Origin of the sequence: Bradyrhizobium sp. HKCCYLRH3061, from assembly GCF_051168015.1 — a bacterium.
Classification (GTDB): domain Bacteria; phylum Pseudomonadota; class Alphaproteobacteria; order Rhizobiales; family Xanthobacteraceae; genus Bradyrhizobium.
In genome coordinates this window covers 1-57,158 of record NZ_JBNPUE010000022.1, presented here as the reverse complement: position 1 = coordinate 57,158, position 57,158 = coordinate 1, and the positions used below count along the sequence as shown (strand labels likewise).

General features: G+C 65.9%; 48 protein-coding genes (1 of these 48 running past the window's edge). 24 read left to right on the top strand and 24 right to left on the bottom strand.

The annotated features are described in order from the left end of the window. The 3 genes in view from ACQR2C_RS28480 to ACQR2C_RS28470 are tightly spaced (at most 10 nt apart) and all read left to right on the top strand, a layout consistent with a single transcriptional unit that may run on beyond the window. Positions 1 to 142: the 3' end of an AtuA-related protein gene (locus ACQR2C_RS28480; protein WP_434847499.1), read on the top strand. The gene continues 182 nt to the left of window position 1, outside the view; 142 of the gene's 324 nt are visible here — the last part of the coding sequence; its start codon lies off the left edge, out of view; the stop codon is at positions 140 to 142. A 6-nt stretch (positions 143 to 148) separates the two neighbouring features. Continuing rightward, on the top strand, positions 149 to 1,501 hold the full coding sequence (locus ACQR2C_RS28475; protein ID WP_434882592.1) for an amidase: 1,353 nt from the start codon (positions 149 to 151) through the stop codon (positions 1,499 to 1,501). Positions 1,502 to 1,511: 10 nt separating this feature from the next. Continuing rightward, a complete protein-coding gene (locus ACQR2C_RS28470; RefSeq protein WP_316218537.1) occupies positions 1,512 to 1,763 on the top strand; it encodes a hypothetical protein in 252 nt (83 codons plus the stop codon). On the opposite strand, the gene ACQR2C_RS28465 is transcribed toward ACQR2C_RS28470, so the two are convergent. After that, on the bottom strand, positions 1,764 to 2,531 hold the full coding sequence (locus ACQR2C_RS28465; protein ID WP_434882591.1) for a transglycosylase domain-containing protein: 768 nt from the start codon (positions 2,529 to 2,531) through the stop codon (positions 1,764 to 1,766). It lies immediately after the preceding gene. 230 nt (positions 2,532 to 2,761) lie between these two features. Here ACQR2C_RS28465 and ACQR2C_RS28460 point away from each other — a divergent pair, with 230 nt between their 5' ends. The 3 genes from ACQR2C_RS28460 to ACQR2C_RS28450 all read left to right on the top strand — a co-directional run bounded on the left by ACQR2C_RS28460 (position 2,762) and on the right by ACQR2C_RS28450 (position 5,459). Beyond that, complete coding sequence (locus ACQR2C_RS28460) at positions 2,762 to 3,505, top strand: 2OG-Fe(II) oxygenase (RefSeq protein ID WP_434882590.1); 744 nt, start codon at positions 2,762 to 2,764, stop codon at positions 3,503 to 3,505. Positions 3,506 to 3,510: 5 nt separating this feature from the next. Further along, positions 3,511 to 4,164 (top strand): DNA oxidative demethylase AlkB, encoded by a 654-nt coding sequence (gene alkB / locus ACQR2C_RS28455; protein ID WP_315801289.1) that lies wholly within the window; start codon positions 3,511 to 3,513, stop codon positions 4,162 to 4,164. A gap of 74 nt (positions 4,165 to 4,238) precedes the next feature. Next, on the top strand, positions 4,239 to 5,459 hold the full coding sequence (locus ACQR2C_RS28450; RefSeq protein ID WP_434882589.1) for an MFS transporter: 1,221 nt from the start codon (positions 4,239 to 4,241) through the stop codon (positions 5,457 to 5,459). Positions 5,460 to 5,493: 34 nt separating this feature from the next. Here the strand turns inward: ACQR2C_RS28450 and ACQR2C_RS28445 are convergent, their stop codons facing one another. From ACQR2C_RS28445 to hpaH, 5 genes are read right to left on the bottom strand one after another with little or no spacing between them, the layout of a single operon-like run. Continuing rightward, positions 5,494 to 7,119 carry a thiamine pyrophosphate-dependent enzyme gene (locus ACQR2C_RS28445; protein ID WP_434882588.1) on the bottom strand — a complete coding sequence of 542 codons (1,626 nt, stop codon included), beginning with the start codon at positions 7,117 to 7,119 and terminating at the stop codon, positions 5,494 to 5,496. Between the two features lie 21 nt (positions 7,120 to 7,140). Beyond that, positions 7,141 to 8,013: a fumarylacetoacetate hydrolase family protein gene (locus ACQR2C_RS28440; RefSeq protein ID WP_434882587.1), complete on the bottom strand. Its 873-nt coding sequence runs from the start codon at positions 8,011 to 8,013 to the stop codon at positions 7,141 to 7,143. A 12-nt stretch (positions 8,014 to 8,025) separates the two neighbouring features. Beyond that, the gene (gene hpaE, locus ACQR2C_RS28435; RefSeq protein ID WP_434882586.1) at positions 8,026 to 9,564 is read right to left on the bottom strand and encodes a 5-carboxymethyl-2-hydroxymuconate semialdehyde dehydrogenase; all 1,539 of its coding nucleotides are present in this window, start codon (positions 9,562 to 9,564) and stop codon (positions 8,026 to 8,028) included. After that, positions 9,557 to 9,955 carry a 5-carboxymethyl-2-hydroxymuconate Delta-isomerase gene (locus tag ACQR2C_RS28430; protein WP_315801284.1) on the bottom strand — a complete coding sequence of 133 codons (399 nt, stop codon included), beginning with the start codon at positions 9,953 to 9,955 and terminating at the stop codon, positions 9,557 to 9,559. Before ACQR2C_RS28430 ends, hpaE begins: the two co-directional genes overlap by 8 nt. Before the next feature lie 24 nt (positions 9,956 to 9,979). Continuing rightward, positions 9,980 to 10,786 (bottom strand): 2-oxo-hept-4-ene-1,7-dioate hydratase, encoded by an 807-nt coding sequence (gene hpaH / locus ACQR2C_RS28425; protein WP_315801283.1) that lies wholly within the window; start codon positions 10,784 to 10,786, stop codon positions 9,980 to 9,982. A 176-nt stretch (positions 10,787 to 10,962) separates the two neighbouring features. On the opposite strand from hpaH, the gene hpaR reads away from it, so the two are divergent. The 4 genes from hpaR (at position 10,963) to ACQR2C_RS28405 (ending at position 15,213) form a co-directional block, all read left to right on the top strand. Then, the gene (gene hpaR / locus ACQR2C_RS28420; RefSeq protein WP_409997893.1) at positions 10,963 to 11,418 is read left to right on the top strand and encodes a homoprotocatechuate degradation operon regulator HpaR; all 456 of its coding nucleotides are present in this window, start codon (positions 10,963 to 10,965) and stop codon (positions 11,416 to 11,418) included. 157 nt (positions 11,419 to 11,575) lie between these two features. Then, positions 11,576 to 12,661 (top strand): malate/lactate/ureidoglycolate dehydrogenase, encoded by a 1,086-nt coding sequence (locus ACQR2C_RS28415; protein WP_434882585.1) that lies wholly within the window; start codon positions 11,576 to 11,578, stop codon positions 12,659 to 12,661. A 131-nt stretch (positions 12,662 to 12,792) separates the two neighbouring features. Continuing rightward, on the top strand, positions 12,793 to 13,572 hold the full coding sequence (locus ACQR2C_RS28410; RefSeq protein ID WP_316183352.1) for an HpcH/HpaI aldolase family protein: 780 nt from the start codon (positions 12,793 to 12,795) through the stop codon (positions 13,570 to 13,572). A gap of 117 nt (positions 13,573 to 13,689) precedes the next feature. Next, complete coding sequence (locus ACQR2C_RS28405) at positions 13,690 to 15,213, top strand: UxaA family hydrolase (RefSeq protein WP_316218542.1); 1,524 nt, start codon at positions 13,690 to 13,692, stop codon at positions 15,211 to 15,213. Between the two features lie 250 nt (positions 15,214 to 15,463). On the opposite strand, the gene ACQR2C_RS28400 is transcribed toward ACQR2C_RS28405, so the two are convergent. Next, on the bottom strand, positions 15,464 to 15,661 hold the full coding sequence (locus ACQR2C_RS28400; RefSeq protein WP_008964013.1) for a hypothetical protein: 198 nt from the start codon (positions 15,659 to 15,661) through the stop codon (positions 15,464 to 15,466). A gap of 434 nt (positions 15,662 to 16,095) precedes the next feature. On the opposite strand from ACQR2C_RS28400, the gene ACQR2C_RS28395 reads away from it, so the two are divergent. From ACQR2C_RS28395 to ACQR2C_RS28380, 4 genes are all read left to right on the top strand, one after another. Then, positions 16,096 to 19,410: a DUF2126 domain-containing protein gene (locus ACQR2C_RS28395; protein ID WP_434882584.1), complete on the top strand. Its 3,315-nt coding sequence runs from the start codon at positions 16,096 to 16,098 to the stop codon at positions 19,408 to 19,410. 30 nt (positions 19,411 to 19,440) lie between these two features. After that, the gene (locus ACQR2C_RS28390) at positions 19,441 to 21,975 is read left to right on the top strand and encodes a circularly permuted type 2 ATP-grasp protein (RefSeq protein ID WP_434882583.1); all 2,535 of its coding nucleotides are present in this window, start codon (positions 19,441 to 19,443) and stop codon (positions 21,973 to 21,975) included. Beyond that, positions 21,972 to 22,850: a transglutaminase family protein gene (locus tag ACQR2C_RS28385; RefSeq protein ID WP_434882582.1), complete on the top strand. Its 879-nt coding sequence runs from the start codon at positions 21,972 to 21,974 to the stop codon at positions 22,848 to 22,850. Before ACQR2C_RS28390 ends, ACQR2C_RS28385 begins: the two co-directional genes overlap by 4 nt. A 102-nt stretch (positions 22,851 to 22,952) precedes the next feature. Next, the gene (locus ACQR2C_RS28380; RefSeq protein WP_315801275.1) at positions 22,953 to 23,333 is read left to right on the top strand and encodes a hypothetical protein; all 381 of its coding nucleotides are present in this window, start codon (positions 22,953 to 22,955) and stop codon (positions 23,331 to 23,333) included. A 350-nt stretch (positions 23,334 to 23,683) separates the two neighbouring features. Here ACQR2C_RS28380 and ACQR2C_RS28375 read toward each other — a convergent pair whose 3' ends face one another. From ACQR2C_RS28375 to ACQR2C_RS28335, 9 genes are all read right to left on the bottom strand, one after another. Then, the gene (locus ACQR2C_RS28375) at positions 23,684 to 24,586 is read right to left on the bottom strand and encodes an SMP-30/gluconolactonase/LRE family protein (protein ID WP_434882581.1); all 903 of its coding nucleotides are present in this window, start codon (positions 24,584 to 24,586) and stop codon (positions 23,684 to 23,686) included. Positions 24,587 to 24,785: 199 nt separating this feature from the next. Continuing rightward, positions 24,786 to 26,831: a PQQ-dependent sugar dehydrogenase gene (locus ACQR2C_RS28370; protein ID WP_434882580.1), complete on the bottom strand. Its 2,046-nt coding sequence runs from the start codon at positions 26,829 to 26,831 to the stop codon at positions 24,786 to 24,788. Between the two features lie 9 nt (positions 26,832 to 26,840). Continuing rightward, positions 26,841 to 28,124, bottom strand: a complete 1,284-nt coding sequence (nhaD, locus tag ACQR2C_RS28365; RefSeq protein ID WP_316183359.1) for a sodium:proton antiporter NhaD — start codon at positions 28,122 to 28,124, stop codon at positions 26,841 to 26,843. Positions 28,125 to 28,239: 115 nt separating this feature from the next. After that, positions 28,240 to 29,766 (bottom strand): cryptochrome/photolyase family protein, encoded by a 1,527-nt coding sequence (locus ACQR2C_RS28360; RefSeq protein ID WP_316183360.1) that lies wholly within the window; start codon positions 29,764 to 29,766, stop codon positions 28,240 to 28,242. A gap of 30 nt (positions 29,767 to 29,796) precedes the next feature. Further along, positions 29,797 to 30,387: an RNA polymerase sigma factor gene (locus ACQR2C_RS28355; protein WP_316183361.1), complete on the bottom strand. Its 591-nt coding sequence runs from the start codon at positions 30,385 to 30,387 to the stop codon at positions 29,797 to 29,799. A 163-nt stretch (positions 30,388 to 30,550) separates the two neighbouring features. Beyond that, the gene (locus ACQR2C_RS28350) at positions 30,551 to 31,201 is read right to left on the bottom strand and encodes a ChrR family anti-sigma-E factor (protein WP_316183362.1); all 651 of its coding nucleotides are present in this window, start codon (positions 31,199 to 31,201) and stop codon (positions 30,551 to 30,553) included. After that, the gene (locus ACQR2C_RS28345; RefSeq protein WP_315772520.1) at positions 31,198 to 31,743 is read right to left on the bottom strand and encodes a sigma-70 family RNA polymerase sigma factor; all 546 of its coding nucleotides are present in this window, start codon (positions 31,741 to 31,743) and stop codon (positions 31,198 to 31,200) included. The genes ACQR2C_RS28350 and ACQR2C_RS28345 overlap by 4 nt, the downstream gene beginning before the upstream one ends. A 205-nt stretch (positions 31,744 to 31,948) precedes the next feature. Then, on the bottom strand, positions 31,949 to 32,569 hold the full coding sequence (folE, locus tag ACQR2C_RS28340) for a GTP cyclohydrolase I FolE (protein ID WP_315714899.1): 621 nt from the start codon (positions 32,567 to 32,569) through the stop codon (positions 31,949 to 31,951). 91 nt (positions 32,570 to 32,660) lie between these two features. Next, positions 32,661 to 34,397 (bottom strand): methyl-accepting chemotaxis protein, encoded by a 1,737-nt coding sequence (locus ACQR2C_RS28335; RefSeq protein ID WP_316183363.1) that lies wholly within the window; start codon positions 34,395 to 34,397, stop codon positions 32,661 to 32,663. A gap of 583 nt (positions 34,398 to 34,980) precedes the next feature. Here ACQR2C_RS28335 and ACQR2C_RS28330 point away from each other — a divergent pair. Next, positions 34,981 to 36,567, top strand: coding sequence for a B12-binding domain-containing radical SAM protein (locus tag ACQR2C_RS28330; RefSeq protein WP_316183364.1), 1,587 nt, complete (start codon positions 34,981 to 34,983; stop codon positions 36,565 to 36,567). A 380-nt stretch (positions 36,568 to 36,947) separates the two neighbouring features. Continuing rightward, positions 36,948 to 39,305, top strand: coding sequence for an efflux RND transporter permease subunit (locus ACQR2C_RS28325; RefSeq protein WP_316183365.1), 2,358 nt, complete (start codon positions 36,948 to 36,950; stop codon positions 39,303 to 39,305). Between the two features lie 172 nt (positions 39,306 to 39,477). Here the strand turns inward: ACQR2C_RS28325 and ACQR2C_RS28320 are convergent, their stop codons facing one another. Continuing rightward, positions 39,478 to 39,972 carry a hypothetical protein gene (locus ACQR2C_RS28320; RefSeq protein WP_316218551.1) on the bottom strand — a complete coding sequence of 165 codons (495 nt, stop codon included), beginning with the start codon at positions 39,970 to 39,972 and terminating at the stop codon, positions 39,478 to 39,480. 478 nt (positions 39,973 to 40,450) lie between these two features. On the opposite strand from ACQR2C_RS28320, the gene ACQR2C_RS28315 reads away from it, so the two are divergent. The 5 genes from ACQR2C_RS28315 (at position 40,451) to ACQR2C_RS28295 (ending at position 44,986) form a co-directional block, all read left to right on the top strand. After that, positions 40,451 to 40,687, top strand: coding sequence for a hypothetical protein (locus tag ACQR2C_RS28315; RefSeq protein WP_315801265.1), 237 nt, complete (start codon positions 40,451 to 40,453; stop codon positions 40,685 to 40,687). A gap of 225 nt (positions 40,688 to 40,912) precedes the next feature. Continuing rightward, a complete protein-coding gene (gene hpnC / locus ACQR2C_RS28310; protein ID WP_434882579.1) occupies positions 40,913 to 41,791 on the top strand; it encodes a squalene synthase HpnC in 879 nt (292 codons plus the stop codon). Continuing rightward, positions 41,788 to 42,627, top strand: coding sequence for a presqualene diphosphate synthase HpnD (hpnD, locus tag ACQR2C_RS28305; protein WP_434882578.1), 840 nt, complete (start codon positions 41,788 to 41,790; stop codon positions 42,625 to 42,627). Before hpnC ends, hpnD begins: the two co-directional genes overlap by 4 nt. Next, entirely contained in the window at positions 42,627 to 43,877 is a 1,251-nt protein-coding gene (hpnE, locus tag ACQR2C_RS28300) for a hydroxysqualene dehydroxylase HpnE (RefSeq protein ID WP_434882577.1), read from the top strand. The genes hpnD and hpnE overlap by 1 nt, the downstream gene beginning before the upstream one ends. 344 nt (positions 43,878 to 44,221) lie before the next feature. Next, a complete protein-coding gene (locus ACQR2C_RS28295) occupies positions 44,222 to 44,986 on the top strand; it encodes a phosphorylase (protein ID WP_410051467.1) in 765 nt (254 codons plus the stop codon). Positions 44,987 to 45,204: 218 nt separating this feature from the next. On the opposite strand, the gene hpnH is transcribed toward ACQR2C_RS28295, so the two are convergent. Both hpnH and ispH read right to left on the bottom strand, forming a co-directional pair. After that, a complete protein-coding gene (gene hpnH / locus ACQR2C_RS28290) occupies positions 45,205 to 46,353 on the bottom strand; it encodes an adenosyl-hopene transferase HpnH (RefSeq protein WP_316183626.1) in 1,149 nt (382 codons plus the stop codon). Positions 46,354 to 46,387: 34 nt separating this feature from the next. Next, on the bottom strand, positions 46,388 to 47,314 hold the full coding sequence (gene ispH / locus ACQR2C_RS28285; protein WP_315801259.1) for a 4-hydroxy-3-methylbut-2-enyl diphosphate reductase: 927 nt from the start codon (positions 47,312 to 47,314) through the stop codon (positions 46,388 to 46,390). Between the two features lie 487 nt (positions 47,315 to 47,801). Between ispH and ACQR2C_RS28280 the strand changes: the two genes are divergently transcribed. Then, entirely contained in the window at positions 47,802 to 50,402 is a 2,601-nt protein-coding gene (locus tag ACQR2C_RS28280; protein WP_315801258.1) for an MMPL family transporter, read from the top strand. A gap of 68 nt (positions 50,403 to 50,470) precedes the next feature. On the opposite strand, the gene ACQR2C_RS28275 is transcribed toward ACQR2C_RS28280, so the two are convergent. Then, a complete protein-coding gene (locus ACQR2C_RS28275) occupies positions 50,471 to 51,097 on the bottom strand; it encodes a DUF2147 domain-containing protein (RefSeq protein ID WP_409997886.1) in 627 nt (208 codons plus the stop codon). 101 nt (positions 51,098 to 51,198) lie between these two features. Here ACQR2C_RS28275 and hpnO point away from each other — a divergent pair, with 101 nt between their 5' ends. Beyond that, on the top strand, positions 51,199 to 52,590 hold the full coding sequence (gene hpnO, locus ACQR2C_RS28270; RefSeq protein WP_315714885.1) for an aminobacteriohopanetriol synthase HpnO: 1,392 nt from the start codon (positions 51,199 to 51,201) through the stop codon (positions 52,588 to 52,590). 197 nt (positions 52,591 to 52,787) lie between these two features. On the opposite strand, the gene ACQR2C_RS28265 is transcribed toward hpnO, so the two are convergent. From ACQR2C_RS28265 to ACQR2C_RS28250, 4 genes are all read right to left on the bottom strand, one after another. Continuing rightward, on the bottom strand, positions 52,788 to 53,570 hold the full coding sequence (locus tag ACQR2C_RS28265) for an anti-sigma factor family protein (protein ID WP_434882576.1): 783 nt from the start codon (positions 53,568 to 53,570) through the stop codon (positions 52,788 to 52,790). A gap of 2 nt (positions 53,571 to 53,572) precedes the next feature. Next, positions 53,573 to 54,121, bottom strand: coding sequence for a sigma-70 family RNA polymerase sigma factor (locus tag ACQR2C_RS28260; protein ID WP_434882626.1), 549 nt, complete (start codon positions 54,119 to 54,121; stop codon positions 53,573 to 53,575). 97 nt (positions 54,122 to 54,218) lie between these two features. Continuing rightward, on the bottom strand, positions 54,219 to 54,536 hold the full coding sequence (locus ACQR2C_RS28255; RefSeq protein ID WP_315801255.1) for a cupredoxin domain-containing protein: 318 nt from the start codon (positions 54,534 to 54,536) through the stop codon (positions 54,219 to 54,221). A gap of 13 nt (positions 54,537 to 54,549) precedes the next feature. Further along, entirely contained in the window at positions 54,550 to 55,494 is a 945-nt protein-coding gene (locus ACQR2C_RS28250; RefSeq protein ID WP_315801254.1) for a metallophosphoesterase family protein, read from the bottom strand. 223 nt (positions 55,495 to 55,717) lie between these two features. Here ACQR2C_RS28250 and ACQR2C_RS28245 point away from each other — a divergent pair, with 223 nt between their 5' ends. Next, the gene (locus ACQR2C_RS28245) at positions 55,718 to 56,890 is read left to right on the top strand and encodes an acyltransferase family protein (RefSeq protein ID WP_434848254.1); all 1,173 of its coding nucleotides are present in this window, start codon (positions 55,718 to 55,720) and stop codon (positions 56,888 to 56,890) included. Positions 56,891 to 57,158: the final 268 nt, after the last annotated feature.

The window sequence follows — 57,158 nt, the reverse complement described above, 5'->3', positions numbered from 1 at the left end:
CATTGCGGCGCTGAACTTCGTGATGAGCCGGGCGCTCGGCGGCGGGGTCACCCGTTCGCTCGCGCTGGATGCGCACGGCAAGTCGCTGAGTTCCGCGCTGCTCGATCTGGATATTTCGGCCGACGCCGCAGACACCCGATAGGATGCCATGACCGTTTCAATTCCGACCCTGGCCGCGCTGGCCGACGATCTCGCCGCCGGCCGCACCACCGCGCGCAAGCTGGTGGAGGGGTGCCTCGCCCGCATTGCCGATCCTGCGGGTGAGGGGGAGCGCGCCTTCATCCATGTCGACAAGGAGGCGGCGCTCGCTGCCGCTGATGGCATGGACGCGCTGCGCAAGGCCAATGCCGCGCCGTCGCCCTTCGCCGGCATTCCGGTGTCGATCAAGGATCTGTTCGACATCAAGGGCCAGGTCACCCGCGCCGGCTCGCGGGCGCTGGAGGATTCCGCGCCGGCCGAGGCCGATGCGCCGGCGGTGGCGCGGCTGCGCCGGGCCGGCTTCGTCGTGATCGGCCGCACCAACATGACCGAGTTCGCCTATTCCGGCATCGGCATCAACCCGCATTACGGCACGCCGAAGAGCGCCTGGAAGCGCGACGTTGGCTACGTGCCCGGCGGCTCGTCGTCGGGCGCCGCGGTCTCCATCGTCGATCGCATGGCCTATGGTGCGCTCGGCACCGACACCGGCGGCTCCTGCCGCATCCCGGCGGCGTTCAACGGCATCGTCGGCTACAAGCCGACGCAGGCCCGCGTGCCACTCGACGGCGGCGTGCCGCTGTCGACCACGCTCGACAGCTTCGGCCCGCTCGCCAACACCGTGGCGTGCTGCGCCGTGCTCGATTCCGTGCTGGCCGACGAGCCGATCCGGCCGCTGGCATCACGCCCGGTGAAGGGCCTGCGGCTCGCCGTGCCCACCACCATCGTGCTGGACGAGCTCGATGCCGAGGTGGCCGCGACGTTCGAACGCGCGCTGGAGAGCCTGGCGAAGCAGGGCGCGCTGATCGCGCGCATCGAATTCCCGGAGTTCCTCGACGTCGGCATCATCGGCACAAAGGGCGGCTTCGCCGCCGCCGAGAGCTATGCCTGGCACCGCTTCCTGCTGGCGGCCAAGGGCGACGTCTACGATCCGCGCGTCTCGGTGCGCATCATGCGCGGCGAGGCGATCACCGTGCCCGACTACATCGAGATGCTCAACGCCCGCCGCTCGCTGGTGACGCGCGCCGCCGCGCGGATCGCGCCCTACGACGCGCTGGTGATGCCGACCACCGCCAACGGGCCGCCGAAAATCGCCGATCTCGCCGACGACCAGGCCTTCGCCCGCGAGAACGTCCGTGCGCTGCGCAACTGCACCTTCATCAACATGATCGACGGCTGCGCCATCTCGCTCCCGGCGCACCGCCATGGCGAAGTGCCCGTCGGCCTGATGCTGGCGCAGTCCGGCGGCCACGACCGCAAGCTGCTGGAGATCGCGGCGGGGATCGAGGGCGCGGTGCGGGGCTGAGGAGGGCGCGGTGTCGGATGACATCCGGGTCGGGGACCGCGTGAGGCTGCTCGGCCTGCCCGACTGGCTGCTGCATGATCTGCCCGCGAGCGAGCAGGCGGAGATGCGCGGCTTCCTTGGCCAATCATGCGCGGTGAGTGAGATCGACGCGCATGGCTATTACTGGCTCGGCTTCGGTATGACTGTCGACGACGCCGATGGCTCGCGCTGCACCGGCCACAGCTTCTGCGTTCCGCGCGACTGCATCGAACGCGAGCCGTGATCAGGGATTGCGTGGCGGGCCGCCGCTGGTGGGAGGCTGGACGGATTTCGCCGCTGCCGCCTGCGCCTGGTCGATCAGGCCGGCCACCAGCATCGTGTCGATGACGCGATCGCGGCGCTCCTGGTCGTATCGCGTAGGCCTCGGGATTCGCAGCCGGGTGATGAGCCAGGCGATCTCGCCGATGTCGAGGCTGGCGATGGATCTGCCGAAATAGGCCGTGGCGGCGTCTGCAGCACCAAAGGCGCCGCGGCCGAAATAGGCATTGTTGAGATAGGCCTCGAGGATGCGGTCGCGCGTGAACGTGCGCTCGATACGGCCCATGAAGACCTGTGTGCCGAGCTGCCATTCCAGGCTCGGTCCCCTGCAGCAGTCCGGAACCAGCGTCCAGAGACAATCGCGGCTGACCGCGTGGATGATGCTCGAATTGCCCGGCTGACGACCGGCCACGATCTCGGATGCGAGCCGTGCCAGCGGGCCGATCGACCGTCGTTCGTAGAAGTCGCGATCCTGGGAGGCGACGACGGCGTTCCGGACCAGGTGCGGAATCTCTGAGAGCGGCACATAGGAGCTTCCCGGTTTCGTCGTACAGAGCGGGCCTGTGGTAGGGAGAGCCGCAAGCTGGCTCTCGGTGGGCAGGACGAGGCCATATTCGAAGTACCAGATCACATAGCCTTCGGCGTAGAGCAGCAGCATGACGGCGAGCGAGAGCACGGCCAGGATCGTTTTGCCGAACAGGATGAAGACGCATTGGGTGCGGGAACGTGGCATCGTCGGAAGATTGGTTCCTTGGGATGCGTCCTGGTTCATCAGGTCTTTCCTGCGTGATATCGCCAAAATGTCCAGGAAACGGGTGGGCGCTGCGCCCCTTCTGTCGCATCCTCGTCATTCCGGGATCCGCGCCCTTGCGCGCAGGCCCGGAATCCATAACCACGATCGTGAGTATGGATTCCGGGCGCGTCGCTGCGCGCCGCCCCGGAATGACAACTGGGATGAATTGCATGGCCAGACTCACGCACGCAGTGCCCGACCTCGCTTCTCCCGTCGCGACCGGGATCGATGCGATCGATTGGCCAGTGGTCGAACGTGATCTCGATTCCAGCGGCTGCGCTGTGTTGCCGCAGCTCGTGTCGCCCGATGAATGCCGCGCGCTGGCGGCGCTTTATCCGGATGACGCGCATTTCCGCAGCCGCGTGGTGATGGCGCGGCACGGGTTCGGGCGCGGCGAGTACAAATATTTCAGCTATCCGCTGCCGGAGCCGGTCGCGAAGCTGCGGCCGCAGCTCTATGCCGGCCTGGTTCCGGTCGCCAATCGCTGGAATGCGACCATGGGCATCGACGTGCAATATTCCGACGATCACACCGCGTTTCTCGCCCGCTGCCATGCTGCCGGTCAGACGAGGCCGACGCCGCTGCTGCTGCAATATGACGAAGGCGACTACAACTGCCTGCACCAGGATCTCTATGGCGAGCATGTGTTTCCGCTGCAGGTCGCGATCCTGCTGTCGGAGCCGGGGCGTGACTTCGCGGGCGGCGAGTTCGTGCTGACCGAGCAGCGGCCGCGGATGCAGTCGCGCGCCGAGGTGGTGCCGTTGCGCCAGGGCGATGCCGTGGTGTTTGCTGTCCACCAGCGTCCGGTGCAGGGCACGCGCGGCAGCTACCGGGTCACCATGCGCCATGGCGTTAGTCGGCTGCGCTCAGGCCGGCGGCATACGCTCGGCGTGATCTTTCACGATGCGAAGTGAGGCGGATGACGGCTGATCTGTTCGATGGCCTGGAGGCGGCTGGACCGGCGCGCGAGCCGCTCGCGCCCGGGGCAATGCTGCTGCGCGGCTTCGCGCGGCCACAGGAGACCGAGCTGATCTCTGCCATCGAGGCGATCACGGCGCAGGCGCCGTTCCGCCGCATGGTGACGCCGGGTGGCCATCAGATGTCGGTGGCGATGACCAATTGCGGCCCGGTGGGCTGGGTGACGGACCGCAGCGGCTACCGCTACGATGCCCGCGATCCGGACAGTGGCCAGCCCTGGCCGGCGATGCCGCCGCTGTTTCGGCAGCTTGCCGAGCAGGCCGCAACCGACGCCGGCTTTGCCGCCTTCGCGCCCGATGCCTGCCTGATCAACCGCTACGAGCCGGGCGCGAGGATGTCGCTGCACCAGGATCGCGACGAGCAGGATCTGGGGGCGCCGATCGTCTCGGTATCATTCGGGCTGCCGGCGACGTTCCTGTTCGGGGGTCTGAAACGCACCGACAAGACGCAGCGCCATCGGCTGGTCCATGGCGACGTCGTCGTGTGGGGCGGTCCGGCGCGGCTCGCCTTTCACGGGGTCGCGCCGCTCGCCGATGGCGAGCATGCACAACTCGGCCGCCAGCGCGTCAACCTGACGTTTCGCCGCGCGCGCTAGTCCTGGCCGCTCTGTGACCTTCCTCATTTTGCAATGGGCATCCCTGGCTCTATGCTGCGCCACGGAGAGGGGCCATGAGCACTGTCGAACTTGCGGACGAGCGGGCGCCGGCGGCGACGCGGCTCGGACTCCACCTTGCGCTGCTGCAGCTGGTGTTCACGCTGCTGTGGACGACCTATGTGATCTATCTGCCCAAGCTTGCGGCCCAGGCCGGCATCGCGCCCTCGGCCGTCGTTCTGATCCTGATGCTGGACCAGGCGATCTTCACGCTGTCGGACACGGCCATGGGAATCGCCGCGGATCGGCTCGGGCCCATCGCCTCGCGATTCGGTCTCTTCATCGGCCTGCTGACTGCGATATCCTGCGCCGCCTTCGTGGCGCTGCCTTTCGCGGCAGCGTCGGCGGGTCCTGCGGTCTTTATCGGACTGATCGCGATCTGGGCGCTGACCTCGTCAGTGTTGCGCGCGCCGCCCTTGACGCTGCTCGGGCGTCATGCGGCCCGGCCGGCCATTCCGTTCCTGGCAGCGCTGGTCATGCTCGGCTACGGCGTGGCCGGCGCCGTGTCGCCCTATCTCGGCGTGATCCTGCGCGACTACGATCCGCGCCTGCCGTTCGTCATCTCATCGGCTGTGCTGCTGCTGACGGCGCTCGGTCTCTCGCGCATTCCGCAGGATAGCGGTCCGGCAGCGCAAGCAGTGGCCAAGCCTGAGCCCAAGCCGCTGCGGGGACTGCCGCTGCTGTTCATCGGCGCCATGGTAATCCTTGCGCTCGGCTACCAGCTGCATTTCAGCATCAACAGCTCGGCTTTCTATCTCCGCTTCGCCAGGCCGGAGGACTTGTCCTGGCTGATGCCGGTGTTCTGGATCGGCTTCAACCTCGTGCTGTTCCCGGCCAGCGTGGTAGTCAAGCATCGCGGCGGGCTCATGGTGATGGGAATCGCCGGTCTGCTTGGTGCGCTTGCGATCGTGCTTGCCGAGCTCGCGGGTGCGCTGACGGTGCTAATCGTGGCGCAGTTCATCGCCGGTGCCGCCTGGGGCTGCATGATGATGAGCGCGATGTCCGCGGCGCTGGCGATCGGGACGACGGGCGCCGAGGGCAAGGTGACCGGGCTCGTGTTCTCGGCGCTGGCGCTGGCGACCTTCGCGCGGATCGCCGCCGTCGCCGGCGGCCTGCAGAAGCTGCCCGACTACGCGCCCCTGGTGCAATGGGCACCGGTCGCCTGCTGGTTCGTGGCCGGCGCCGGCCTGCTGGTGATGGCCGCGGCAGCGTTGCAGGGACGGCAGGCATCTGCCTGACCCTGCAACCGCCCAGTCGTCCACCGCGATCGGCCTATGGTTTTGCCGGATGAATGAAAGCCCAGGGCGAGACCTCGGAATCCCGGGGCACTTCGACGTCGATCAAATAGGGCCCGCCATGCGCGAGCGCCTTCTGCAGCGCTGATTTGAACTGATCCGGCGCCGTGACGCGGCTCGCGGCCACGCCGAAGGACTCCGCGAGCTTGACGAAATCCGGGTTGACGAGGTCGGAGGCCACGACGCGGCCGTCGAAGCGCTCGCGCTGGTCGCGCCGGACATTTCCATACGCGTTGTTGTTGAACACCAGCGTGACCACGCCGATGTTGTACTGCACGGCCGTCGCCAGCTCCTGCACCGCGAACATGAAGCCGCCGTCGCCTGTGATCGCCACCACCGGTCTGTCGGGATGCGCGACCTTGGCGCCGAGCGCGGTCGGGAAGCCCGCGCCGAGCGTGCCCTGATAGCCCGAGGTGATGAAGGTGCGCGGCTCGTACACCGGAAAGCCGTACCAGGAGGCGAAACCGACCTGCGACAATTCGTCGGTAACGATGGCGTCCGGCGGCAGCACCTCGCGCAGCACGTTCAGATAGGCCATCTGCGGCTGCACCTTCTGGATCTCCTGCAAGGTGGCGGCGCTGGCCTCGCGAATGGTTGCGCGGCGGCCGGAGGTCTTGCGGTAGCCCGCCTTGCCGACGGCCGCCGAGAGCGCGGCCGTCCCGGCCTTGGCATCGGCGACAATGCCGGCATCGACGACCAGGCGCCGCATTTCGGCGGGGTCGATGTCGATGCGGATCGACTTCAAACCATCGGGCTTGAACGGCCAGCGGAACGTGGTCGGCAGCTCCATGCGGGTGCCGATTCCGATCATCAGGTCGGTGGTCGGCCAGAGCTTGTAGGCGGCGGCCATGGTGAGCCCGAGCTCATGCGCGTTGGAGACGATGCCGCGTCCGGACCGGAACGCCACGACCGGCGCGTCGATCATCTCGGCCAGCTCGAGGATCTCCTCGCGGGCCTCGATCGCGCCGGCGCCGACGAAGATCATCGGCGTTTTCGCAGAGGTAATCAGTCCGGCGGCCTTGACGATGCGGTCGGGATCGGGCTGCGGCGGCGCGAACTGCGGCAGCGGCTTGGCAGCGGCCGTCTCGGCCTTCTGCGTGAACACGTCCCACGGCATCTCGAGGGCCGTGGGACCGCGTCGCCCCGACAGCATTTCCTGGAACGCGCGCGCGACCAGCGTCGGCGCGCTGTCGGGATATTCGATGCGCTCCGCCCATTTGACGAAGGTGCGCAAGGTGGCGAGCTGGTCGGGCATCTCGTGCAGATGGCCGCGGCCACGGCCGAGATAATCCGTCGGCACCTGGCCCGTGAGACACAGCACCGGCTCGTTGCAGCCGAAGGCGGTGAGCAACGCCGCGCCGGCGTTGAGCACGCCGGGTCCGGGAACGACGCTGAATACGCCGGGCCTGCCGCTGGCGCGGGCATAGCCGAACGCCATGTAGCCGCAGGCCTGTTCGTGGCGGGCGCCGACGACCTTGAGCTGCGCCTGGTGGAAGGCGTCGAACAGGCCGTAGACCTGCGCCCCAGGAAGGCCGAACACGGTGTCGACGCCGTGGGCGACGAGCCCGCTGACGATGGCTTCGCCGCCGGTCATGGTGGTCATGCTGACATTCCGTTGCTGATTTTATAGAGCTTCGTCGACGACGCCATTGCGCAAGGTGCCGACGCCCTGGGCTTCGATCTCGATGACGTCGCCGGGCTTCAGATAGCGCGGCGGGTCGAACCGTGCACCGGCGCCGGTGGGCGTGCCCGTCACGATCACGTCACCGGGCATCAGCGTGGTGAAGGTCGAGATGTAGTTGATGAGGTAGCGGAAGCCGAACATCAGCCGCGACGTGCGATCGTCCTGGCGCAATTCGCCATTGACGTGCGTCGTCAGCCGGATGTCGGCGATCTGGCTTTCGTCGGTGTAGGGCACGATCCAGGGCCCGAGGCTGCCGGTGGAGTCGAAGTTCTTGCCCTGGGTGACGTTGAACTTGGCATGCCGCACCCAGTCGCGGATGGTGCCCTCGTTGCACAGCGTCAACGCCGCGATGTGATCCAACGCCTGGGCCTCGGGAATGTGACGACCCGCCTTGCCGATGATCAGCACGAGCTCGCCTTCGTAGTCCAGTTGCAGCGAGGCGCGCGGGCGCACCAGCGGCGTCTCGTGGCCGACGAAGGAGCGCGGCGTGCGCATGAACATCGACGGATATTTCGGCGCGTCCTGGCCATCCTTGTATTCGGCGTTGCGATCGGGATAGTTGACGCCGATACAGATGATCTTCTCGGGCGAGGGGATGGGCGGCAGCCAGGTGATGGCATCGAGGCCGTGATCGGGCGAGAGGCCGGCGGCGGTCTCGATCAGCCGCGGCAGGGCGCCCGCCGCGATGACTTCGCGTAAGGTCGGATAGTCCTTGGCGAAGCGCGCCGAGAGATCGACAAGACCTTTGTCAGTGACAAGTCCATAGCGGACAGAGCCGTTGACGGAGTAGGTCGCGAGGCGAGGGGAGGTCATGGGCATCTCTCCTTACACGCCGAGCCGCTGGATCTTGTGGGTGCCGCGCGCGAGCGAGACGTGCTTGGTCTCCATGTAGAAGTCGAACGAATAGTCGCCGCCGTCGCGGCCGATGCCCGACGCCTTCATGCCGCCGAACGGGGTCGGCAGATGGCGGACGTTCTCCGAGTTCAGCCAGATCATGCCGGCCTCCAGCGCGTCGGCGACGCGCAGCGCGCGGCCCATGTCGCCGGTCCAGACATAGCCGGTGAGGCCATATTGCACGTCGTTGGCGATCGCGATCGCGTCGGCTTCGTCGCGGAACGGGATCACGGTGAGGAACGGCCCGAACACTTCTTCCTGCGCCACGCGCATGGTCTGGCGCGCGCCGGTCACCAGCGTCGGCTCGACGTAATGGCCGCCGCCCGGGCCGTCGAACCGCTTGCCGCCGACGGCGATGATCGCACCGTCCTCGCGCGCAACGTCGACATAGAAGCAGACCTTCGCGAGATGCCGCTCATGGATCAGCGGTCCGATCTCGGTGGCGGGATCGAGCGGATGACCCACTTTCAGCGCACGCACGCGTGCGGCGAGCTTGGCCGTAAACGTCTCGGCGATGCTCTGCTGCACCAGCAGGCGGCTGGACGACGTGCAGCGCTCGCCGTTGAGCGAGTAGATCATGAACACGACGGCGTCGAGCGCGCGGTCGAGATCGGCATCGTCGAACACGATCACCGGGTTCTTGCCGCCGAGCTCGAAATGCACCCGCTTCAAGGTCGGTGCTCCCTGCGCCATGATCGCAGACCCCGTCGAGCTCTCGCCGACGAAGCCGATCGCCTTGATCGCGGGATGCTCGGTCAGCGCCTTGCCGGCCTCTTCGCCAAAGCCATGCACCGTGTTGAGCACGCCGTCGGGAATGCCGGCGTCCTTGGCGAGCTTGGCGAGCCATTGCGCCGTGATCGGCGACCATTCCGCCGGCTTGTGCACGACCGTGCAGCCGGCCGCGAGTGCGGGGGCGATCTTCCAGGTCGACAGCATGAACGGCGTGTTCCAGGGCGTGATCACGCCGACCGGGCCGATCGGCACCCGGGTCGAAATGTTCCAGTGCTCGTCGCTCGGCGTGCTCTGGCCGTCGCGGGCCTCGGTGCATTTGTCGGCGAAGAAGCGGAAGTTTTCCGCGGCGCGGATCGCGGCCTTGGCCATGAAGCGATAGGCCTGCCCGGTATCGATACATTCGAGCACCGCGATGTCGTCGGCATGATCCTCGATCGCATCGGCCACGCGATGCAGCAGCTTGCGCCGCATCGCCGGCGCCATGTCGCGCCAGGATTTGAAGGCAAGTGCGGCCGATGTCGCCGCGCGGTCGATGTCCTCGGCATTGCCGCGTGCGACGGTCGCGAGCACGGTGTTGTCGATCGGAGACTTGGTCTCGAACGTTGCGCCCGAGATGGCCGGCACCACCTTGCCGTCGATGAAATGGCCGATGTCCTCGTGCTTCAGCTTCGCGAGCAGGGGAGCCGCGCGGTCGAGGTTGGACTTGTAAATGTCGGTTTTGGGATTGGCCTTATCCATGGGATGCCTTCGCTTTCAGGGCGTCGTGGATGTTGTTGCGTTTCCAGCTGGTCGCGGCGTCGTTGATCTGCATGTCGAAGGACAGCGCGAACTTGCTGCTGGCGAAGACGGGATCGAGGTAATCCGAGAGCGCCTTGAAGACGTATTCGCCGGCCTTCTGCCGTGCCGGGAGGTCGCGGCCTTCGCCGAGCCGCAGCAGCATGGCGAGGAAGGCGGCATCGGGCTTGCCGTCGGCGATCGCGTAATGCTCGCAGCGGATCGCGCGCACGCGGATGCCGCCGATCGGAAAGATCCCGGTCTCACTGGCGGCCTTACGGACCACCTCGCAGACGTTGGCCATCACGACAAAGGCGTCGAGATTGGCGGAGTATTCGATGCTGAAATGCGGCATGATGCGGTCGCTCCGGTGCAGGCGTCAGGTGAAGTAACAGCTCACCGTTCCATACGGGCCGTAGTCGGCCTGGATGGTGTCGCCCTTGCGGGCCTCGATCGGCCGGATGAAGGAGCCGGCCAGAACGACCTGGCCTGGTTCGAGGGCAAGCCCGCGCGCTGCGATCTTGTTGGCGAGCCAGGCAACGGCCGTCGCCGGGTTGTTCAGCACGCCGGCGGCCAAGCCGGTCTCTTCCAGTTGACCGTTCTTATAACAGAGTGCGCCGATCCAGCGCAGGTCGGTATCGAGCGGCCGCAGCGGCCGGCCGCCGAGCACGATTCCGGCATTTGCCGCGTTGTCGGCGATCGTATCGAAGATCTTGCGGGTCGCCTTGGTCGCGGGATCCACCCGCTCGATCCGCGTATCCAGGATTTCCAGTGCCGGTACCACGAAATCGGTCGCGTTGAGCACGTCGAACACCGTGCAGTCCGGCCCCGACAGACGGTGCTTCATGACGAAGGCAAGTTCCGCCTCGATCCGCGTCGCGATGAAGCGGTCGGACGGCACCAGCCCGCCATCGGCAAAGAACATGTCGTCGAGCAGCACGCCCGAATCCGGCTCATCGATGTTCAGCGCGCTCTGCATCGCCTTCGATGTCAACCCGATCTTGTGCCCCTTGATGACGCGGCCCGCGGCCACCTTGATGCCGATCCAGGCCTCCTGGATGGCATAGGCATCTGCGATGGTGATATCGGGAAACTCCTGCGAAAACTGCCTGATCTGGTGGCGGCTCTTTTCAGCCTGATCCAGGCGTAACGCGCAGCTATGTATCTGGTCGCTCGAAAGAGGCATGGTTGTCGCTCAGAAAAGAGGTGGCCGCAGATGATTAACATGTTAAGTTTCTGCCGGCAAACCGAAAGGACGTTTGCTGCAGTGCAAATATTCGGGGCGACCCCCAGGAGATTGATGTGAGCGAGACCAGGGCGAAGGTCGCGAGGCCGGCGGCGAAGGACGCCCGCAAGGTGCCGATGCGCGACTTCTCGCAGTCGCTGCCGATGGCCTTGTTGCGGGCGCGCGAGGCCGTGATGCGGCAGTTTCGTCCCAATCTGCGGCAGCACGGCCTGACCGAGCAGCAATGGCGCATCCTGCGCGCGCTGGCGGCGGTCGACGTGATCGAGGTGACCGAGCTGGCGCGGGTCGCGTTCCTGCTCGGGCCCAGCCTGTCCCGCATCCTGCGCGATCTCGAGGCGCGTGGCTTGATTCAGCGCGAAGTCGATAGTCGTGACATGCGCAGGGGCGTGCTGTCGATTTCGAGCAAGGGCATGAAGCTGATCGCGCAGGTCGCGCCGAGCTCGGAGGCGATCTACGCATCGATTGCCAGCCGGTACGGTACACGCAAGCTTGCCGCATTGCACAAGATGCTTGGCGAGCTCGAGCTGAGCATCGGCGGCGATCTCGCCCCCGACGACAGCGGTGACGGCTGATATGCCGCGGACGAGGCGCAACGGAAGGGGTCTCGTACTTGGCAGGCCGTTCGGCGTTTTGATAAGAAGCGATGCAGTCGAGCGGAGATGGCGTGCGTCGCAGGCATGGCATTCCATGCTAACTCTGTCTGCATGCTGATCGAACCCGCGAGTTGTCATGGTCACAATCAAGGTTGCCCGCCTCATCGATTTCGTCGCCGACGTCTTCGAACATGCCGAGTCCTCTGCTGAGGAGGCGCGGCGGATCGCCACCTATCTCACGACGGCAAATCTCACCGGGCATGACAGTCACGGTGTGATCCGGGTGCCCGTCTATATCCGCTGGAAGAAGATGGGATCGATCGTGCCCAACCAGACGGCGGACATCGTGGTCGACACGCCGTCGCTGGTGGTCGTGGACGGCAAGTTCGGCTACGGCCAGACGGTGACGCCGCAGGCCGTGAGGATCGGCATCGAGCGCTGCAAGAAGAGCGGCCTGGCTGCGCTGGCGCTGCGCAATTCCGGCCATCTCGGCCGCGTCGGCGACTGGGCAGAAATGGCCGCCGCCGAAGGACTCGTGTCCATTCATTTCGTCACGGCCGCGGGCTCCCTGCTGGTGGCGCCCTATGGCGGCGTCGAGAAGCGGTTCTCGACCGCGCCCTATTGTGTCGGCATCCCGCGCCAGGGACAGGATCCCATCGTGCTCGATTTCGCGACCTCGATCGTGGCCGAGGGCAAGGTCCTGGTGGCGAGCCGCGGCGGCAAGAAGCTGCCCAAGGGCGCTTTGATCGATGCCGACGGGACGCTCAGCGAGGATCCGGCGGTGCTCTATGGACCCTATGAGACCGAGGGAACGCGCGACCACACCAAGGGGACGGGAGCGATCCGCGCTTTCGGCGAGCACAAGGGCTCCGGGCTCGCCTTTATCTGTGAGCTGCTCGGCGGCGCCTTGACCGGCACCGGGGCGACGTCGGTAAACCGGCGCTTCGCCAACGGCATGCTCGCGATCTACATCGACCCGAAGGTGGTCGATCCGGCGAGCTTCTTCGACGGTGAGATCACCCGCTATACGGATTTCATCCGGGCGACCAAGCCGGTCTCCGGCGTCGATCAGGTGCTGGTGCCGGGCGACCCCGAGCGCAAGATGCGGGCCGAGCGTACGGCCAATGGCGTGCCATTGCCCGACGACACCTGGGCGGCAATAGTGAACACGGCGCGCGACGTGGGTGTCAGCGAAGCGAGCATTCAGCGGGCGACATCGTGATATCAGTGTGATCGCCGGTGGCGCGAGCGATCCACGCGCAGATTGAGCGGGATTGCATTGCGTTGCGCCATCGGCGAGAACGAATTTGAACGAGACAGAACGGTTGAACAACAAGGGAAGGAAACGCAGTCGTGGCGAACAATAAGGTCAAGCAGCTCTGGGCCGAAGGCAAGGCGGTGGTGAATGCCTGGCTCGCGATCCCCTCGGGGTTTTCCGCGGAGGTCGTGGCTCAGTGCGGCTTCGACAGCGTCACCGTGGACATGCAGCACGGGGTGCAGGACTATCTGTCGATGGTCCAATGCTTCCAGGCGATGCATGGCCATCCGGTCACGCCGATGGTGCGCGTGCCGTGGAACGAGCCCGGCATCATCGGCAAGGTGCTCGATGGCGGTGCCTATGGCGTCATCTGCCCGATGGTCAACACAGCGCAGGAAGCCCGCAACCTCGTTTCCTACTCAAAATATCCGCCGAAGGGCGTGCGCTCCAACGGTCCGATTCGTTCGGGCATGTATGGCAGTGCGGGCGAGTATCAGAAGACGGCCAACGACGAGATCGTGCTGCTGCCGATGATGGAGACCAGGACCGCGGTCGAGAACATGGAGGCCATCCTCGATGTCGAAGGCATCGACGGCGTCTATATCGGGCCCTCCGATCTCGGCTTTTCCTATGGTCTGGTGCCGAAGCTCGATCGCGACGAGCCGGAGATCCTCAAGATCTATGAGAAGATCGTGAAGGAATGCGGCAAACGCGGGCTCAATCCCGGCATTCATTGCAGCGGCGCCGAGGGTGCGGTCCGCGCCATCAACATGGGCTTCAAGCTCGTGACCTTGTCGAACGAGGTCGGCCTGATGCAGGTCTATGCCCGCCAGCAGGTCGCGCAGACCCGCAAGGACTCCGGCGGCAAGGCGTAACGAGAAAGGCGAATGGCGAGGAGGGCGTAGCGAAGAGGATCCGTTTCCTTTCGCTATGCGCCGCTCGCCATTCGCATGTTTGTTCGCGATCGACGTCCTGATACGAGAGAGACAGCCATGGCTCCGCCCCCCGTCATTCGTCTGCATCCCGAGGACAGCGTCCTGATTGCGCGCGCCAGCCTGCCTCCGGGGCTGTCGATCGCCGAGGGGGTCACGACGACCGACCGGATTCCGGCCGGTCACAAGGTCGCGGTGCGTCCGATCGCGCAGGGCGAGCCGATCCGCCGCTACGGCCAGATCATCGGCTTCGCCACCGCGCCGATCGCGCCGGGCCAGCACGTTCATACACAGAACTGCGGCATGGGCGATTTCGCCAAGGACTACGCCTATGGGGTCGACGTGAAGCCGACGCCGAATTTCGATCTTCCGGCGACATTCGAGGGCATTCGCCGACCCGATGGCCGGGTCGCGACGCGCAACTACATCGGCATTCTGACCTCCGTGAACTGCAGCGCCCATGTCGCGGGGCTGGTTGCCGACGTGTTCAAGCGCAATCCGTTCACTGGCGACGATCCGCTCGCCGACTACCCCAACGTCGACGGCGTGGTGGCGCTGACGCACAAGACCGGCTGCGGCATGACGCTGGACGAACCGCTGAAGCTGTTGCGGCGAACCCTGGGTGGCTACGCGCGGCACGCGAATTTCTCCGCTGTGATCGTGCTCGGCCTTGGCTGCGAGGCCAATCAGATCGGCGGATTGATGGAGGAGCAGAAGCTCGCCGGCCGCCTGCGCGCCATGGACATCCAGGAGGTCGGCGGCACCCGCAAGACCGTCGAGGCCGGCATCGGCTTCGTGAAGGAAGCGCTCGCCGACGCCAACAGGGTCAAGCGCGAGACGGTTCCGGCCAGCGAACTGACAGTCGCCCTTCAATGTGGTGGATCCGACGGCTATTCCGGCATCTCGGCCAATCCGGCGCTCGGTGCGGCAAGCGATCTGCTCGTGCGACATGGTGGCACAGTAATCCTGTCGGAGACACCGGAGACCTATGGTGCCGAGCATCTGCTGACGCGCCGCGCGGTCAGCCGCGACGTCGGCGAGAAGCTCGTTTCCCTGATGCGCTGGTGGGAGGAGTATACGGCGCGCGAGGGTGCGGAGATGAACGCCAATCCCAGCCCGGGCAACAAGGCCGGCGGCCTGACGACGATTCTCGAGAAGTCGCTCGGCGCGATGGCCAAGGCCGGCAGCACCAATCTGGTCGATGTGCTGCATTATGCGGAAGCGGTCACCAAGAAGGGCTTCGTGTTCATGGACACGCCCGGCTACGACCCGGTCGCGGCGACGGGGCAGGTAGCCGGCGGCGCCAATCTCGTCTGCTTCACCACCGGCCGCGGCAGCGTGTTCGGCTGCAAGCCGGCGCCGTCCATCAAGCTTGCGACCAACACGCCGATGTACAAGCGGATGGAAGACGACATGGACGTCAATTGCGGCACCATCCTCGACGGCGAGGAGACGGTGCAGGACTGCGGCCAGCGCATCTTCGAACTGATGCTGAAGACCGCCTCGGGGCAGCCGACCAAGAGCGAGAGCTTCGATTTCGGCGGGGCCGAGTTCGCACCCTGGGTGCTCGGCGCGACGATGTAGCTTGATCGGTGTAGCTGGATCACTCAGCTATTCGACGGCCCCCATCGGGGCTGTGGTTCGGATGTCCCGGCATCTGATCGCAGCTGAGATCGCAAGTTAGCTGAGATTGGATCGCAACTGAGATCAGATGACAGGTGAGCGCGCCGCCATGTGCTGGCTGTCGTGGTCAGCCTGTTATGGGCAGTCCGTCATGGGCAGTCCGTCATGGGCTTGCCCTGCCGACGCTCGCGCGACAGCGGCGCCGAGCAATTTACCGCTGGTGACCCAGGCCGATGCCGAGCGCCAGAGCCTTCTGGCGGAGCGAGCCTTCGGTCCGCTTCATCGCCTTGGCGATCTTGGCAACCGGGGTCTTGGACTTCGAGTGCTGCTTCAGCAGCTTGATGTCGGCGGGCGTGTAGGGTTTCCGCGCCAACTTCTTGGTAGCTGCCTTCTTAGCTGTCTTCGCCACTTGATTCTCCTTTTGGCAATGGTGGTCCTAAATAGCATGTGTAGTCGAGCTATCAAGCGATTGCGGCAAATGCAACGCTATTAGTTCTTGTTAGTTCATCATTCGGGGTTAATCCCTGCTTTGACGAACTGGTCAATCTTCCGTGAGCGCTTCCGCGGCTTCCTGTGGACAACTCTGCGTGGAGCGGCTGATAGGTTGTTTGTTCTTCTCTCGTTCTTCGTTCCGGCCCCGATTGGGGCGCGCAGCGGCCGGAAAAGCGACCGGTACGTGCAGCGGAGGCACCTGATAGGGGGGATACATTCCAACGGCGCGGCGCCAAATGCCGCCTTTCGGGCTTAGGATAGTTCAATAGGCAGCTCTTGCCCTTTGTTAGTGCTTGATCCCTAAGCACAGCAATGTTCTGCTCAAAAAAGTTGCTGGAGCGCCGAAACCTCGTGTCAATCTACGTCGCGTTACATCACGTCACCCATTACAAATATGATCGTCCGGTCGAACTGGGCCCGCAGACCATCCGCCTGCGTCCTGCACCCCATACCAGGACCCCCGTGCTGAGCTATTCGCTCAAGGTCACGCCGCCCAACCATTTCGTGAACTGGCAGCAGGACCCGCAGGGCAATTGGCTGGCCCGCTACGTTTTCCCCGAGAAGGTGAACGAACTCAAAATCGAGGTCGACTTCACGGCGCAGATGGCCGTGATCAATCCGTTCGACTTCTTCGTCGAGCCTTATGCCGACAGTTTTCCCTTCGCCTATCCGGACGGCCTCAAGGTGGAACTCGCGCCCTATCTCGAGACGATCGAGCCGGGGCCGTTGTTCGCGGAATACTTGAAGTCGATTCCCCGTGACGCGGACAACACGGTCAACTATCTCGTCGAACTCAATGCGCAGTTGCAGAAAAAGATTCGTTATATCATCCGGATGGAGCCCGGCGTTCAAACGCCGGAGGAGACGCTGTCGCAGGCCGCCGGATCCTGCCGCGACTCGGCATGGCTGCTGATCCAGACGCTGCGACATCTCGGCCTCGCCGCCCGCTTCGTCTCCGGCTATTTGATCCAGCTCCGTCCCGACATCGATCCGGTCGAGGGACCGGTCGAGGTCGAGAATGATTTCACCGATCTGCATGCCTGGGCCGAGGTCTATCTGCCCGGCGCTGGATGGATCGGCTTCGACGTCACCTCGGGCATGCTCGCGGGCGAGGGGCACATTCCGGTCGCGGCTACGCCGCACTATCACTCGGCCGCGCCGATCAGCGGCAGTGCCGGCGTTGCCGAGGTCGATTTCAACTTCGAGATGAATGTGAGGCGCATCCGCGAAGCGCCGCGGATCACCCGGCCATTTTCCGATGAGGCGTGGGATCGGCTCGACCGCCTCGGCGAAGCGGTCGATGTCGATCTCGCCGCGCACGACGTGCGCCTCACGATGGGCGGCGAGCCGACCTTCGTGTCGATCGACGACATGGAATCGGCGGAGTGGAATACGGCGGCGGTCGGCCCGGCCAAACGCGGGCTCGCGGACAGCCTGATCCGGCGTCTGCGCGCGCGTTTCGCGCCCGGCGGCCTTCTGCACTACGGCCAGGGCAAGTGGTATCCCGGCGAAAGCCTGCCGCGCTGGGCGTTCGGACTGTATTGGCGCAAGGATGGCGAGCCGATCTGGCGCAATCCGGATCTGATCGCCAGCGTGGATGGCCCGCGCATGGCGACGATCCAGGACGCAGAGCGTTTCCTCGATACGGCCGCCGAGACGCTCGGGCTCGAGCCGGACTACGTGCTGCCCGCGTTCGAAGATCCCGCGCATTGGCTGCAGAAGGAAGCCGCGCTGCCCGAGAACGTCGATGCGCTCGATTCCAAGCTCGCCGATCCCGAGGAACGCGCGCGGATGGCGCGGGTGTTCGACGAAGGGCTGCACATTCCGCGCGGCTTCGTGCTGCCGATCCAGCGCTGGAATGCACAGCCCAGGCGCTGGCGCAGCGAGCGCTGGGGCCTGCGGCGCAAGCGGCTTTTCCTGATTCCCGGCGACTCGCCGCTCGGCCTGCGGCTGCCGATCGGCTCGCTGGTCTACATTCCGCCGGAGGATTTCCCTTACATCCACGAGCAGGACCCGATGGAGGAACGCGGGCCGCTGCCGACCTACACGCAGGGGCGCCCGGTGATCGTGCCGCAGGTGCCGCCGCTGCCGAAGCTCGATCGCGCGCCGAAGCCGCAGCAGGACGTGCAGTATCAGTACTGGGGCGGGCTCGGGGTCCGCACCGCGATGTCGGTCGAGATCCGTGACGGCGTTCTCTGCGTGTTCATGCCGCCGGTCGAAACCATCGAGGACTACCTGGAACTCGTTGCAACGGTCGAAGCGACGGCCGAGGCGATGCAGATCAAGGTTCACGTCGAGGGCTATGCACCGCCGTTCGATCCGCGCATCGAGGTGATCAAGGTGACACCCGATCCCGGCGTCATCGAGGTCAACATCCAGCCGGCCGCGAGCTGGCGGCAATCGGTCGACATTACTTTTGGACTTTATGAGGATGCCGCCAAGGTGAGGCTCGGCGCCAATCGCTTCCTGATCGACGGCCGCCACACCGGCACCGGCGGCGGCAATCATGTCGTCGTCGGCGGCAGCTCGCCGCCGGATTCGCCGTTCCTGCGGCGCCCGGATCTGCTGAAGAGCCTGGTCCTGTATTGGCAACGGCACCCGTCGCTGTCTTATTTGTTCTCCGGCATGTTCATCGGGCCGACCAGCCAGGCTCCGCGAATCGACGAGGCCCGCCACGACAGCCTCTATGAGCTCGAGATCGCGCTCGCCAACGTGCCCCACGTCGGGCAGAGCGTGCCGCTGTGGCTGGTCGACCGGCTGTTCCGGCATCTGCTGGTCGACATCACCGGCAACACCCATCGCTCGGAGATCTGCATCGACAAGCTGTACTCGCCGGAGGGACCGACGGGCCGGCTCGGACTGGTGGAGTTCCGCGCGCTGGAAATGCCGCCGGATCCGCGCATGTCGCTGGCACAGCAGCTTCTCATCCGAGCGCTGATCGCCAAATTGTGGCGCGAGCCGCAGGACGGCCGGTTCGTGCGCTGGGGCACGGCGCTGCACGACCGCTTCATGCTGCCTCACTTCATCTGGGAAGATTTTCTTGATGTGCTGGATGAGCTGCGGTCGTCCGGCTACGACTTCTCGCCGGAATGGTACCAGGCGCAGCTCGAATTTCGCTTTCCGACCTTCGGCCGCGTGCAGCATGGCGGCGTGACCCTGGAGCTGCGGCAGGCGCTGGAGCCCTGGCATGTGCTGGGCGAGGAGGGCGCCGCGGGCGGCACCGTGCGCTACGTGGATTCCTCGGTCGAGCGGCTTCAAGTGAAAGCCGAAGGGTTTGTCGAGGGCCGCCACCTCATCACCTGCAATGGTAGGAGGATGCCGATGACCTCGACCGGGCGATCCGCCGAGGCGGTCGCGGCGGTGCGCTTCAAGGCGTGGCAGCCGGCCTCCGGCCTGCACCCGACGATTCCCGTGCATGCGCCGCTGACCTTCGACCTGATCGACACCTGGAACGGCCGTTCGCTCGGCGGCTGCGTCTATCACGTCGCCCATCCCGGCGGCCGCAACTACGACACCAAGCCGATCAACTCCTACGAGGCTGAGGCGCGGCGGCTCGCCCGCTTCCAGGACCACGGCCACACTCCCGGACGAATCGCGCTGCCGCCGGAAGAACGCACAAATGAATTCCCGATGACCCTCGACTTGCGCAGGCCGCTCCTGCATTGATGACACGGAGTTTGTGCGGAGGACCAGGGTATGGACGGCTCGAGCGGCCAGGACCAGGGAGCGAGCCCCGCCGCCGGTCGGCCGGCGGCACGTTCTCCGCTGCGCCGTGCCGAGCATTGGGCCCGCGACTATGCCCGGCTGCCCGGCATCCCCGATGAGTTCATCGGCGCCGACGGCCAGCCGCGACCGGTCTGGACCCGCTTTGCCGACACCTTTGCCGCGCTCGCGCCGACCGATATCGACCGCCGCTTCGCATCCGCCGATCGCCATCTGCGCGAGGCCGGCGTCACCTATCGCTCGCCGGGAGACAATGCCGAACGGTCGTGGCCGCTCAGCCATCTGCCGCTGCTGATCGACGAGTCCGAATGGGCGCAACTGTCCCAGGGCATCGTCCAGCGCGCCGAGCTGTTCGAACGTGTGCTGCGGGACATCTATGGCGAGGGCCGGCTGGTGACGAGCGGCGCGCTGCCGGCGGCCGCCGTCGCCGGCTCCAGCGAATATCTGCGTCCGGTCTGCGGCGTCAAACCGCCGGGCGGGCGCTTCCTCAGCATCTATGCCGCCGACATCGGCCGCGGCCCCGACGGGCGCTGGTGGGTGCTCAATGATCGCACCCAGGCGCCGTCCGGCATGGGCTACGCGCTGGAAAACCGCCTGGTGCAGTCGCGCGCCTTCTCCTCGATCTACAAGTCCATGAACGTGGAGCGGCTCGCGCCGTTCTTCGAAGCATTCCGCGATGCGCTGCGCGCCAGCGCCGATCGTGACGAGCCGCGCATCGCCGTGCTCACGCCGGGCATGTTCAGCGAGACCTATTTCGAGCACGCGACCTTGGCGCGCTATCTCGGCTTCCTGCTGGTCGAGGGCGACGATCTCGCCGTCAGCGGCGACCGCGTGCACATCCGCACCGTCGCGGGCCTCAAGCGCGTCGACGTGCTGCTGCGGCGGCTCGATTCCAACTCGCTCGATCCGCTCGAGCTCGATGCCGGCTCGCGGCTCGGCGTCGCCGGCCTGATGGACGTCGTGCGCAAGGGCGGCGTGGTGATCGCCAACATGCCGGGCTCCGGCGTGCTGGAGGCGCGTGCGCTGCTTGGCTTCCTGCCGAGCCTCGCGCGGCGCGTGCTCGGTGAGGATCTCAAGATCCCGCACATCGCGACCTGGTGGTGCGGCCAGAAGTCCGCGCGCGACGAGGTGCTGTCGCGGCTCGAGGAGTTCGCGATCGAAGGCGCCTATGGCCGCGCCGTGCCCGGCTTCGCCAGCAGCGGTCCGGTGCTGGCCGGCGAGCTCTCGGCCGCGGAGCGCGAACGGCTGCGCGCTGCGATCAGCCAGCGCGGCATCGACTATGTCGGCCAGGAGGTGGTGCGGCTGTCGACCACGCCGGTGTGGGAGGGGGGCCGGATCGCGCCGCGGCCGTTCGTCCTGCGGGTGTTCGCGGCCGCCACGCCCGACGGCTGGACCGTGATGCCCGGCGGCTTCTGCCGCATCGCCGACAAGCCCGATGCGCGCGCGGTGTCGATGGGCGACGGCGCGCGCGCCGCCGACGTCTGGGTGGTCGCCGACAAGGCGGTCGCGGCGCGCACCTTGCTGCCGGGCTCCGACAATGTGCGGATCCGCCGCATCGCCGGCGTGCTGCCGAGCCGTGCCGCCGACAATCTGTTCTGGCTGGGACGCTATCTGGAGCGCGCCGAGGCCACCGTGCGGCTGATCCGCGCGCTCGCAGCCCAGCATCGCGATCCCGGCAAGGGCTCGTTGGCGCAGCTCAACACCGCCGAGCGCATCCAGCGCCTCCTGCTCGCGTGGGGCGCGGTCGGGCAGACCTCGCGCAGCAAGGGATTCCAGGTGGCGGCCGAGGCGCTGCAGGCCGAGGCGCAGTTCGGCTCGGCGCTGTCGCTGCTCAGATCGGCCCAGCGCACCGCGACCTCGCTGCGCGAACGCCTCTCGCCCGACGCCTGGCAGGTCATCACCGAGATGCCGAACCGGCTGGCGCAGGAGGCCGAGGATGAGGACGCAATCGTCAGCATCGCCGAGCTCACGCTGGACCGGCTCGCGAGCTTCGCCGGCCTCGCCCAGGAGAACATGAATCGTGCCGCCGGCTGGCGCTTCCTCGACATGGGGCGTCGCGCCGAACGCGCCATCAACACCGCGCGCTTCGCGCGCCAGTTCGGCTATGACGAGGCGACGCCCGAGGACCTCGACGTCCTGCTCACGCTGGTCGATTGTCAGATCACCTATCGCTCGCGCTATCTGATCGGCCCGTCGCTGGCGCCGATCCGCGATCTCGTCGTGCTCGACCTCTACAATCCGCGCTCGGTCGCGTTCCAGGTCGAGCTGCTCAACGAGCACATCGCGAGCCTGCCGGTGCTGAAGGAGAACGGGCTGATCGAGCGGCCGCAGCGCCTCGCGATCTCGCTGGGCGCGCGGCTGACCGCGGCGGAGGCGGCGCATCTCGACGGCCGCGCCCTGTTTGCGCTTGAGCAGGACCTGCTCAACCTGGCGGAGGCGATCGGCCAGCATTATTTCCCGCACGGTGCGAATGCGACGCGGCCGGAAAAGCTGACGGGCCTCGCGTGATCTACGACATCCGGCACGTCACGACCTATGAGTATGAGAGCGCCGTGAGCTTCGCGCGCTGCTCGCTGCGGCTGGAGCCGCTCAACGGCGACGGCCAGGAGCTGATCTCGCACAGCGTCGACATCCGGCCGCGGCCCTCGGAGCGGACCGCGCGGCGCGATTTCTTCGGAACGTTGACCGAGAGCGTCGTGATCGACACCCAGCACCGCCACCTGCGCATCGACTCGCGCTCGCGGGTGAAGCTGTCGCGCACGCCGCCCGAGCGCGATGCGCCGAGTGCGGACTGGGAGCAGGTGCGCGATGCAGCGTTCGAGGCGACGAGCCTCGGCCCGTCGTCGCCGATCGGCTACGTCTTCGAAAGCGCGCTGGTGCCGGTGCTGGAGCTGGTGACGGACTATGCTGCGGCAAGCTTTCGCGCCGGCACCGGCATCGTCACCGGCGCCGCCGATCTGATGCGGCGCATCCGCAAGGAGTTCAGATACGATCCGAAGGCGACCGTGATCTCGACCCCGCTGCGCGAGGTGTTCGACAATCGCCATGGCGTCTGCCAGGATTTTGCGCATGTCATGATCGCCGGCCTGCGTGGCCTCGGCCTGCCAGCTGCCTATGTCAGCGGCTATCTGCGCACCATCCCGCCGGAGGGCCAGCCCCGGCTGCAGGGCGCCGACGCCACCCATGCCTGGGTGTCGCTGTGGTGCGGCGACGAGCTCGGCTGGATCGGCTTCGATCCGACCAACGATCTCCTGGTCGGCAATGATCACATCATCCTCGGCATGGGCCGCGACTTCTCCGACGTGTCGCCGGTCGACGGCATCATCGTCGGCTCGCCCAAGCAGAAGCTCGGCGTCGCCGTCGACGTCGTGAGGGTCGAGTAGGGCGGTTCCCTCGATGGGAACATCCGGAACATTTTTCTCGCATCGCACTTGATCCGCCCGAGGGACCCGAATGGGGGCTGGCTGACCCTTTCGAGCGATGGAGTGATCGACATGAAACGTGTTGCAATCGTGATTGGCCTGGTCGGCGCCTGCGTCGCCGGCACCGCCTCGGCCCAGCCGAGCGCCAACCTCACCGGCACCTACCGCTGCATCCAGATGTGCCGCGACGGCATGATCGGCGCGCCGGCCTTCGTGACGCAGAACGGCGATGCCGTGAACCTGACCACCGAGACCGGCGAGTCCCTCCAGGCCTGGCCGGACTGGAATGCGCCCAACAGCCGGCTCTGGATCGATGCGCGTGACGAAAGCGCGGTCTATTCGCCCGACGGCATGCGTATCCAGTTCGACGACGGCCGCGTCTGGCAGCGCGACCTGCCGCCGCCGCTGATCGTCCAACGCGCGCCGGTGGTGTACGGGCGGTAAGCGATCGCTGTTGTCAGGAAGGCCCTCGCGCATGCGGGGCTTTCCGTTTCCAGTGAGTTGGAATGCGCTTGCGCAACAACCAGTGTCGTCCCGGCGAACGCCGGGACTCATAACCCCAACTGTTTTGTTGGGCGGCACGCAGCTCGCAACATCGTGCTCATCACTCCTGCTGCGGAGTATGGGTCCCGGGTCGGCGCCGTGCCAACGCTGTCGCGCTGGCACGGCTTGCCCGGGACGACAGCCAATCTGTTGCACGGTCTCTCATGAGCGCCAGACATTGAATATGCGGCAGTAGTGTCGCTACACGTCGTGTCCGAGTGATGCTGGTCGTGTCCCACCCGGCTGAGCAGTCAGCACGTCTGTGTCTGCAAGCAATGCTCGCGCCCTTCGACATCGGTGCGAAAGGACTCGACGAAGCCGCCCTGACGCTGGGTGACGAACACGGTCTTGCCGTCGCTGCCGCCGAAGGCGAGGTTGGTCGGCTCCTTGGCTCGCAGCGTGATCTCCCTGATGGCGCGGCCGTCGGGCGTCAGCACGGCGATGCTGCCCTTCAGGATGCGTGCGACGAACAGCCGGCCGCTGGCATCGGTACGCAGGCCGTCGATCGTGTTGGGCTCGAACCTTCTGATCAGTCTGGGCGTGGCGAGCGCGTCGCCATCGACCGCATAGGACCAGATCTCGCCGCTGCTGGATTCGCCGACATAGAGCGTGCGGCCGTCAGGGCTCAGATCGATGCCGTTGGCGGTGCCCATCGCCCGCGGTGCCGCCATCGCCTCGCCCTGCAGCGCGCCGTTGGGCCCCCTCGCGATCCGCCAGATGCGGCCGCTGCGCGCCTTCCAGTTCGGATCGCTCGCATAGATCGTGCCGTCGCGCGACAGCGTGATGTCGTTGGGCTGGCTCATGTCGTCGGCATGGAAGACGAGATGCGGCGCGGTCTCGCCCGGTGCGATGGCGAAGATGTTGTGCTTCTTGTAGTCGGCGATGAACATCGTGCCGGCGGCGTCGATGCGGATCGCATTGCCGACGCTGCCGTCGGGCAGCTCGGTGAATTTCTCTGACGTGGTCGCCTCAGGTGCGAGCCGGCCGATCGTGCCGGGCTTGCCGAGATTGACGACGTAGAGATTGCCGTCGCGATCGACGGCGGGGCCTTCGATGCCGAAGGTGTATTCGCCGGAAGGTGTGAGCTGCGCGCTCTCGAACAGTTTCGAGGTGGCCAGGGCAGGGACGGTCGCGAGGGCGAGCGTGACGAGCATCGCCCAACAGGAGATGCGTAGGGTGGGCAAAGGCGCGATACGCCACTGCGCGCGCCACAACGCGCTCTCGTGCGCGCCGTGCCCACCGTCACGGAGACAGGTGCCCGCGGCCGGCGGGCACGGCGCGCGCGAGATTGCGTTTTGGCGGAGGAAGCGTCGCCCTGCGCCTTTGCCCACCCTACGATTCATCGCGGCGTCGTCAGAGCGGCACCAGAAACTGCTGTTGGATGTAATAGCCATCATCGTCCGTGCAGGCGCCGTTGAGATAGGTGTCGGCCGGCCGGAAGAAACGGCTGAAGCCGGGCTTATTGACGGCAGACCTTTCGGTCACCACGACGATCTTGCCGAACGGAATGTCGCCGCATTCGCGGCCATCAGCGGCGAAGAACTTGCGGTGCGGCGGTCCGCCGGGCTTGACGCGCATCCGCGTGCCGGGAACCATGCGCGCGACGAGGTCGTCGGCAACATCAAGCAGCTTCGCATAGCCTGGTTCCGTCTTGATCAGATCTGCACCGGGCGGCATCTGCCGCTCGGCGCCCAGTCCGCGCAGCCGCTGACGCAGCCGGCCGGACTCGGGATCGCCGGGATAGATCCAGCCGTCCTGGGCCAGCATGAAGCGCAGCACCGCGAGGTCCTTGTCTCGCTCGGATTGTCCGGCCTTGAGGCCGAAATCCGAATGGCAGCCGCTGCAATGTCTCTCGACGAGCGTCTTGCGCACCGTCGCCAGCCGCGCGCGGCTGGCGCCATTGTCCATCACCAAGGCGGCCAGCCGGTCGATCAGCTGATCGCTTCTGACATCGCAGGGCAGCGGCTCGGGCGCGGCCTCGCCGGTGCGGTCGATGCGGATCACGGTCTGGTTCTTGTCCTCGACCAGCCAGAGCGCGCCGTCGTCGGCCACGGTCATGCCGACCGGTGCGCCCTGCGGCCGGATGCCGTTGACGCGATGCCAGCCAACGATGATCTCGTCGAACGCGGCCGCGCGCGCCGGACCGGACGCGGTCTGGAAGGCGCGCGTCGGCTCGGCGGCACAGCTCACGTGATAGCGCACCGGCGCCGGGCTCAGCTTGGGAAAGCCGTGCTCGTCGACTTCATAGGCGAGCAGGCGGCTGCCGGTCGGGCGATAGCCGTGCAGGCCGACCAGCAGCCTGCCTTTCAGCTCCTCGAAACGATCGCCCGTGTAGTAGAGCATGCCGAGCGGTGCACCATGCGGCGGCAGCAGCGACCACGGCTGCTGATAGTGCGAGGCTGTCGTGCAGAAGCTCTTGAGCGTTCCGGATTGCAGCACGCGCCTGAACTCCGGGCTCGGCGTGGCGAGGTCGTAGCAATAGGGCCAGCCATAGTGGCGCCCTTGCTCGATCGCGTTGATCTCCTCGTTCGGTGCGAACACGTCCTGCAGGTCGCGCGCGTTCTCGCCCTGCAGGAAGGCGGTGCCGGGATCGGGAAAGCGCGGATGCAATGCCAGCGCCATCGAGTTGCGCAGGCCGCGCGCGTAGACCTGGTGCGGCGGCGAGGGATCGCCGGGCTTCAGCGCCGCAAAGACGCCGCCGGCCGGTGGCGTGAACAGCCAGATCGCGGCCAGCGCAGAAGTGCCTTCGCCCGCGGCGCAGGGCTGCGTGATCGGCGCCGGCGACAGGCAGTTGTCGCTCGGCGCGCCGATATTGACGAACAGCCGTCCGGTACGGTCGAAGGCGAATGCCTTCAGCGGATGCGCACTTTCCGACAGGCGGGTGCCGTCGGGCAGCGTGAGGCGGCGTCCCGGCAGGTCGCGGATGATGGTCTCGATCGTTGCTCTCGGATCGGCCGCGAGCGGATCGAAGCGGAAGATCGACGTGTCGGTGGAGGCGTAGATGCGGCCGCCAGGGCCGGCCGCAAGTCCGAACGGATAGGATAGCCGCGTGATCACTTCGCGGAGGCGCTGGCCGGCCGGCGCCGCGGGATCGAGGATCAGCAGCCGGCCGTCATCATGGCCCCAGCCGCCCATGTCCGCGATCACGAACTGCCGATGGCCGGGGATCTGCACGATGCCGCGGGGAAATCTCAGGCCGTCGTCGCGGCTGGCGACGAGGCCGGCGCAGAAGCCGGCCTTCATGTCGATGCGCAGCCGTGGAAAGGCGAGGGGGGCTTCGCCGCAGCTCTTGTCGCTAAGCGCGTAGCCGCTCTTGAGCGTCACGTCGTCGGCGCGGCCGTCGGCCGCGCCGAGCAGCAGGGTCGCGACGACTGCCAGAATGCGCCACGACCAGCTCATGCGATCCGCTCAGTGCAGCAGATTGTACTGGACGATGTAGGCCGCGGCACCGGCAAAATAGCCGAGCAGCGCGAGCAGGCTGATGCGGCGGACGTACCAGAAGAAGTGGATGTTCTCGAGCCCCATCGCGGCGACGCCGGCCGCCGAGCCGATGATCAGGATCGAGCCCCCGGTGCCGGCGCAGTAGGCGACGAACTCCCAGAGAAAACTGTCCGGCGGAAACTGGCTCAGGCTGTACATGCCCATCGATGCCGCGACCAGCGGCACGTTGTCGATCACGGCGCTGGCGAGCCCCAGCACGATCACGATCAGGTCGAGCCGGCCGACGCTGCGGTCGAGCCATTGCGCCAGCGCCTCCAGGATGTGGGTGTGCTCGAGCGCGGCCACCGCCAGCAGGATGCCGATGAAGAACACGATCGAGGGCATGTCGATCCGAGTCAGCGCATGCACCAGGGTCAGGCGCTGCTTCTGCTCGAAGGCCTTCTCGCGATGGACGATCTCGCCGACCATCCACAACAGGCCGAGGCCGAACAGGATGCCCATGAACGGCGGCAGGTGCGTCGCCGCCTTGAACACCGGCACGGCGACCAGGATGCCGAGGCCCATGAAGAACATCAAATTGCGCTCGAACGGCAGGATCGGGCTGATCGAGGCGAGGCCGGCGCTCGCCGGCGGCACGAGCTGCTTGCCGCGCAGGGTGAAGCTGATGACGGCAAGCGGGACCAGCAGGTTCAGGAGCGAGGGGATGAAGACCGACTTCATGATCGCGAGCGGCGTGATCTGACCGCCGATCCACAGCATGGTGGTGGTGACGTCGCCGATCGCCGACCAGGCGCCGCCGGCATTGGCGGCGATGACGATGATCGATGCGAAGACCAGGCGGTCCTCGTCGCGGCCGGACAGCTTCTTCATCAGCGACACCATCACGATCGCGGTGGTGAGGTTGTCGAGCATGGCGCTGAGGAAGAAGGTGACGAAGCCGACCAGCCAGACCAGCGTGACCTGGTTGCGGGTGCCGATCAGCGAGGTCACGACCTCGAAGCCGTTATGGGCGTCGATCACCTCGACGATGGTCATCGCGCCGATCAGGAAGAAGATGATCTGGGCGGTCGAGGCCACGGACTCGTTGAGCTCGGTCGCGACCGCCGGAGCCGTGCCGCCCATGACAGCATAGACGGTCCACATCAGGCCGGCGCCGACCAGGGCGGTGGCCGCCTTGTTGATCCGGAACGGGTGCTCCAGCGCCACCACGGCATAGGCGAGCGTGAAGACGGCGACGATGGCAGCGGTCATGAGTGAGGCATTCCGGGCTTGATCGGCGGAGGGGCGGGATGGAACTGCCCAAGATATGACCGATCGGCGTCCGGCCAGCAAGCCGTGAGCGCTGTTCAGACCGGCGAACGCCGGATTACACCAGGGCTGACGCGATCGCGTCGGCGTGGCTGCGAATGGCGCGGATCTCCGCCGCGCTGCGGCGCTCGAGATTGACGTACTGGTTGCGCATGCGACCATTATTGGCGAAGCGGCGGCGGTGCTTGGCGAGGAAGCTCCAATACAGCGTCGTGAACGGGCAGGCCCTGTCGCCGGTCGCCTGCTTCGGATCGTAGCGGCAGTTGCGGCAATGGTCGCTCATGCGGTCGATGTAGTGGCCCGAGGCCGCATAGGGCTTGGTGCCGACCACGCCGCCGTCGCCATGCTGGCTCATGCCGAGCGTGTTGGGCAGCGACACCCAGTCGATGGCGTCGTGGAACATCGACATGTGCCAGAGGTGCACGTCGTAGGGCCGGACGCCGAGCAGCATCGCGAACAGGCCGAGCACCATCAGCCGCTCGATGTGATGTGCATAGGCATGGTCGATGGTGTGGCCGATCGCCTGCGCCAGGCAGCGCATCTCGGTCTCGCCGGTCCAGTAGAAGCGCGGCATCGGAAGGCTGGCGTCGAGCGCGTTCTCATCGGCGTAGTGAGGCATGCGCTGCCAATAGATGCCGCGCACGAATTCCCGCCAGCCGATGATCTGGCGGACGAAGCCTTCGAGTGCGTTCAGCGGCGCGTTGCGGCTTTCGAGCGCGGCCGCGACCACCTCGCGCGGGTTCAGCATGTGCAGGTTCAGCGCGCCCGACAGCCGCGAGTGATACAGGAACGGCTCGTCGCTCAGCATCGCGTCCTGATAGGTGCCGAACAAAGACAGGCGCCAGGTGACGAAGTCCGACAGCTCCGTCAGCGCGTCGACGCGCGACACCGGCAGGTCGAAGCGGTCGAGCTTGCCGGGACTGTTGGAGAAGCGCGCCGCGACCAGCTTGAGCACGTCGCGCGTGATCGGGTCGGGCGCATAGGATCGGGGCACGGGAATGGGCGGGCGGCTCCTGCCGAAACCCTTGCGGTTCTCAGCGTCGAAATTCCAGCTGCCGCCGACCGGGCGGCCGCTGTCGTCGATCAGGATGCCGGTCTTGCGCCGCATCGCGCGATAGAACGTCTCCATGATCGGCCGGGGATGGCGCTCGGTGAAGGCGTCGAACTCGTCCGCCGTGCACAGGAAGTGGCGGTCGGCGCGGATGTCGATCCGCTGCGGCAGCTTGCGCAAGCCCTCGCGCACGCGAAAGTCGCCGGGCTCCAGCACGATCGTCGCCGCCGGCTGCAGCGCGGCCTGATGCCGCGCAATCTCGCTGTCGAGCGTGCCGGTGTTGGCGGGATCATCGAGCCGGACATAGTGGACGGTACGGCCGCGGCCCTCGAGATCGGCGCGGAAGTAGCGCATCGCCGCGAAGAAATAGGCGATGCGCATCTTGTGCTGCGGCACGTAGCTCGCCTCGTCGGTGACCTCCATCTGCAGCACGGCATCCTGCTCCGGGTCGAAGCCGTCGAAGGCCGCCGAGTCCGCATCGAGCTGGTCGCCCAGCACGACGACGAGATGTCTGACGGGACGTGTCCTGATCATGATACGTTGGTCATCGCGCCATGCCGACGATCAGGCCGCCACGGTAACCGCGTGGGCCTGGCCGAGACAATCCTTGCGCACCGTGAGCAGGCTGCGATGCAGCCAGGTCTTGATGGTGCCGACCGGCACGCCGAACCGTTCCGACAGCCGCGTCCGGCTTTCGCCCTCGAGATAGGCGAGCGCCAGCAGCCGTCGGCGCTCCTCCGGCAGCCGCTCGAGCGCCTCGCGGGCGATCGGTTCCGCCAGCGCGTAGTCGAACTTGTCGTCGCTGTCGGCGGGATCAGGGATCGCCAGCGCCTCATCGAGCTCCGAGGTCGGCACGCCGGTGGCGCGCAGCGCATCGATCGCGGTGTTGCGCATGATGGTGCACATCCAGGTGATGGGCGAGGCGCGCGCCGGGTCGAAGCTCGCGGCATGCCGCCAGACCTTCAGGTAGCCGTCCTGCAGGATGTCGTCGATATCTGCCGCGGACGGCAGCAAAGCGCGCACGGTCTTCCGCATCTTCACGATCGTTGCAGCATGCAGCTCGGCAAAGGCCTGCTCGTCGTTGCGTCCGGCACGGGCGAGAAGCCCGCTGAGATGCGCGACGTAAGCCTTCTGATCCGCGCTCGCTGATCGCATCTGTCTCCTCCATGCGCTTCCTCCAGAGAAAACGGGTCAGAGCCTGATGCGGATCACCGCCAGCGTGCAGCCGAGGTCGCGTGGAGGCAACTGGCGAATCATCCAGGCGATCACGCTCCTCCGGAGCGCGTCACGCCGGCTCGCTAACGATGCGTCGCAAGACTCAGAGCCGGACGAACGGGCTGATCAGGCGGCCGAGCAGGCCGTGCATGCGCAGGTCGCCGGTCATGGCGACGAGGCAGAGGCAGGGGCCCTCGTCACCGACCACCGGACGATGGTCGACCTCGTCGTCGCCATAGTCGAAGTCGCCGGGTCCGTAATAGCCGCCGAGATGGCTGAAGCTACCCTTCAGCACGCAGGTCAGCTCATTGCCGGAATGCGTATGCTCCAGCATCCGTGCGCCGGGCTCCGAGCGCAGAAGAAAGGCGCGGGATTTTCCGGTGCCAGGCAGCAGGATCGGGCGCATGCTGATGCCGGGTGCCACGCGCCGGCGCTTGCCGATCTTGCAGCGCCTGACCATCTCGGGGAGGTCGGCGAGCTCGGGATCGTGCTCGGCGACCTCGCTCACCTGTGGCGCCGCCTGCGGGCGTCGATCGATGCGTGCCATCACGGCATCGAACGCATCCGCGCCCGTCGCGATCGGCTCGGCCGCATCCAGCGAGGCGCCGGCGAGCTGCTCGATGGCGCGGACGAAGCGCTGGCATCGGCCGCAATCGGCGACATGGACACCGACGACCAGCCGCTCGGCCTCGTCGAGCGCACCAGTGGCGAAGTCGGCCAGCAGGTCTTCCGGCGGGTGGTGGCTGATCGTCATGTCGCGTCGTCCAACAGGTCTCTCAGGCGATTCATCGCCAATCTGATTCGTGACTTTACCGTACCCAGCGGCAGGCCGAGCACCGCCGCGATTTCCGAATGCGGTCGTTCTTCAACGAACGACAGGCGGATCACGGTGGATTGCTCCACCGACAATCTTTCGATCGCGGCCGCCACCCGTGTGGCATCTTCGACACGCGAGACGATCTGGTCGGCCGCGGGCGTCGGATCGGCTTCCTCGTCCCGCCCCACTTCTCTGCTCAGCCGGCTGTCGCGGGCAGCCTTGCGCGCGGCGTCGATCCGCTGGTTGCGCGCGATCGTGAAGATCCAGGCGGCCGCGCCGGCCGTCGACGGATCGAATTGCCCCGCCTTCGTCCACACCGCCACCATGGTGGATTGGGCGATTTCCTCAGCGTCGTCGGCGTTGCAGCCGGTCTTGATGAGGAAACCTTTGATGCGGGGCGCAAAATGCGCAAACAGGGCCTTGAATGCCTCGCGATCGCCGCGCGCGGCGACGCGTCCGATCAATTCAGCCCAGTCCACAGTCGCCTTCGGCCCTCTGCTCACATTCACCCTGGTACGGGCACTGAAGGCCCGTGCAAATCGATGCCGGGACGATGCCACGTTCCATTGCGCTAATCCAGTCGCTCTCAGTCGCGTGGTCATGGTCCCCGGCACGCTGCTTGACCCTGGATAACGTGGAACATGGACGGCTGGATCACAGCGGGCGGAGGATTTTCCGGCCCCTTCAATCCTTCAGGTCGGAATTGACCATCGCCAGGAACTCCTGGCGGCTCATCGGGTCGGTGCGGAAGCAGCCGAGCATGCGGCTTGTGGTGAGATCGACGCCGTGCTTCTTGACGCCGCGCGAGCTGATGCAGTGATGGGCTGCCTTGATCACGACCGCCACGCCCTGCGGCTGCAGCACCTCGTCGATGATGTTGGCGATCTCGGCGGTCATGCGCTCCTGGATCTGCAGCCGGCTGGCATAGGCCTCGACGACCCGGGCGAGCTTGGAAATCCCGACCACGCGGTTGCGCGGCACGTAGCCGACCCAGGCGCGGCCGATGATGGGCGCCATGTGGTGCTCGCAATGGCTCTGGAACGGGATGTTCCGCAACAGCACCATCTCGTCGTAGCCGGCCGTCTCCTCGAACGTCTTGCGCAGATACTCCTCGGGGTTCTGCTCATAGCCGGAAAAATAGCTCTTGTAGGCCCGCGCCACGCGGGCCGGGGTCTCGGAGAGACCCTCGCGTGACGGATCCTCGCCGATCCAGGTCAGGATGGTGCGGATGGCGTCCTCGACGTCATCCTGGGTGACCGCGACCGGGTCGCAGGCGAACGGAAGTTTCTTGGCTGTCTGGCGCACGACGGCTCTCCAAAAACCAAGAAACGGTTCCGGTGTCGGAACGGATCACGTCTTGCGGGGGGCGATTTCCGCAACCGAGGGCTCGCCCCGGTCAGCTCGCCTTGCGCAGCCGCATCTCCGCGGACGGACCCGAGCGCAGGTTCTGAAAGAACTTCTCGACCTCGTTGGCGAGCGTCTGCGCGGTCGCGTTGAGGTCGCCGGACGCCGACAGGACGGAGGCGGCGGCCGTCGAGGTCTCACTGATGGCGTCGCGGAGCGAGCCGATGTTCATGACCAGCGTCTGGTTGCCCTGGGCGGTCGACTGCGCGTTGGTCGAGATCTCCCGCGTCGCCTGGTCCTGCTGCTGGATGGCATTGGAGATGTTCGAGGTGATCTCGTTGATGCCGCGGACCGCCTGGCCGATCTCGCGGACCGCGTCGACCGCGGTCTTGGTCGAGGCCTGGATCAGGCCGACGTTCTGGCTGATCTCCTCGGTCGCCTTGGCCGTCTGCCCGGCCAGCGCCTTGACCTCGTGAGCGACGACGGCAAAGCCGCGGCCGGCCTCGCCGGCGCGGGCGGCCTCGATGGTCGCATTCAGAGCGAGGAGGTTGGTCTGCTCGGCGATGGTCTGGATCAGGGTCAATACGCCGTCGATGCGCTGGGTGGCGGCGGCAAGGCCCTCGATCTCCGTGACCGACTTCTCGGTGCGTTGGCCGGTCTGCTCGACGGCGCCGGCCGACTGCCGGATCTGCCGGCCGATCTCCTCGACGGACGTCGACAACTCCTCGGCGGCGCTCGCGACGGCGGAAACGTTGGTCGAGGCCTGCGACGTCGCGCCGGCTGCGGTGACCGCGCGCTCGTTGGCGTCCGCCGTCAGCCGTGTGATCGCCTCGGCGGTGGCGCGCATCGCGGCGGCGTTCTCGGTGACGGTCCGCATCACGCTGCCGATTGCGGTGCGAAATTCCTCGACCGCGGTTTCGATGTGGCGGGCCCGGGCTTCGCGGATTTCGGAGTCCTGCGAGACCTGGACATTGAGGTCGCGGTTGTGGGCCATCGCCTGCTGGAACACGCCGATGGCGCGGGCCAGCTCGCCGACCTCGTCGGCGCGCCCGGCATACGGCACCTCGACGTTCTCGGCGCCGGTGGCGACCTGGCGGATCGTCTCGGTGATCTGAGACAGCGGCCGAGCGATCGAGCGAGCGATGATCACCACGCCGGCTGCGACCAGAACCAACATCAAGCCGCCAAGGCCTGTCAGCATGAGCGAGAGCTTGTTGTTCAGCGCCGCTTTCTCGGCGATCTTTCCTCCGCGCTCGACATAGACTTTGGACAGCGCTTCGAGGTCCGTGTTGAGCGCCTTGCGCACGGAGCGATTGGCGTCGTTGTCGCCCCACTCGCGTCCCGCAGCCGGGCTGATTTCATTGGCGCGGCGGACCAGTTCGGCGCGGAATTCGACGAATTGCTCGATCCGCTTCTTGAACGTTGCGAATTGCTGGGCGTCGTCGGCCTGTACGATCGCCTGCCACTTGTCGACGACCTTCAGAATCTCGGCGTTGAATTTGAGCAAGCCGTTGCCGTATTGCTTCACGACGGCCGGATCTGTCGACATGTAGACGCCACGCGACTCCATCACGACGGCATAGACGAGGCCGTTGACCAGCTGAACGTTGTGAGCGGCGAGATTGGCCGTCTCGATGGCTTTGATGAGCTCCGTGGCCCGCCGCGAGTTGTAGTCGGACAGCCAGGTGATTGCGGCGGTCAATAGCGCAAACAACGCGAAGATTGCATAGAGCTTGACTGCGATGGATCGGCGCGTGGCCGTCTTCGTTGACGTCGGGCGTGAGGTCATGAGGTGAGACACCGCGAGTTTTTGCTGCGACGGAGGAGGCGCTTGATTGTTAATAGTTATGCAAAACCTTCATGGAGAAAGCGTTAAGTGGACACCGTCAGTATTATACAACCACAGCGTACTTTGCTTGGCGTTTCAATCGATTAGTTGGTGCTCCGCAGCAGGGGCGCGCGCCGGGGCGTCCGGTTGACTACGGAGGGCATGCGCCCTTTCGAGGCCCCTCGTTCCCTTGCAAATGCATTGCAAACCAGTGACCGCGCGCACGCGCGCTCAGCAATTGGTCGCCGATCGGAGACAGGCGGGAGCGGTCGTCGCGCTCGACCGATCGATGATCCATCTGATTGGAACCTTGGATCGCCCGTCGCATTCCGCCATCCGTATTGCGATACATTGGATCAGGTCGCCTCATCAGGTCGCGTCTGATCATGCCTGGCAGCGTGAGCATCGGGCACGCGGCGGGGACGTCGCGCCTTGCGACAGGAGCGGAAAACTCGATCGCACCTCAACTTTTCCGGAAGGGGTGGCGAAGCCTTGTCTTCGGCCGTAAGGTAACCAGTTAGCGGGTTGTCGCGAGGGGCAGTCGATGAGATTCGAGGGCATCGAAACGGTACGTCGCATTCTCTGTGTGTTTCCGCGCTACACCTCGTCGTTCGGAACCTTCGAGCATGCCTATCCGCTCACCGACGGCATCCAGGCCTTCATGCCGCCGCAGGGGCTGCTGCTGATCGCGGCCTATCTTCCAAGCTCCTGGCAGGTGCGCTTCATCGACGAGAACATCCGCCCGGCGCGGGACGAGGATTTCTCCTGGGCCGAAGCGGTGTTCGTCAGCGGCATGCACATCCAGCGTCAGCAGATGAACGACATCTGCCAGCGGGCGCACGCGTTCGACCTGCCGGTCGCGCTCGGCGGCCCTTCGGTCAGCGCCTGCCCGGACTACTATCCGAGCTTCGACTATCTGCATGTCGGCGAGCTTGGCGATGCGACCGACGAGCTGATCGCGCGGCTGGCGCGGGATCCGTCACGGCCTGCGCAGCAGGTCGTGCTGCGGACCAGCGAGCGGGTGGCGATGACCGATTTCCCGGTGCCGGCCTATGAGCTCGCCGAGGTGAAGAAGTACTTTCTCGGCAGTATCCAGTATTCCAGCGGCTGTCCCTATCAATGCGAGTTCTGCGACATCCCCGGCCTCTATGGGCGCAACCCGCGCATCAAGTCGCCGCAGCAGATCATCGCCGAGCTCGACAAGCTCAGGGAATGCGGCGTCACCGGCTCGGTCTATTTCGTCGACGACAATTTCATCGGCAACCGCAAAGCCGCGACGGAGCTGCTGCCGCATCTGATCGAATGGCAGAAGCGCACCGGCTATGTGATGCGGCTCGCCTGCGAGGCCACGCTCAACATCGCCAAGCGGCCCGAGATCCTGGAGAAGATGCGCGAGGCCTATTTCATCACCATCTTCTGCGGCATCGAGACGCCCGATCCGGATGCGCTGACGGCCATGCAGAAGGATCACAACATGATGGTGCCGATCCTGGAGGGGATCAGGACCATCAACAGCTACGGCATGGAGGTCGTCTCCGGTATCATCATGGGGCTGGACACCGACACGCCGCAGACCGCGGACGCGCTGCTGCAGTTCGTCGAGGAGAGCCGGATCCCGCTGCTCACGATCAATCTGCTGCAGGCGCTCCCGAAGACGCCCCTGTGGGATCGCCTCGAGCGCGAGGGCAGGCTGGTCCACGACGACGGTCGCGACTCCAACGTGAAATTCCTGATGCCCTATGACGAGGTGGTCACGGCGTGGCGGCGCTGCATGGAGGTGGCCTATGAGCCGGAGCGGCTGTTCGCGCGCTACAAGCACCAATGCGACACCACCTACGCCAACCGCATCGAGGTGCCGGTCAGCGACGAGATGAAGAGCTGGCCGAACGTCAGGCGCGGCCTGGTCATGATGGGCAAGATCTTCTGGAAGGTGGGCGTGCTCGGCGACTACAAGCGGCCGTTCTGGCGCTTTGCCTGGAGCCAGCTCAAGCGCGGCGAGATCGAGAATTTCATCGCCGTGACGCTGATCGCGCATCACCTCATCATGTTTGCGCGCGCCGCCTCGCGCGGGCATCAGAACGCGTCGAACTACTCGATCCGGCTGCGCGAGGCCGCCCTTCCTGCGGGGTGATGGCCTCGCCGGGGCAGGGCAGCGGGGCGCTCGCCGGCGCCGCGGCCTGCTCCGGCAAGGACGGCTCAGTCGGATACCGGTCCTTGAGTCGTTCAGGTTTCGAGCCCCGCGTCCGTCGGGGCCGTCCACCTCTTTTCAAGCACGGCAGAATCGTGGCGTGATCGGAAGCCGTCGCGGCTCGCCGTCTTGTGTGGCCGCGCATGGTTGCGGCCGGGGAGTGAACCCTGCTAGACCGCCTCGACGAATTTTCACGTGTTTTCAAGGATTAGCTTCGGCTGCGGGCCACAATGCGGTCATCTCTGCTTCGCTGAGCGGCCTTATTTCTGCCCTATGCGCTCAGGCCTTCCGAATTGGGCCGCGCCCCAACCACTGGACACCGCATGCTGGAAGTCAGGCACGACAACGAAGTCCATGTCGAGAAGGTCGAGCACCGGCCGGCCGACAGCATCGCCTTTGGCATCGAGCGGCTCGGCCTCCTCGCGGTCAAGGCGCCGATCTTCTCCTGCGTCGTCCTGCTCGTTCTCATCGTGGCGGCGGTGTTCGGCATCAAGCGCATCCAGATCGACGATTCGCTCAGCCAGCTGTTTCGCTCCGACAGCAAGGAATTCCACCAGTACGAGGAGGTGACGAAGAAGTTCCCGGCCGAGGAATTCGACGTCCTCGTCGTGGTCGAGGGCAAGACCCTGCTGGCCCGCCAAAACCTCGAGAAGCTTCGTGACTTCGTGACCGACCTGCAACTGGTCGAGGGCACCCGGGGCCTGGTGTCGCTGTTCTCGGCCCGTCAGGCGCCGGCGCCCGGCAAGCTGCCGGCCGCGCTGTTTCCGTCGGATCTGCCGGAGGGCGAGGCCTACGACAAGTTCATCGAAACGGTGAAGTCCAACGAGATCATCCGTGGCAAGCTGTTGTCGGAGGACGGCACGCTGGCCCTGATCGTGCTGTCGCTCGAGCCCAAGGTGGTCGCCTCGAACGATCTCGGGAAGGTGGTGGGCGACATCCGGAAGCTGATGGCGGAGGACCTCGGCGACACCGGCCTGAATGTCCAGCTTTCCGGCGTGCCGGTCATGCAGCTCGAGATCCGCAACGCGGTGGAGCGTGACGGGCTGACCTACAACATTCTCGGCATTCTCGCCGGCTGCGTCATCGCCATCATCTTCTTCCGCAAGGTCTCGTTCATGATCGCGGCGGCGTTTCCGCCGCTGATCGCGATCATGCTCGCGCTCGGCGCGCTCGGGTGGGCCAATTTCAATCTCAACATGTTCCTGAACGTGATGACGCCGCTCATCATGGTCATCAGCTTCTCCGATTCGATGCAGCTCACCTTCGCCGCTCGCGACCGCCTGATCGCGGGGCAGGACAAGGTGACGGCGTTCAAGAACGCCGTGCTGGTCGTCGGCCCGGCTTGCGTCCTGACCCACGCCACCGCCGGCATTTCCTTCATCGCCCTGCAGTTCTCCGACAGCGACCTGATCCGCAAGTTCGGCGAGGCGGGGCTCGCCGCCACCATCATCGCGCTGGTCGCGGTGCTGTCGCTGGTGCCGGTGTTCGGCGTGCTGCTGGTCCGCAACGAGAAGACGTTCGCGGTCAAATTCCAGGGCGCCGACGCCGGCGTCCAGGCGCTGCGCAATTTCTGCTACTGGATCGCGGTGCGCATGGTCGGCCGTCCCGGCCTGTTCAGCCTGATCGCGGTGCTGTTCGTCGGCTCGCTCGCGGTGGTGTATTCGACCCTGGAGCCGCGCTATCGCCTCGCCGACCAGGTGCCGGACAAGCAGCAGGCGGTTGCGGCGAGCAACCGGCTCGATGCCAAGCTGACCGGCGCCAATCCGGTCAACGTGCTCATCCAGTTTCCGAAGGGCGCCTCGCTCTATGCCCCGGAGACCCTGCAGACCATCGCCGACGTCCATGCCACGGTCGAGAAGACCGCGGGTGTCGGCAACGTCTGGTCGGTCGAGACGCTCCGGCGCTGGCTGGCCGAGAAGGCCGGCTCGTCGGATACCGCGACCCTGCAGGAATACGTCAATCTGATCCCCGAGCATCTGGTGCGCCGCTTCATCGACAAGGAGCAGGATGCGGTGGTGGTCGCCGGCCGTGTGCCGGATGTCGACTCCAGCCAGCTGCTGCCGGTGGTCGACAAGCTCGACCACGAGCTCGACGCGGTGAGAAAGAAGCATCCCGGCTATGAAATCGCCGTCACCGGTCTCGCCGCCATCGCCGCGCGCAACTCGGCCGGCATGATCGAAAAGCTCAACCATGGGCTGACGATCGAGTTCGCGCTGGTGGCCATGTTCATCGGGCTGGCCTTCCGGTCCTGGGTCGTCATGCTCGCCTGCATCCTGCCCGGCATTTTCCCTGTCGTGATGTCAGGCACCGTGCTGTGGGCCATGGGGGAGGGGCTGCAATTCGCCAGCGTGGTCGCGCTCACGGTCTCCTTTGGCCTCGGCCTGTCGGCCACCATCCACTTCCTGAACCGGCTGCGGATGGAGAGCGCGCCCGGCGTCAGTGCCGCAGTCGCTGTGGAGCGGGCCACCGTGCTGGTCGGACCGGCGCTGATCCTCACCACCGTGGTGCTGGCCTGCGGCCTGGTCGTCACCGTGTTCTCGGATCTGCCGTCGCTGCGGCTGTTCGGTTGGCTCAGCGCGTTCTCGATGGTGGCGGCGCTGTTCGCCGACCTCTTCATCCTCCGCCCGACCGCGATGTTCCTGATCAACCTGTCGCAGAAGCTCAAGCGCAAGCCGCTTTGAGGCGAGGGAATTGGTTTAAGCCCAGCCAGCAACTGTCATCGCCCGGCTGGTCAAGCCGGGCGATGACAGCGGTTGTTTAAGGCGGGTCGAGGGTTGCTGCTGAGGCACAGCAAAACAAAACGGCCCTGACATCGTCAGGGCCGTTTGCGTGTTCAGAGACTGACAGAGCCGATCAGGTCTTCGACATCGTGATGTTGACGCCGCGGATCTCGCCCTTGGAGGAGATCTGCACGACCTGCTTGTTGCCGCTGGTCCTCAGGTTGATGCTGGCGGCGAAACCGGCGGCCTGCACGAACACGTCGATCTGGCCGTTGCCGGCGGTGCCCTGCAGTTCGCCGTTCACGTTGCGGCTCGATTCGCTCCAATTGCCGGAGATGCGGTCACCCTGGCTGGTGACGTCGCTGGTCAGCAGGAACTTGTAGCTGTCGCTGGCGCATTGCAGGCTCTGCTTGAGATTGGCGCCGGCCACCTTGTAGCTGGCCTTGCAGCGGATGCGCTCGGTGGTGCCGTCGGACAGCGCGACCGTGCCGTTGCCGGCCCATGAGCCGTCGAAGCCGGCGAACGGGCCCGACTGAGCCTGAACTGCGGTCGCCGCCACGAACAGTGCCGCTCCGAGACCGGCGGCCTTGACGACGCGCCCAGAGAAAGGTGAGCCGAACAGTTTCATATCGAGTTTCCCATCCAAAATGACACCGCTGTGTCGGCGTATGCTGCCGCTTCGAACACTTGGTGTTCTCGCCGAAGGTTAGGTTCAAATGACGGCCGGTCGGGCGCTGCGACCGGATGCCATGATGCCCGCCGATACCGTGCGACCGGTCGGCGCCGAATGGTCGTCCTCGCAAGACGGCTGCACGCAAGCCGCCTCGACGGCGCCCGCATCTAACGGTCCGCGCGGCATGCTTGCAACAGCCAAATGCGAAAAACGTGTTCCGAGAATAACGCCCTAGTATCAACGCCTTGTTTGTGCCAATGCTGTGATCTCCGAGCTTGATCCGCTCGGGATCATAGGGCGCAAATTTGGCCGCATTTGGCAGCGTACCTCCGGCGCTGGGGGGCTTGCGGTCCTTGCCAAACCAAACAGGTGTTTCCCGGGCAGCATCGGCGTTCCCGGGAGGTCTCCTCTGCTGTCAAAATGAAGGAACACGATGCGTAAGATTTTCCTGGCACTTTCCCTGCTGTCGTCGGTGTCCGTTTCCACCGGTGCGTTCGCGCAAGGCCGCGGCGGCACGCCCGAAGAGCAGGCGGCCTGCACGCGTGACGTTCAGAAGTTCTGCCGTGCGGTCATCGATCAGGGTGACTTCACGATTCTGGCGTGCCTCAAGGAGAACCGCCCCAAGATCAGCTCGGCCTGCGATCAGGTGCTGAAGACCCACAACCAGTAAGCGGTTGCCGTTCGGAACGGTTGTTTCCGAACTCTCTTGGTTAACGACCGCCGGCCCGCCCCCTCGGGGCAGGACGGCGGTTCGCTTCTATGGGCTGCCCGACATCGATTGCATTGGTTTTGGCGGGATCTTCGCCTATATGGGGGGCGAGCAATCCGTTCGCATGAGCGAAGCGGCGGGCATTGTTTTCGGTAGCGCCCCTTCAACCTGATAGCTGTTTCGTCCATGACCACCGCGAGCGATTTGCGATCCGGCAAGACACACCGGGACGAGAACTTTCCGGTGGCGTCGTGGATCATCCGTCCTGAGCATCGGGCGCTGATCCTCGCCTTCTACAATTTCGTGCGCACCGCCGACGACATCGCCGACCATCCGAGCCTGCCGGGCGACGAGAAGCTGCGGCTGCTCGACCTGCTCGAGGCTGAGCTGACGGGAACGGGCGAGACCCAGGACGTCGCCGTCAGCCTGCGCCGGGCGCTAGCCGGGCGCGGCATGTCGCCCCGGCACGCGCTCGATCTGCTGGTTGCCTTCCGGATGGACGTGACCAAGCTGCGCTACGAGAACTGGGACGAGGTCATCCACTACTGCCGCTATTCGGCGATGCCGGTCGGCCGCTTCATGCTCGATGTGCACGGCGAGTCCGCCGCGACCTGGCCGGCCTCGGACGCGATCTGCGCCGGCCTTCAGATCAACAACCACCTGCAGGACTGCGGCAAGGACTACAAGGCGCTCAACCGCGTCTATCTGCCGCGCGACGCGCTGGCCGAAGCCGGCGCCACGGTCGAGATGCTCGGCGCAGCCAAATCGTCGCCGCAGCTCTTGAGCTGCCTGCAGAAGCTCGCCGTCCGCAATGCGGCGCTGCTCGAGGAGGGCAGGGACCTCAACAGCGGCGTCAAGGATTTCCGCTTCGGACTGGAGATCGCCGTGATCCAGGCCTTCGCCGACCGCATCGTGGCGTTGCTGAAGGTGCGCGACCCACTCAGCGAGCGCGTGCACCTGTCGCCCATCGGCATGCTCGGTCTCACCTTCACCTCGGTGATGGGCGAGATCGGCCGCCGCGTGGCCGGGCGTCATCCCCAGACCAAATCGGCAGCCGGCGCATGACCCTCGAGGCGACCGCGGATAACGTCGATCACGGCACGGCGGCCTCCGGCAGCTCGTTCTATGCCGCCATGCGCATCCTGCCGCGCGCCCAGCGCGATGCGATGTTCCAGGTCTACAGCTTCTGCCGCGAGGTCGACGACATCGCCGATTCCGACGGCCCGCGGCCCGAGCGGCTGGCGGCGCTGCAGAAATGGCGCGACGACATCGACGCGCTGTACCAGGGCAACCCGCCGCCGCGGCTGCGCGACTATGTCGCGTCGGTGAAGACCTTCGGACTGAAGCGCGAGGACTTCCTCGCGATCATCGACGGCATGGAGATGGACGTGCCGGCGGAGATCCGCGCGCCGGATCTCGCCACGCTCGACCTTTATTGCGACCGCGTGGCCAGCGCGGTCGGCCGCCTCTCGGTGCGCATCTTCGGCATGCCCGAGGAGGACGGCATCCTGCTCGCGCACCATCTCGGCCGCGCGCTGCAGCTGACCAACATCCTGCGCGACATCGACGAGGATGCCGGCATCGGCCGGCTCTACCTGCCGCGCGAGGCGCTGCTGTTCGCCGGCATCACCAGCGACGATCCGGTCAAGGTGATGCAGGAGCGGGCGCTGCCCAAGGTCTGCAACTCGGTAGCGGTCAGGGCCAAGACGCATTTCGAGAAGGCCGACGAGATCATGCGGCGAAATCGCCGGCGCGCCGTGCGGGCGCCGCGGATCATGTCGGAATATTATCGCGCCGTGTTCGACCTCCTGCTCGAACGCGGCTTCGCGCTGCCGCGCGAGCCCGTCCGCGTGAGCAAGCTCACGAAGATCGGCATCATCCTCCGTTACGCAATCATCTGATGCAGAAGACAGCTCACATCATCGGCGCCGGCGTGTCCGGCCTTTCCGCCGGCGTGCGGCTCGCCAACGCGGGCTACATCGTGCACGTCCATGAGGCCACCCAGCAGCTCGGCGGCCGCTGCCGGTCCTATTACGACGCCGCGACCGACCTGGTGATCGACAACGGCAACCATCTGCTGCTGTCGGCCAATCATCACGTGCTGTCCTATGCCCGTGCGATCGGCTCGGAAGCGGGGCTGGTCGGGCCGGAGAAGGCGCAGTTCGCATTCGTCGACATCCGGAGCGGCCAGCGCTGGCTGCTCGATCTCGGCAACGGCCGGCTGCCGCTGTGGGTGTTCGACGAGGGCCGCCGCGTGCCGGATACCAAGCTCGGCGACTATCTCGCATTGTCGCCGCTGATTTGGGCCGGCACGTCCAAGACCATCGGCAGCACGATTCCCTGCAAGGGCGCGCTGTACGACCGGCTGGTGCAGCCGCTGCTGCTCGCGGCGCTGAACTGCGATCCGCCGGAGGGCTCGGCGGGGCTCGCCGGCGCCATCGTCCGCGAGACGCTGTTGGCCGGCGGACAGGCCTGCCGGCCGCTGATCGCGCGCGACGGGTTGTCGGGCGTACTGATCGATCCGGCCGTGAAATTCCTGGAAGGCAAGGGCGGCAGCGTCCGGATCGGCCGCGAGCTGCGCGGCCTCGACAATGCAGGCGGTCGCGTCACCGGGCTCAGGTTCGGCGGTGATGAATCCGTCGCGCTCGGTCCCTCCGACGTCGTGGTGCTCGCCGTGCCGCCGCGGCCGGCGATGGCGCTGCTGCCGGGACTCACGGGGCCGACGAAATATCGTGCCATCGTCAATGCCCATTTCCGCATCACGCCGCCGCGCGATGCACCAGCTCTGCTCGGAGTGGTCGGCGGCCTGGTCGAGTGGCTGTTCGCCTTCCCGCAGCGGCTCTCGGTCACCATCAGCAATGGCGATCGCCTGGTCGACATGCCGCGCGAGGAACTCGCCGCCGCGATCTGGGCCGACGTCTGCAAGGCCGCCGGGATCTCGGGCGAGCTGCCGCCGTGGCAGATCGTGCGCGAGCGTCGCGCCACCTTCGAGGCGACGCCGGAGCAGAACGCGCTCCGGCCCGGAGTGAAGACGGCGTTCGGCAATCTCGCTCTGGCGGGGGACTGGACCGATACCGGCCTGCCGGCAACCATCGAAGGCTCGGTGCGCTCCGGCGACCGCGCCGCGAATCTCCTGCTCGGGCACGGCTGACGGGCGCAGGGCTGCCAAATCTGGACGCGCCGTCAGGCCGCCTGCGCCGCGAGTCTCACATTTTCGTGGCGTAGTTCTTGCTTAAAGTTCCACGCCTGGAGGCGCTGGCGCGATCTGTTCCAGGGCGGAACAGGGGTCGGCGGGGCCAAATGGCAACACCCGGCAAAAAACGCATCGGGTGCGGGTGCAGTGCGGCGCAAACGGGGTTTCCTCGTGGAAATTTTCTGCGTAATCCTCGGTTTGTTAAGGTCTTTCCGCTCTGGCGCCGCCGCGGCTGAGGCTTTGGAACAAGAGACGGAGACGTCGGATCACGCGACGTCCGAGAAGGTGTCAGGGGTCGGATTGTGAAGTTGGGGATGGGGGACGACACGTCCGCGGATCGCCCGATTGATCCGCGGCCGGTCTTGGTCGTGACGGGCTTGGTGCAGGAGGCCCGGATTGCTGCCGGGCCCGGCATGATGGTGATCTGCAGCTCGAGCGACCCCAGACAGTTGCGCTCGCTGCTCACCGTGTTCGACCCGACCTCGATCCGCGGCGTCGTCAGCTTCGGCGTGGCCGGTGGCCTCGATCCGACCCTCAAGGCCGGCGACATCGTCGTCGCCACCGAGGTGACCGCCGGCGATGCCCGCTGGCTGTCGGGCCTGTCGCTGCGCGAGGAGCACATCGCCCGCGCCGCCCTGAAGAAGCGCCGCGTCGTGCGCGGCGTGCTCGCCGGGGCCGAAGAGGTGGTGGTGGCGCAGGCCCGCAAGGCGGCGCTGCGCATGAAGACCGGCGCGGCCGCGGTCGACATGGAGAGCCACATCGCTGCCGCCTATGCCGCCGAGTACGGGCTGCCGTTCGCGGCGCTGCGGGTGATCTCCGATCCCGCCCATCGCACCCTCCCGTCGCTCGCCAAGGACGCCATCAAGCCCAACGGCGACATCGACCTGCCGATGATCCTGCGCGGCGTCGCCCGCAATCCGGCCGTGCTGCGTGGTCTGGTGTCGACGGGCATCGAGTTCAATCGCGCCCTGCGCTCGCTGCGCGGCGCCCGCGACCTGCTGCTGAGCGGCCTGCTGGCGGCCGAGCATTTCCTCGAGACCGAGACGCTGGCCGCCGCCGAAGCGTAAGGCGCCGGCTGGCGAATGATCGTCGGCTTTATCGGCTAAGGCTCCGATAATCCCGCTTGCTCCGTCGCTGCGCTCGCAATGACGTGTGGAAAGAGCTTCGCTCAGAGGCGCAATCCCTGCACCGAAACGGAGCGGCGCCTACGAGCCCATAGCACCTCAACGAAAAACGGCCGCCGGTTGCCCGGCGGCCGTTTCGTTGTGGACTGATCTCAGCGGCCTCAGGCCGCGGTCGAGGCCTTCTGCTGGGCTTCGACGGCCTCGTCCTTGCGGATCTCGGAGAGGCGCTTCTGCACCTCCGACGAGAACACGTATTGCGCCGGGCGCTGCTTGGAGAGGTCGATCTCCGGCGCCATCGGGCCTTCGGTCTTGATGCCGCGCAGCGACACGAACATCGCCTTGATCGGGTTGGTCAGCGCCGCATTGGCGGCGGTCGCCTCATAGCCGCAATGCGCCATGCAGTCGGCGCACTTCTCGTACTTGCCGGTGCCGTAGGAATCCCAGTCGGTGGTCTCCATCAGCTCCTTGAAGGTCTTGGTGTAGCCTTCGCCGAGCAGATAGCAGGGCTTCTGCCAGCCGAAGATGTTGCGCGCAGGCATGCCCCAGGGGGTGCACTCGAACTCCTGGTTTCCGGCGAGGAAGTCGAGGAACAGGCCGGAATGCATGAAATTCCACTTCTTGCCCTTGCCGAGCTTGAAGACGTCGCGGAACAGCTGCTTGGTCTTGGTGCGGTTGAGGAAGTGCTCCTGGTCCGGCGCGCGCTCATAGGCATAGCCGGGCGACATGGTGACGCCGACGCCGAGTTCGGTCGTGAAGTCCAGGAACTTGGCGATCTCCTCGGCCGGGTGGCCGTCGAACACCGTGGCGTTGACGTTGACGGTGAAGCCGCGCTCCTTGGCGGCCTTGATCGCGGAGACGGCGCGGTCGAACACGCCCTTCTGCGACACCGCCTTGTCGTGATGCTCGCGCAGGCCGTCGAGATGCACCGAGAAGAACAAATAGGGCGACGGCTCGAACAGGTCGAGCTTCTTCTCCAGGAGCAGCGCGTTGGTGCAGAGCGAGACGAACTTCTTGCGGGCGACCAGGCCGCGCACGATCTCGCCGATCTCCTTGTGGATCAGCGGCTCGCCGCCGGGGATCGCGACCATCGGTGCGCCGCACTCATCGGCCGCATCCCAGCACTCCTGCGCGCTCATGCGGCGGTTGAGGATCGCGTCGGGATAGTCGATCTTGCCACAGCCGGCGCATGCCAGGTTGCAGCGGAACAGCGGCTCCAGCATCAGCACGAGCGGATAGCGTTTCCGGCCGAGAAGCTTCTGCTTCATCAGATAGGCCCCGATACGCAGTTCCTTATGGAAGGGGATTGCCATTACGTCTCTTCTTTCTGGACCAAACGAGGACCGATCAGCCCGCGACCAGCTCGGCCGGCAGGCGGAATTCGATGTTTTCTTCCCGCCCCGGGACCACCGCGACCTCGACCGGTCCGATGCGCCGCAGGGCTTCGATGACGTCGTCGACAAGCACTTCGGGAGCCGAGGCGCCGGCAGTGATGCCGACGGCCTTGGCCCCCTTCAGCCAAACCGGATCAAGCTCGCTGCCATCAGCGATCAGATAGCTTGCGACCCCGGCCTCGGTGCCGATCTCGCGCAGTCTGTTCGAGTTGGAGCTGTTGGCGGCGCCCACCACCAGGATGACGTCCACCAGCTTGCTTAAGTCCCTTACCGCAGATTGGCGGTTCTGTGTCGCATAGCAGATATCCCGGATATCGGGACCTTGAAGGTCTGTAAAGCGGGCTTGAAGGGCTAAAATGATGTCCCGGGTGTCGTCCACGCTGAGCGTGGTCTGGGTAATATAGGCCAAGGGGGTGTCGAGCGGCAGAGGCAGGGCGGCCACATCGGCCACGTTCTGCACGAGGTAGACCGGGCCGGGAACCTGGCCCATGGTTCCCTCCACCTCCGGATGGCCGGCATGACCGATCAGTACCAGGGTACGTCCCTTGGACATGTAGCGCTTGCCCTGGTTGTGAACCTTCGTCACCAGCGGGCAGGTGGCATTGAGCACCGGCAGCCCGCGGGCGGCCGCTTCCTCCTCGACCGTCCGGGCGACGCCGTGGGCGCTGAACACGGTGACGGCGCGCGGCGGCACCTCGGAGAGGTCCTCGACGAAGATGGCGCCCTTGGCCTTCAGGCTCTCGACCACGTGCTTGTTGTGGACGATCTCATGACGCACGTAGACCGGCGGGCCATACTTCTCCAGCGCGCGCTCCACGATCTCGATCGCACGCACGACTCCAGCACAAAAACCGCGCGGCTGCGCGAGATACACCTGCATGGGACGTCCAGCCACGTTGCCTCACTTTCGACCCGGCACCTCCGTGCGTGCGACAGGGTTGCAATAATCGCACCAGCGAGTGCCCCCAATGGCCCGCCACACGGATGGAAACGCAGGGCTTTGTGTCAAAAATCGAGCGAAGAGAAAAGCCGGTCTGCAAGTCGCTCGCATGTGATGCGTCGCACGCAGCCCCCGAGAGGTTGCAGGTAATTTAGTAATTATAAATTAGATCAATCAATTGAGTTGGTTATGCTCTCACTCGTTCGTCACTTTACCGCCGAGAACAGCCGCTATATCAGCCGGCCCGACGGTTCCGTGCATCGTTCAACTTGATCCGCCGTCGAGGGACCATCCTCGTCTTCAAGGTTGGGCCAGGCCGGGTCGGGGCGCGCTCAGGATGTGTGCGTCCGGGGCTCGCCCTGATCGGGGAACTCCGCCATGAAGCGGACGTTTCCGCCCAGCTCTCTAAACATTAGAAAGTCACGAAGTGCTGACCACGTTTGTCGTCTCGATCGTCAAGGCCTGCACCCGGTTTGCCTGGCCGACATTGATTGCGGCCCTGCTGCTCTCCGTCGGCGCGGGCTTCTATACGGCGCGTCATTTCTCGATCAATACCGACATCAACAAGCTGATTTCGCCTGATCTCGACTGGCGCAAGCGCGACCAGCAATATGAGCAGGCGTTCGATCGCGATCGCATGATCCTGGGCGTGGTCGAGGCGGCGACACCAGAGCTGACCGGCGTGGCGGCTGATGCGCTTGCCAAGAAGCTCAAGGGCGACACCGCGAACTTCTCATCGGTCGAGCTGCTCGGCGGCGGCGAGTTCTTCGCCAGGAACGGCCTGCTGTTCCTGCCGACCGAGGAGGTCAAGCAGCTCACGGACCAGTTCACGGCGGCGGCGCCGCTGGTCGAGATCATGGCCGGGGACCCCTCGATCCGCGGCCTGACCGGTGCGCTGGAGACCGGCCTTGCCGGCGTCAAGCGCGGCCAGGTCAAGCTCGATAATGCCGCGCGGCCGTTCGACTACATCTCCCAGACGGTCGAGACCGTGCTCGACAAGGGCGATGCGACCTTCTCCTGGCGCCAGCTGATCTCCGACAAGCCGCTCGAAGACAGCGACAAGCGCGCCTTCATCCAGTTCAAGCCGATCCTCGACTACCAGGCCCTGGAGCCCGGCAAGGCGGCGACGGATGCGATCCGTCAGGCGGCGGCCGAGCTCGATTTCCCGCACCGCTTTCACGCCCGCGTGCGGCTGACCGGGCCGGTGCCGATCGCCAACGAGGAATACGCCACCGTGCAGGAAGGCGCCGTCGTCAACGGCATCGGCACCGTGGTCGTCGTGCTGATCATCCTGTGGCTGGCGCTGCATTCGGCCAAGATCATCTCGGCCGTGTTCATCAACCTGTTCATCGGCCTCGCGCTCACCACGGCCGTCGGCCTGATGATGGTCGGCTCGCTCAATCTGCTGTCGGTCGCGTTCGCCGTGCTGTTCATCGGCCTCGGCGTCGATTTCGGCATCCAGTTCAGCGTGCGCTATCGCTCCGAGCGGTTCAAGAACGACAATCTTCCGGAAGCGCTGGCGGAAGCCGCGCGCCGCTCCGCGGTGCCGCTGTCGCTCGCGGCGATGGCGACGGCTGCCGGTTTCCTGTGCTTCCTGCCAACCGACTACAAGGGCATCTCCGAGCTCGGCGCCATCGCCGGCGCCGGCATGATCATCGCGTTCCTGTCGTCGATCACGGTGCTGCCGGCATTGCTGAGGATCCTCAATCCGCCCGGCGAGAAGGAGCCGGTCGGCTACGCCTTCCTGGCGCCGGTCGATCATTTCCTCGAGAAGCACCGCGTGCCGATCATCGTCGGCACGCTCGGCCTGGTCGTCGCCGGCCTGCCGCTGCTCTATTACATGAAGTTCGACTTCAACCCGATGAACCTGCGCAATCCGCGCGCCGAGTCGATCGCGACCTATCTCGACCTGCGAAAGGATCCGAACACGGGCGCCAATGCGATCGACGTGCTGACGCGCTCCGAGACCGAGGCCAAGGCGATCGAGGCCAAGCTGGCGAAGTTGCCCGAGGTGGCGCGCGTGATGTCGCTCGACAGCTTCGTCCCCGAGGACCAGCCGGCCAAATTGAAGCTGATCGCGCAGGGCGCGAAGGTGCTGGGGCCTGCACTCAACCCCGATCAGGTCGATGCGGCGCCGAGCGACAAGGAGAATGTCGACGCCCTGAACTCGACCGTCGACAATCTCCGGCGCACCGCGGGCGAGAGCAACGGGCCGGGCGCGGTCGCGTCGCGGCGGCTCGCCGACGCGCTTGCCAGGCTCGCGGGCGCCAGCGAAACGGTTCGCAACAAGGCGCAGGCGGTGTTCGTCGAGCCGTGGAAGATCACGCTGACGCAGCTCAGCGCCACTCTCCAGGCGCAGCCGGTCAGCCTCGCGAACCTGCCGCCGGAACTGGTGTCGCAGTGGAAGAGCAAGGACGGACTGATTCGGGTCGAGGCGCAGCCCAAGGGCGATCCGAACGACAACGACAATCTCAGGCGATTCGCCAACGCCGTCCTGACGGCCGAGCCCAACGCGATCGGCGGTCCGGTCTCGATCCTGAAGTCCGGTGACACGATCGTGAAGGCATTCATCCACGCCGGCATCTACTCGCTGGTCGTGATCAGCCTCCTGCTGTGGGTGACCTTGAAGCGCTTCAGCGACGTGCTCATGACGATCGTGCCGCTGCTGGTTGCGGGCGCCGTGACGCTGGAGATCTGCGTGCTGATCAAGCTGCCGCTGAACTTCGCCAACATCGTCGCCCTGCCGCTCCTGCTAGGCATTGGCGTCGCGTTCAAGATCTACTACGTGGTGGCGTGGCGCGGCGGCCGCACAAATTTGCTCCAGACCAGCCTGACCCGGGCGATCTTCTTCAGCGCACTGACGACGGCGACCGCATTCGGCAGCCTGTGGCTGTCGAGCCATCCCGGCACGTCCAGCATGGGCAAGCTGCTGGCGCTGTCGCTGGTCACCACGCTCGCCGCCGTGCTGCTGTTCCAGCCGGCGCTGATGGGCAAGCCTCGCGAGATCAAGGAGCAAGAGGGCTCGTGATCACGGAATAGAAAAAGCGGCCGATCTCTCGGCCGCTTTTTTTTGTTCGCGTGACGGACGCCCGTTAGTTAGCGGGGGCGCGCGATCTCGGGCAGCAGGCAGATATCGCCGACCTGGTCCGCGGGCTTGTGTCCCGGCTTGGCCGATGCGGTTGCGCCACTGCCGACGCCGGTGGTCGTCTTGGCCGCCGGAGCAGGGGCCGGCGCGATTGGTTTCTGTGTACCTTTGGCCATGCTGTTCACAGGGCTCGACGGAATCGGCGGAGCAACCCGCGTCCAGGTCTCGCCGCCGCACAGGAAGCCGAGCACGCAGCCCTTGATCTCCAGGTGATCGGGGTCGACCGGCGTGATGGTGGAGCTGTAGAGCTGCCCATCCTTGGCGTTGTAGACTTGGCCTTCCCACGCGTCTGCGCCGGGCTTCTTCTTCATGTCGATCAGGATCGGCATGCCGAGCGTCGGGCGGCTCTGGCGGGCCGGATCGGGGTTGTTGCTGTCGCGTCCGCCCGGGGTCTTCTCCCAGGCCACGACGCCCCACATGCTGCCATTACATTGTGCGACTCGGATGTTCGCGACGCCGTCGGCAACCCGCCAGTCGCCGGTGGGGTCGGCCGCGAGCGCGGAAGAAATTCCTGCTGCGAACACGACTGCGGAGTATGCTAGTGTCGTCGACATGAGATATCTAAGGCGATGCAACATTGGCAGAAACCCGTGCTTGCTTTGATGGTGCGAATGAGGGCAAAACGCCGCATTGCGCGTTTTCAGTTGACGTCACGTCCATCAACCGAAGTATGTAGCCGATGCTAAAACCCAATCTAGACGTTTCCGAGATGTTTGTGGAGCGCCAAGCGCAGCGCAGCACGATGCACTCTCGGCATCTGAACGAGCAGCTTGTCCGCGTTCTCAAAACGATTGGATATGATGTTGGGTTCCAGAAGGGACAAGGGCAATATCTCTACGATCGTGATGGGGCCCGTTATCTTGACCTGCTCAGCGGTTTTGGCGTCTTTGCAATCGGCCGCAATCATCCGACACTGCGCGCCGCGCTGAAAAGCGTCCTCGACACCGACCTGCCGAATCTCGTTCAGCTCGACGTCTCGACCTTGGCGGGCGTTCTTGCCGAGCGGCTGCTGGAATATGTCCCGTATCTGGACAAGGTGTTCTTCGCCAATTCCGGCGCCGAGACCGTGGAAGCCGCGATCAAATTCGCGCGTGGCGCGACCGGCCGGCCCGGCATCGTCTATTGCGGGCACTCCTATCACGGTCTCACCTATGGCGCGCTGTCGCTGACCGATGATTCGAACTTCCGCAACGGCTTCGAGCCGCTGCTGCCGGGTTGTACGGCAATCCCCTTCAACGATCTTGCCGCGCTCGAGCAGGCGCTGTCGTCGCGCGAGATCGCAGCCTTCATCGTCGAGCCGATCCAGGGCAAGGGCGTCAACATGCCCTCCGACGAGTTCCTGCCGGGTGCCGCTGCGCTCTGCAAGAAATACGGCACCATCTTCATCGCCGACGAGATCCAGACCGGCATGGGACGCACCGGCCGGTTCCTCGCGGTGGAACATTGGAATGTCGAGCCCGACATGGTGCTGCTGTCGAAAGCGCTGTCCGGCGGCCATGTCCCGGTCGGCGCGCTGCTGACGCGCAAGCAGATCTTCGACAAGATATTCAACCGCATGGATCGCGCCGTGGTGCACGGCTCGACCTTCGCCAAGAACGACCTCGCGATGGCCGCCGGCATTGCCACGCTCGAGGTGATGAAGGCCGAGAAGCTGGTCGAGGCCGCCGCCAAGCGCGGCGCCGAGCTGCGGCTGGCGCTGACCCGGATGGTGCCGGGCTACGAGCTGCTCAAGGAAGTACGCGGCAAGGGGCTGATGATCGGCGTCGAGTTCGGTCCGCCGAAATCGCTGCGCCTCAAGGCCTCGTGGACCATGCTGGAGAGCGCCAACAAGGGCCTGTTCTGCCAGCTCATCACGGTGCCGCTGTTCAAGGATCACAAGATCCTGACCCAGGTCGCCGGTCACGGCCTGCACACGATCAAGCTGCTGCCGCCGCTGACCATCACCGAGGAGGACTGCGCCTGGATCGAGCGCGCCTTCGACGACGTCATCGCGCAGAGCCACAAGGTCCCCGGCGCGATCTGGTCGCTCGGCAAGACCCTGGTCGACAACGCCATCCGCAAATCGGCGTGAGCTGACGAACATGTAGGGTGGGCAAAGGCGCGACGCGCCGTGCCCACCATCTCGATCCTCGCAGGACCTTTGGTGGGGAACGCTACGCTTTGCCCGCCCTACGAAGGGCTTGTCATGGCGAGCGAAGCAATCCAGCCTTCCTTCGCGCCTCGGGATTGCGTCGCTTCGCCCGCAATGACGGAGCGCGCGAGAGCGACTCAGCTGCTCCCACCCATCTTCCGCTCGAACCGCTCGCCGAACTCCTCGAGCTCGTCGCCGCCGATATCGCTGATCGCCCAATAGCTGAGGCCGCGGTCGCGCCAACTCCTGATATTGAAGCCCTGGATCGTGTCCATCCGTGCGGCGCGGCGCTCGGTGGACGAGGTCTGCGCCACGAACAGATTGATGACGTGCTGGCGGCGGCGATAGACCACCGCGCCGATCGGGCGGGCATCGACATAATCGAGCCGCCCGCCGATCAGGGTAAATCCCTCGGCGGTGAGGTCGATCACCGGCGGCGCCACGTCGAGCCTGCCGTTGAACCAGGGCTTGACGGTGTGCTGGTCGGTCGAGATCACGTCGGTCAGGTGGCCCGCCTGCAGCGAGCGCAGATGCGCCGAGACGATCTCGGCCTCGATCCGCTGTTGGTCGTCATTGCGCAGCACGATGGCGACGAGACCGGTGGCGGCCAGCGCCGACACGGCGGAGCCCATCGCAAAGCCCTTCAGCAGCGAGCGGCGGCTCGGCGGGACGGCGAGCGGTGTGACGTTAGCCGCCTCAGCCGCCGGCAGGGCGGCTTCGATGCGCTGGCGCAAGGCGACGGGCGCCGCGTAGCCAAGATCGGCGCCGGCCAGCACCTGCTTCATCTCCCGGATTCCAGCGAGCTCCGCGGCGCAGCGCGGGCAGGTCGCGACATGGGCTTCAACTTCCAGAGCGTGGCCGGCGTCGAGCTCGCCATCGGCCAGCGCGTGGATCAGGATCTCGGCTTCATCGCAGGTCATGGCTAGAGCTCCTCCTGCGCGAGCCAGGCGGCGCGCAGCGTCGCGCGGGCGCGGGCGAGACGCGACATCACGGTGCCGACCGGCACGTCGGCGGCCTCCGCGATCTCGCGATAGGACAGATTGTTGACCTCGCGCAGCACGAACGTCTCGCGGAACGGCTCGGCCAGCGTGTCGATCATTCGCCGGATCGCCGAGGCATCGCGCTCGCGCAGCACGGCGCCTTCCGGCGTCTCGGTGCTCTCCTGCCACAGCGGCGGCTGCTCGGCCGCTTCGGGCGCATCGTCGAGCGCCTTGACCGGCGCACCGGCGCGGCGCGCGAATTCGGCGTGGCAGACATTGCGCAGGATCGCAAACAGCCACGGCTTCATCGCCGGACCACGGTAGGTGTCGAAATGCTTCAGCGCGCGCAGGTAGCATTCCTGCACCGCGTCCTCCGCGTCGGCGGCGTTGCGCAGCAGATAGCGCGCCAGCGTGTAGACATCGTCGAGATGCGGCAGTGCCGCCTCGCGGAAGCGTCGCGCCCTCTCGGGATCGTCACTGGCTGTCGTCACCGGCGTGGTCTCCGGCCCGGTTCGCGGTCGCACGGCGCGGCCGGCGCTACGCCGCCGACCGGTCCATGCGACGATGCTCATGCCCTGGTTCGCGATGCTACTCAACCTTGACCAGCCCCGTCATGTGCGGATGCAGCGAACAGAAATATTTGTAGTCGCCGGCGGCTGCGAAGGTGAAGGAGAAGCTGTCGTCGGTATCGAGCGTTTTCGACCGGTATTTCCCGGCCGACACCACCGTGTGCGGGATGTCGTCGTGGTTGGTCCAGGTCACGGTGTCGCCGACCTTCACCGTCACCGCGGCCGGGGTGAAGGTGAAGTTGTCGATGGTGACCTTGATGGTCTCGGCGCGCAGCGGCGTGGCGCCGAGAAGCAGCGCGGCGGCGAGGCAGGCGCCGCGAACAACAGACTGGCTCATTGCGTTTCCGTCCTCAGCCGGCCAGCGGCGTGTCGATGATGGCGAGCCGCTCGGACCCGACCTTGAAGTCGATGCTGGCGATGCCGAGCAGGCTGCGCAGTCTGGCGTCCTCGACCTTCATCGGGCCGGGCGAGGGCGCCGTGCCCGGCGCCGGCTGCGGAAAGGCGGTCGAGCGCGCGGTGTGGAAGGTGACGTTACCCTCGACCTTCTGCATCACCTGATGAATATGGCCGTTCAGCACCGTCACCGAGCCGAACCCCTTCAGGCTGTCCAGCGCGCGGCCGCCATCCTCGGTGCCCCAGCCCCATTCCGGATATACGGTCCACAACGGGATGTGCGCGAACACGACGACCGGGGTCGATTTGGAGCGGCCCTTGAGATCCTGCTCCAGCCAGGCGAGCTGCTCGGCGCCGAGATTGCCGAGCCCGCCGGCCTTGAGATCCACCACGTTGACCAGCCCGATGAAGTGTACGCCATTGGCGTCGAACGAATACCAGCCGGAGCCGCGCGTGCCCTTGCCGTAGCGCTCCTTGTAGAGCTTGACGTCCTCGTCGAGGAAGTCGTGCTCGCCGGGCACGTAGTGCACGTCGAGCCGCGTCTGCGAGATGATGCGATCGGCGTCGTCGAACTCGGCCGCCTTCGACAGATGCGAGATGTCGCCGGTGTGGATCATGAAGGACGGCTTCACCGGCATCGCCTTGATGCGGTTGACGGCCTCCTCGAGCGTGCCGAGCGCGTTGGGATTGGCCGGCTTGTCGAAGCCGACATGGCTGTCGCTGATCTGCAGGAAGGTCAGGCCGGAGGCGGGCTGCTCGGCCGCCCGCGCGGCGTCGACCAGGCCGAGCGAACGCGGCACGCCGCCCGACAGCGTCCAGAGCACGCCGGTGCCTGCCCACGTCATGCACTCCAGCACCTTGCGACGGCTGACGCCGTTCTCGTCGTGATCACCAAGGCTCATCGTCATCTCCCGTTGCCCGTCATCGGGCTTGCGGGTGAGAAGAGCGATGGCGGCCCGGTTTTATTCCCGGCTTCTCGCGATCGAAACGCGATGACGTGTTCGTGATCATGCCGGCCATGGCCGGCGGCTCACCTGCTCGCGCAGGATGTCGGCGCAGGGCCGCGCGAAATATACAAGCGGCGTGCGCCGCCGAAGGGCGGCTGATGGACTGGATGCGACGTCGATGCATGAGCGCGTGATCCCCAACCTGCAACGAACCGAGCTGTCTGCCGATCGGATCGTGCCGCTCGATCGCGCCAGGACGTTCATCACGCTCTCGGTCGTGCTCTATCACTCCGCCATCAACTACACTCATTTCGGCCAGGGCGGCGACCGCATGCACTGGCTCGGCTTCGACCTCGTCGCGCTGTTCAACGACAGCTACTTCATGTCGTGCATGTTCTTCATCTCCGGCCTGTTCGTGCCGGCAAGCCTGGCGGGCCGGGGCGCGTCGGACTATGTCGGGCGCCGCGCGCTGCGGCTCGGCGTGCCCTACATCGTGTCGATCCTCGTGATCATGCCGATCGCCTATTACCGATACTACGTGGCCGAGGATCAGTTCGCCGCGGTGTGGTGGCGCATGATCAGCGAAGGGCCGTGGCCGTCCGGCTCGGCCTGGTTTCTCGGCGTGCTGCTGGGGTTTGATATACTGGCTGCGCTCGTCTGCGTCCTGGCGCCGCAGGCGATCGGCGCAGTCGGGCGCTGGGCCGGGACGTTGCTGCACTATCCGCTCACTGGCTTCCTGATCTTCCTCGTGATCGCCAACCTGGCCTATCTGCCGCCGCATCTCGGCTTCGGTGACGGTTTCTGGTTCATGCCCGGACATTTTCCGCTGCCGCTGCAGGCGAGCCGGGTGCTGCTCTATCCGGCCTTCTTCGTCGGCGGCGTCGCGATCGGTGCCGCCGGGCTGCGAGCGGGCCCGTTCGCGGCCGACGGCGCGCTGGTGCGGCGCTGGTGGATCTGGTTCGGTCTTTCCTATGGCTGCTATGGCGCGATCCTGTTGCTGGCCTACGCCCATCACAACTGGATCGCCGACTTCGACTCGCCGCCGCTATGGTGGCGTGCGGCCTATGGCAGCGCCGTGGCAAGCTTCTGTGCTGCGATGGCGTTCGGCGTGCCGACCTTCTTCCTGCGCTGGGCGAAGGCGCCGCTGGCGCTGATGGATCGCCTGCAGCCGTCGGCCTACGGCATCTATCTGCTGCACTTCCTGCCGCTGCTGTGGCTGCAATATCTGGTCTACGACCCGGCGTGGCCGGCGGGAGTGAAGTTCGCGATCGTGCTGGCGGGCACGCTGTCGGTGAGCTGGCTGGCGACTGTGCTGTTGCGCCGAATCCCGTTGGTGGCGCGGATCGTCTGATCCGTTGCGCGCGGCGGTGGCTGCCGTCGAACTCGTTACGGTGACACTTGGCGTCAATAAGACGAGGCGCGGTGCGGGTGAATGCGCCCTCTCCTCTTGTGGGCCCCTTGTGGGAGAGGGCATGTAGGACAGTGCAGCAAGCTCGGTTGGGTGAGGGGTATGCCTCAACGAGCGTCGCTCGCCGAGATATACCCCATTGGCGCTAACTTACCATTTTGCTGCCGGAAATGGATGATTCCTCGGTCGAGTGACTGACGAATCGCTTTCG

What these genes read in the sequence shown, in the direction of transcription:
- ACQR2C_RS28275 (WP_409997886.1), bottom strand. Translation starts at nt 51,097, where the DNA reads ATGTTGCATCGCCTTAGATATCTCATGTCGACGACACTAGCATACTCC.
- ACQR2C_RS28465 (WP_434882591.1), bottom strand. Translation starts at nt 2,531, where the DNA reads ATGCCACGTTCCCGCACCCAATGCGTCTTCATCCTGTTCGGCAAAACG.
- ACQR2C_RS28355 (WP_316183361.1), bottom strand. Translation starts at nt 30,387, where the DNA reads ATGCGATCAGCGAGCGCGGATCAGAAGGCTTACGTCGCGCATCTCAGC.
- ACQR2C_RS28370 (WP_434882580.1), bottom strand. Translation starts at nt 26,831, where the DNA reads ATGAGCTGGTCGTGGCGCATTCTGGCAGTCGTCGCGACCCTGCTGCTC.
- hpaE (WP_434882586.1), bottom strand. Translation starts at nt 9,564, where the DNA reads ATGGATAAGGCCAATCCCAAAACCGACATTTACAAGTCCAACCTCGAC.
- hpnC (WP_434882579.1), top strand. Translation starts at nt 40,913, where the DNA reads ATGACCACCGCGAGCGATTTGCGATCCGGCAAGACACACCGGGACGAG.
- hpnH (WP_316183626.1), bottom strand. Translation starts at nt 46,353, where the DNA reads ATGGCAATCCCCTTCCATAAGGAACTGCGTATCGGGGCCTATCTGATG.
- ACQR2C_RS28265 (WP_434882576.1), bottom strand. Translation starts at nt 53,570, where the DNA reads ATGACCTGCGATGAAGCCGAGATCCTGATCCACGCGCTGGCCGATGGC.
- ACQR2C_RS28390 (WP_434882583.1), top strand. Translation starts at nt 19,441, where the DNA reads ATGGACGGCTCGAGCGGCCAGGACCAGGGAGCGAGCCCCGCCGCCGGT.
- ACQR2C_RS28375 (WP_434882581.1), bottom strand. Translation starts at nt 24,586, where the DNA reads ATGCTCGTCACGCTCGCCCTCGCGACCGTCCCTGCCCTGGCCACCTCG.
- hpaH (WP_315801283.1), bottom strand. Translation starts at nt 10,786, where the DNA reads ATGCCTCTTTCGAGCGACCAGATACATAGCTGCGCGTTACGCCTGGAT.
- ACQR2C_RS28430 (WP_315801284.1), bottom strand. Translation starts at nt 9,955, where the DNA reads ATGCCGCATTTCAGCATCGAATACTCCGCCAATCTCGACGCCTTTGTC.
- ACQR2C_RS28320 (WP_316218551.1), bottom strand. Translation starts at nt 39,972, where the DNA reads ATGAAACTGTTCGGCTCACCTTTCTCTGGGCGCGTCGTCAAGGCCGCC.
- hpaR (WP_409997893.1), top strand. Translation starts at nt 10,963, where the DNA reads ATGCGCGACTTCTCGCAGTCGCTGCCGATGGCCTTGTTGCGGGCGCGC.
- ACQR2C_RS28360 (WP_316183360.1), bottom strand. Translation starts at nt 29,766, where the DNA reads ATGATCAGGACACGTCCCGTCAGACATCTCGTCGTCGTGCTGGGCGAC.
- ACQR2C_RS28255 (WP_315801255.1), bottom strand. Translation starts at nt 54,536, where the DNA reads ATGAGCCAGTCTGTTGTTCGCGGCGCCTGCCTCGCCGCCGCGCTGCTT.
- alkB (WP_315801289.1), top strand. Translation starts at nt 3,511, where the DNA reads ATGACGGCTGATCTGTTCGATGGCCTGGAGGCGGCTGGACCGGCGCGC.
- ACQR2C_RS28245 (WP_434848254.1), top strand. Translation starts at nt 55,718, where the DNA reads ATGCATGAGCGCGTGATCCCCAACCTGCAACGAACCGAGCTGTCTGCC.
- ACQR2C_RS28325 (WP_316183365.1), top strand. Translation starts at nt 36,948, where the DNA reads ATGCTGGAAGTCAGGCACGACAACGAAGTCCATGTCGAGAAGGTCGAG.
- ACQR2C_RS28445 (WP_434882588.1), bottom strand. Translation starts at nt 7,119, where the DNA reads ATGACCACCATGACCGGCGGCGAAGCCATCGTCAGCGGGCTCGTCGCC.
- ACQR2C_RS28460 (WP_434882590.1), top strand. Translation starts at nt 2,762, where the DNA reads ATGGCCAGACTCACGCACGCAGTGCCCGACCTCGCTTCTCCCGTCGCG.
- ACQR2C_RS28440 (WP_434882587.1), bottom strand. Translation starts at nt 8,013, where the DNA reads ATGACCTCCCCTCGCCTCGCGACCTACTCCGTCAACGGCTCTGTCCGC.
- hpnD (WP_434882578.1), top strand. Translation starts at nt 41,788, where the DNA reads ATGACCCTCGAGGCGACCGCGGATAACGTCGATCACGGCACGGCGGCC.
- ACQR2C_RS28415 (WP_434882585.1), top strand. Translation starts at nt 11,576, where the DNA reads ATGGTCACAATCAAGGTTGCCCGCCTCATCGATTTCGTCGCCGACGTC.
- ACQR2C_RS28475 (WP_434882592.1), top strand. Translation starts at nt 149, where the DNA reads ATGACCGTTTCAATTCCGACCCTGGCCGCGCTGGCCGACGATCTCGCC.
- ACQR2C_RS28250 (WP_315801254.1), bottom strand. Translation starts at nt 55,494, where the DNA reads ATGAGCCTTGGTGATCACGACGAGAACGGCGTCAGCCGTCGCAAGGTG.
- hpnO (WP_315714885.1), top strand. Translation starts at nt 51,199, where the DNA reads ATGCTAAAACCCAATCTAGACGTTTCCGAGATGTTTGTGGAGCGCCAA.
- ispH (WP_315801259.1), bottom strand. Translation starts at nt 47,314, where the DNA reads ATGCAGGTGTATCTCGCGCAGCCGCGCGGTTTTTGTGCTGGAGTCGTG.
- ACQR2C_RS28450 (WP_434882589.1), top strand. Translation starts at nt 4,239, where the DNA reads ATGAGCACTGTCGAACTTGCGGACGAGCGGGCGCCGGCGGCGACGCGG.
- ACQR2C_RS28330 (WP_316183364.1), top strand. Translation starts at nt 34,981, where the DNA reads ATGAGATTCGAGGGCATCGAAACGGTACGTCGCATTCTCTGTGTGTTT.
- nhaD (WP_316183359.1), bottom strand. Translation starts at nt 28,124, where the DNA reads ATGACCGCTGCCATCGTCGCCGTCTTCACGCTCGCCTATGCCGTGGTG.
- hpnE (WP_434882577.1), top strand. Translation starts at nt 42,627, where the DNA reads ATGCAGAAGACAGCTCACATCATCGGCGCCGGCGTGTCCGGCCTTTCC.
- ACQR2C_RS28405 (WP_316218542.1), top strand. Translation starts at nt 13,690, where the DNA reads ATGGCTCCGCCCCCCGTCATTCGTCTGCATCCCGAGGACAGCGTCCTG.
- ACQR2C_RS28315 (WP_315801265.1), top strand. Translation starts at nt 40,451, where the DNA reads ATGCGTAAGATTTTCCTGGCACTTTCCCTGCTGTCGTCGGTGTCCGTT.
- ACQR2C_RS28335 (WP_316183363.1), bottom strand. Translation starts at nt 34,397, where the DNA reads ATGACCTCACGCCCGACGTCAACGAAGACGGCCACGCGCCGATCCATC.
- ACQR2C_RS28350 (WP_316183362.1), bottom strand. Translation starts at nt 31,201, where the DNA reads ATGACGATCAGCCACCACCCGCCGGAAGACCTGCTGGCCGACTTCGCC.